Raw genomic sequence first — 56,052 nt, 5'->3', positions numbered from 1 at the left:
TCATCAGGTACACATCATGCTGGGCATGACTGTGGGTGAACCAGTTGTTGGTAACTTCCATAGACCGCTTCGTCCCGTGGGGGTGATGGGCGTACTCCGAGAGATGGCCGGTCATCGCCATCGATGACAGCGAGGCTTGAATTGGCCTGCGACAGAGCGGCTCGGGCCTTCTTCGGCACGGAGTGAATGAGCGCTACATGCTCGCGGAACTGGCGTAGACCTGGGAATGAGACCAATCCTTATGCTGTCTACGAATTGTCTGATTTCCGTGGGCGGGGGCGCCGAGCGCCGATAAACCCGGCGCTGGCTTGTGTGCGGGGAGGCATTGCACCTCCCCGGCGGATTTCATTCAGCGTTGTTGCAGGCTGCGTTCCATGCGCTGGATCCCTTCCTCGAGCAGGGCTCGCGGGCAGCCGAAATTCAGGCGCACGAACTGGCCGCAATCGTCGCCAAACTCCAGGCCGGCGCTCAGGCCGACTTTTGCCTGGCTGAGGAAGAACCCGTGGGGATCGTCCAGGCCCAGGGCACTGCAGTCGAGCCAGGCCAGATAAGTACCTTGCGGCGCGTGCATCACCACACCCGGCAGACGGGTCTGCACGGCGTGCAACAGGTAGTCGCGGTTGGCTTGCAGGTACTCGATCAGCGCCTTCAGCCAGGGGCCACCGTGGCGGTAGGCGGCGAGGGTGGCTTCCAGCCCGAGGGGGCTGACGCTATCGACCATGCCGGCCCGGGCATTGTTGAAGCGTTCACGGGTGGCTCGATCCTGAATGACGGCGAAGCAGGTTTTCATCCCGGCAATGTTGTAAGCCTTGCTGGCCGACATCAGGGTGATGGTGCGCTTGGCAATCTCCGGGCTCAGGGACGCCGTGGGAATATGCCGACGTCCGTCGAAGCAGAGCTCGGCGTGGATTTCATCGGAGATGATCAGCGCGCCCTGTTCCAGGCAGGCATTGGCCACGGCCAGCAACTCTTCCCGAGGAAAGACCTTGCCCAGCGGGTTGTGCGGGTTGCTCAACAGCAGGGCGCCTGCGCCACGCAGGGCCTGGCGCAGGGCGGGCAGCGGGGTGAGGTAGGCACCTTGATCGTCACGCTCGAAGGCCAGTTCAATCTTGGGCAGCGTCCAGTTATCCGGCGCCAGGCGCAGCGGACGGTAATTGGGCGTCTGCACCACCACCGTCTGCCCCGGCTCGACAAAACCACGCAGAGCCATATTGAACCCGGGCTCGACCCCGGGCAGAAACAGCAACTCATCGGGCTGCACCCGCCAGGCGTACTTGCTCCACAAGTCAGCCACTATCGCCTCGCGCACTTCATCGCGGGCCACGCTGTAGCCGAGCAGTGGATGCTCCAGACGCTGTTGCAAGGCCTGAATGATTTCGCTGGCCACGGCAAAATCCATATCAGCCACCCACATCGGCAGAACATCCGCCGGGTAGCGACTCCATTTAGTGCTTCCGGTGCCTTGGCGCGGGTAAACCGTGTCGAAATCGATGCTCATGAACCTGGCTCTCATCTGCTCGGATAGTCGCAGGATTCTAGCGGGTCCCGAGCACGTCGGCGTATAGCCACCGCAGCGAGAGCCAAGAATCAACCACGCCCGATCTCAATCATCGCGAGGTCATCACCCGCTGGAACAGGTGCCGTATTACCCCTCTCCAGAGGTGAAATCACGCAAGTCACGGGAAATGTTGAAAAAAATCACAGAGGGAGTTGCCATGAACGAAAAACAAGTCCATAATTGCGACCACTCCTTAACTGGAAAGCGGAAAAACTCTTTATAAAACAAAGAGTTGCGAGGTGATAAAGATCTCGTTCGCTGTTCAAGTTTGTATGTGTCCAGCACTGCTTCATGGGTATTGGATACTTGGGGCCGAGTAGCAAAATGGTTATGCAGCGGATTGCAAATCCGCCTACGCCGGTTCGATTCCGACCTCGGCCTCCACTCTAAAGACCCCGTAGATCAATGATCTACGGGGTTTTTTATTGCCTTGGATTTGGGTAATCGCTTCCGCAATCAACTAAAAACGTGTTTGATAGCCCAGCAATTTATAAAGCACAGCATACATACTCGGATGCAATAGAACTGTGCGTCGACTGAGCCGTACGTGCGCAATTGACCTTAACAAAATCAACCGCCCGTTCAGGGGCGACGAGCTCACGATCAAGGCCTGATCATGTCAAAAGCCGCTGAACGACAGCGCTACTACTCTCACGAAGCTTACCGGTCGGATCGCATGCCCGTGCAAGCAGACTCCGAGAAGCGAAGTGCCCTGCACAAGTTCACCGGTACTCGCTTGCCTTGGGGCCACACTCAGGATGTGGTTCCAGACGACATCATGGAAGACCCAAAACCAGAAAGTATGCGTTTCTGGGAGCGGTGGGAGAATGAAAGGGCAGAGATGAAGGCGAATGGGAACTACGTGCCACGCCCATTCGAAGACGTGGAGCTGCACTGTCAATATGATCATGAGCGATTTCGATTTGCTCAGTTGCCTTTCCGGTCTCAGTTCTGGCTCTCACTCAGGACATTTTGCAAGTGGGGGTTAATTATTCTCCTTCCGCTGTGCATCCTGATTGATTTGTTATTCGACGTGGATTCAGCTGAGCTCGATATAAGCGAGCTGATAAACAACTCCATCACAATACTGGTTTCAAAAATATTACTACCGCCCTGGTTGATTAGCAGCGTCATTGTAAATTACTTCCCGAGAGTTTGGTTTCGGCCTCCCGGAGGGCCGCTATGGGAGTTGAACCGGGTCACCGGGCAGGTGACTATTTTCAATAGCGCGGATAAAAAAACACAAGGTCAAACCAAGGACATCGTTGCGCCATTTCACGAGTTCGATGCGTATATCTTAACTTCGCCGGATCGCCAAGGATTACCCACGAATGGATTGCAACTGGCTCATCGCTACAGTGCCGCCACCATCAATCTTGGCGCCCTGATAACCCCTGACAATACGACGCAAAAGCCTTGTGCTCTCTGGGATTTCTTGCAAAATTTTATGGACACTCAACGCCCATTGCCTGAAATCCCGCTGTATGAGCCCTACCGGAGCCAAGATCCGACCACGTCTGAATACGATGAGAAAAACGATCGACCAACGCGTTATTGGATCGATATGGATAACCACACCTTCAAAACAAAGGTTAAGGAAATGCTTGAAAAAATCGACTCTATAGACACCTTTGAACGCCCGAACCTTATGGCAAAAGCAGTTCAATATATCGATTGAGTAACCGTTGAGTCGGCAAAGACTAGTGAGGATTTGAAGCGCCTTGTTAAACAGGGTAAATAAATGAAGACGTAAAAGCCAAGACGGCGCGGTGCGCGGCGAGTATTGGAGTCTTAAAAGGCAACACAGCCTGAGAAAGCTAGGGCGTAAAGCCCTAGCAGGTGTCACTTTTTCTTTTTGGCAGGCTTTTCTGCCTTCTCTGATTTCTTGGTTTTTTCGGGTTTGCTATCAGTTTTTTTTGCAGATTTTTTGGGTTCGACGTCTTTTTTCTTGTCTTTCTTTTCAGAAGATTTTGAAAGAGCCGAAGCCGCAGCTGATTTCTTTGCCGGTGATGACTTCTTGTCTTTTAATTCCTTGCTGGCTTTCGAAGCTTCGCCTTTGCTTTTCTTCTCGTCTTTAGCCATGTTGCCCACCTCTCGGGTATGCCGATTTTGGCAAATTGCCTGTGAGATTTTTCACAGGCTGAACATTAGGCGAGTGCGGGCAAAAGCAGTTCAAAATTTTTTGGATGCATCGAGACAGGTTTTGGGCGAAAAGGTGGGGCAGGGAGGTGGCGTACCCCCTCCAAGGCGGTACTCATGGCGACTCTGGAAGATGTCAGTCTCCAGAAAGCTCAGGTACATGGTGCAAATAGATTGAATTAGGGCGGTGCGAGTTTTATGCGTGTATCGATATTTTTGTTTTTTATTATTTTCCTTTGGGTGCTGTTTTCTGGCGTTGTGCGTCTGTAGTCGAGATTTTGTTGAATAACTTCACATGTTATGGGTGTGGCGAAGGTTCATGCGCGCTTGTGCATTTGTGGCGCAGAAGGTGTGCCGCAGGTGGTTGTGAAACGGGTGAAATGCGCAAAAAAGCCTGATGATCCTGGGGCAGACGGTCTGGTAGTAGTGGTACCGTCTACGCAGCTATCCTGGAGCCCGCTAGATGCCTCGTCAAAGTCCAACTCACCTGATTGCAATGCCTTTAGCCGTGCCAGGCACTAAAAACCCTGCCGTTCACCCCCCTATTTGGCATCGCGGCCCGGACTTAATGACCGTTGGCAGCACGGGTGCGGCGGTTTTGGGTTTCAGCTTAGTGGTGCTTTGGTTGTTGCCCGGCTTAGTGCTGACGATCTTGCTCCTTCTCGGGTTCGACGCGATGCAAAGTGAACCGAACAGCGATGGGTCGAGCCTCAAAATGTCGACGCTCATTCTGATGCTGATTGCTTGTGTTGTGCTCATGGGGCTGGTCTTCGCCTGGATTTCCTCTGCCGCTAGAGTGCTGGCCTTCACGTTCGACGAAAACCAGCAACTGCTTACCCTCACGGTCACCCGTCGCGGTCGTAAGCCCACCGAGGTGCAGGTGCCATTTAGCGACATTATTTGTATCAGCCCTTACGTGTTAGCCAGTTATGACCGTCATGGCTATTTTAGCGTCGTGTGTCAGGGGCCGAGGGACAAGGAGTTTGAATATCGATTGGCTGAGGGCACTTCTCTGGAAGACATGGAGTTTCACACTGCTTGGTTGCGGGAAATAATTGGCTTACGGATGCACCATCTACTGAATCTGGACAAGTGAGGCAAGTAGGGGGCGCCCAGCCACTCATTGAATGTCAGGTACCCGACCTGAGGCCAATGCGGGCGGTGCCCTTTTTAGTACTGGATACATGTCGTATGGCTTGCAGCCATTCACGATAGGCAGCAATCGCTTTAAGCGATCTGGCCACGTCCTTCCCTGGATACATGGCGAGAAACAGCTGCTTAGAAGCTGTAGCGGGCAGTCAGCTTTAAATTACGTGGGTCGCCGTAGATGTCGTACGGGTCATAGCCGCCATTGGCGATGCTGACGTAGTAAGTACGGTCGAACAGGTTGTTTACGTTCAGCTGCAGGTCCAGTTGCTCGCTGGCCTTGTAACCCGCCACCAGCCCGGCCACCGTGTACGAGCCCTGTCGATTTTGCCATGCAGTGACGCCACTGCCCCCTGAGGTGCGGATCTGGCTCTGCTGGTAGACATCACCGCCAATGCGCCAGCGTTGCAGGTCACCGGGCAGGGTATAGATCGTCGACACTTTGAATAGCTGCCGCGGCAGTCTGCGGTTGAAGTCCTGGCCTTCCAGGGATGCGTTGGCGTCGCTGACGTATTGGGTCTGGGTGTAGGTGTACCCGCCGGCCAATTGCCAGTTTTCGCTCAAGGCGCCTTGCAGTTCCAAGTCAATACCCCGGCTGCGCACCAGGCCTGAAGCCTCGTAGCACGAGCTGTTGGCGCTTGTACCGCAACCTTTGGCATCAGCCAATTCCTGGGCGCGATTTTTCTGATCGATCTGGAACACCGCCAGGCTGGCGTTCAGTGCGCCATCGAAGTATTCGCCCTTGATGCCTACCTCGTAGTTCTCACCCACGATAGGGGCGATCACTTCTCTACCGGTGCCTTTTTCGGTCTGCGGCTTGAAGATATCGGTGTAGCTGACATAGACCGAGTGATTGGCGTCCAGGTCATAGACCAGGCCGGCATAGCGGGTCAGGTTACGCGTGACCTTGTAGCTGCTTTCCGGGGTTGTCCTGTTTTCGAATTCGTACCAGTCCAAGCGGCCGCCGAGAATCAGCGACAGCGGTTCGCTCAAGCGCAGACGAGTGCTGGCATAGAAGCTGTCTTGGGTGGTGGTCTCGGGACGGCCGTTGGGGCCCTTGACGATATTCGGCTTGGCATGACCACGTGGATCCCAGGTGAAGAGATTGGTGCCAGTGTCGATGAACGCTTCCCAGAGCTTGCCGGTACGATAATCCAGCTGGCGCTTGCTGACGCCCACGGTCAGGTCATGTTCTTGACCCAGTAGCTGGAAGGGGCCGCTGAGGGCCAGGTCGTAACCGGTTTCCTTCTGCTCCATGGCCTGCGTCCATAGGTAGTGACGGTTGTATGCCCATATGGATGAGGCCAGCACGTCAGTGTTGGTCGTCGACTGCATCGCGGCCATGCGCAGCTTCCAGTCGTTGGCGAAGCCATGCTCCAGGGTCGCGAAATAACCGGTGGTGCGGTTGTCCATGTATTCCCAGTCATGCCCCAGGAAGGTGTCGCGTGGCAGCCCGAGGTGCCCACCGCCACGGGCCATGGGCAAGCCGCCCCAGACGTAGTTGGTGTGGTCCTTCTGCCGGTAGGCACCCAGTGTCAGGGTGGTGCTATCGCTCAGGTCGGCATCGACCACGCCATAGAACAGATCTGCGTCACTCTCCACGGAGTCCCGGAAGCTTTTGGAGTCTTGCCGCGAGATCACGGTGCGGGCGCGCAGGGTGCCGTTTTCATTGAGCGGGCCGCCGATGTCCAGCGTGCTGCTGTAATCGTCCCAACTGCCGGCGCTGCCGGTGAGCGTGGCCTGGAATTTATGGGTCGGGCGCTTGCGTACCAGGTTGATGGCACCCGCAGGGCTGCCGGCGCCCTGGGCCAGGCCAGTGGCGCCGCGAACGATTTCCACCCGGTCGTACATGGCCAGGTTGGCTTCGCTGCTGGGCAGGTAGGTGAGGAAGCTGGTGGGGAAACCGTCGTACATGATGGTGTCGACGTCGAAACCGCGCGCGCTGAAGGTGGGCCGCCCAGCGCCGCCAGAGTTATTGAGATAAATGCCCGGCGCACTTTGGGCCACATCGCTGATGGTGGTCATGGCCTTGTCGTCCATGCGCTTGCGAGTGACCACGCTGGTCGACTGCGGCGTTTCACGTAAGGTCAAGGGCAGCTTGGTGGCCGTCTGCATGGCACCGGTGGTATAGGAGCCGGTGTTCTCGGTCGTTTCGCCTAACGCCTGACCGGTAATGGCGGTCTCCCCTAATTGCAGGGTGGCGCTCGATTCGGGGGCCTTTTCCAGCATCACGCTATTTCCACCGGTAGCGCGCCAGGTCAGGCCGCTGCCTTTCAGCACCTCAGCCAGTGCGGCTTCTGGCTCTTTGGAGCCGACTACCCCAGGGCTGTTTTTGCCCGACACCAAGGTGCCATCGAATATCACCTGTAAACCGCTTTGAGCGGCCAGGCGGTTAAGCGCGCTCGCCAAGGGTTGCGGTGCGATGTCGAATGGGTGAGGGGCAGCGGCCGCCAGGCTGGATACCAGCACGCACAGCATTGTCAGCGGGGCTACGGACAAAGATTTGATTCGCAAACCTTTGGGCAAAGGATGGTGCATCGGTGCTCTCCCTAATACGAAGCATTATCGTTCTAGGGAAGGAAGACGGGTGACGCGCCAACACCCGTAAAAATAGTTACGTCCTGGGTGAAACTACCAAGAGGTAGTGGGTGTAGCGCTCGATCTTGAGTGGAAAGACTTTCTCCAATGTCGCCAAGCCCTCGTCAAGGTGATCGAGTTGAAAGGTCCCGCTGACCTTGAGTGCACCCAGGCTTGGGTCCCGGATCATCAGTATTCCAGGACGATAGCGTTCGATCTGCTCAAGCACCTGGGAAAGCGGCGCCAGCTCAAATACCAGGCGGCCTTGCTCCCAGGCCAGCGCCTTGTCTACATCCACATCCTGCTTTGCGCCCAGGCCGTCGGCGTGTCCACCAACGCTCTCGCCAGCGCCGAGTGTCACTTTGTCTGCTCCTTCGGTGACGGCCACGCGTCCGTGGCGCACGGTGACCTCGACCTGCTCGCCCTCACGGCGCACCGCGTAGATCGTGCCCAGGGCCGTGGCGTTGAAGGCACCCGCCTGCACGTTGAAGGGGCGCTGCGGGTCCGGGGTGACATTGAACAGGGCCTCACCCTTGCGCAGGGTAATGCGCCGCCCATCGGCGGTGAGGTTCACATCAACGGCGCTGTTGGCATTCAAGGTGATGCGAGAACCATCAGCAAGGACCACCTGCCGACGCTCACCAGTACCGGTGTAATAGTCGGCATCCCAAGCCATGCGTTGCGCCCATGCCAAGCCGAGCCCGAGCACCAGCGACGCCGCAATGCCCATCGCCCAAATCCGACGGGAAGACGGCCGCGTTGCGGTACGTGGCTCAGCCAGATGGGCACTTAAACACCACACCCTTCGCGCTTCGACAAAAGCCTGCTGATGCTCCGGTGCCTGCTCGCACCAAGCCCGCGCCGCATCCCGGTCAGAGGGCAGCGCCGAGCCCGAGGTGAGGCGAATCACCCACCCATGGGCGGTGCGCTGAATGTCGGTAGCGGACGGTGTGGTGTCGGTTTGATCGTGCATGCCGACTATCGTTGCAGGCATTGGCTGAGAAAGTCGAGCGCAATAGCGAGTTGTTTTTCCACGGTACTTACCGATACCTGCAGTTGCAAAGCCACTTCTTTGTGGGCGAGGTTCTGCAATCTGCACATGGTAAATATCTGCTGGCACTGAGCAGGTAGCCGACGCAAGGCTTGGGTCATTGCTGCGAGCTCTTGTTGCGCGACCACGACATCGAACAGCTCCGGGCTTTCGCCCGTTACCTCATAAAGGTAGGCGATGCCTTCGTCGAGGTGCTCTCGGGTTTGCCTGCTGCGCGCATGATCAATGGCCAGGTTTCGGGCGATTCTAAAAATAAAGCCGCGAATATTGAGCACCGGTTTGCGTGGCGGCTGGCGGAGCAGGCGCAGGTAGGTTTCCTGAGCCAGATCGGCGGCGGTCTCGGGATTGCGCAACTGGCGATGAAGAAACGAGCGCAACTCGGTGGCATGGGCCCGAAAGGCCAGCTCAAGCTCTTCGGTGGTCATGCTCGACATTGTCAGAGATCACACAGCGGAAAGCGCATACCTTAATGATAAATATTCGTATTAACAATGTTTTTTTTGGACTGCCATTTTGAACGGCTTGCACCTGAGAGCGGCGCCTTTTGCTCGATAGCGGCCTTAAAGAGAACACCTCTTAAAGTAAAAACAGCGAAAGCCGAAAGTGCCAGGAAGCGCTGCGCACCACTTTCGATGCGCAAAAAGGCTGATTTTACTCGTTTGAAGCGGCCTCGACGTTCGGTGGAAAAATCACGCAAGAGGTATCGAATCAGTAAGTGCCTGCAGAGGCCGCTATGTAGATCTCAAGTATCGATAAAGCGTCTGACGGCTGATATCAAAATCACGGGCCAATTTGGATTTGCTTTCTCCAGCGCAGGCGCGGTCAATTAAACTTACAACCTGATTGTCCGACAGTTTCTTCTTGCGACCTCTATAAGAGCCACGGGTTTTTGCGCTAGCAATCCCTAGTGCCTGTTTCTCCCTTCTAGCAGCGCGCTCGAACTCTGCGAGCAGCTCCATTACCGCAATGATGGGCTCCACAACTTCAAGACAGTCATGCCGGAAAATCAGGTTCTCGCTCAAAAACTCTAGTGTTACCTGTTTTTTAATCAGCCGACGAATGAGGATGCACAGTTGCTCGGTACTGGTGGAGAGCGTTGCCATGCTGTCCACTACCACAGTGTCTCCGCACTGTATGTAGCGGATTAGCCTTTCGAGGCCTGCGCGATTCACGGCATTGTCTGCGGGGTCATCGCAAAACATGGCGTCAAATACATCATGGCTGGTTATTTTCTCTACGCTGCCCTCGGGTTCTTGTAGAGAGAGCCGGAAATATTTGATGCGATGCAGTCTCATGGTGCCTCCTTGGCAATACTTGTACGCAGTCGTTTTATACTTGTGCAAACTGTAACTAAATTATTAAATCCTTACACAAGTACCTGTAACAATGAGCTCACCCAAAATACACAGTTGCAAAGAGTTGTACTTGTTTTATCATTTTAAAGCTTGGAATGATTCTGGCAACTTTTTTTGGCAGGCAGTCGAATTCGTATTTCTTGAATGATGTCCGTGAATTCACGCGGTGAATTTCAATGCCTGCTGTTTATAGCTGCAACAATTGACTTGGCCGGCTTGACGAGGCTGGTAATTCCCCGACGCAAGCAGAGGATGAATTGATGAAGGTCTTGGAAGAAGCCATCGAAATTGATCGCCTAAATACCGATCAGGAAAAGATTGATCATGTAACCCGGAGAATTACCGAACATGGAAATGAGCTACGCAAGCGTTATCCGATCTTGCAGTATCAGAATGCGCTGGGTGCCAGTGTCATGGCGTTTTCCCTAATAGGGATGGTCGTCACGGGAGGGCTCTACATCAAGGGTTTTATCCCTGGCTGGAGCTGTATTTTGATCAATGCGCTGCTGACTTCATTTATTCATGAAGTCGAACATGATTTGATTCATCGCCTTTATTTCAGAAAGCAGCCTCTGGCCCATAACGTCATGATGTTTTTGTGCTGGCTGGCTCGGCCGGGGATGCCCAGTCCCTGGCTAAGACGCAGTCTGCATTTTCATCATCATAAGGAGTCCGGAACGGAGTCGGATGTTGAAGCATGGATCACGACCAGTGGTAGCCCTTGGGGAGTTCTACGGTTATTGAAACTGATGGATGGTTTTGTATTTGGTTTTCTAAATGCAGTGTTCGCTCCAGGATGGCGGCAAAAGGTAAAATTGTTAGGCAAGATTGTTCGACTCAATACGCCTTTCGGCCTTTTGTATTGGGGGTGCTGGTATGTGTTCCTCGGCTACCATCTGTATGTCTGGCTTGGGTCAATCATGGGGCAGGAGGTTCACAGTTCTGCTGCGACATTGGCGGTGATGGAGATCGTCAATAACGCAGTCGTTATCCTGATTGCTCCAAATTTGATACGGCAGTTCTGCCTGTTTTTTGTAAGTTCAAACATGCATTATTATGGCGATGTTGCTCCGCGTAATGCATTGCAGCAAACTCAGGTAATGAACCCTTGGTGGTTATGGCCGTTTCAAATGTTCTGTTTCAACTTCGGCAGTACTCACAGTATTCACCACTTTGTTGTGAGAGACCCGTTCTATCTTCGCCAAATGACGGCACCTTATGCTCATGCAGTCATGGCGCAGGCAGGTGTCAGATTCAATGACTTCGGCACCTACAAGCGCGCCAACCGTTTTTCCATGACTCACTCTCAAACTCGGTCGCGGGGGTGAGTTCTCCCGCAAACGTTATCTGTTTGAGGGTGGGGGGCGCTGATAAGCGGTAAGTTTCTCAGTCCACGAGAATGTTGTTATTTAAATACGGGTCTGCCAGGCGGCGGGATGTTTCTTAGCGCCTGGCAGACTTGATAGTGGTCAAGTTTGGCAAGTATCAAGGGCAACACTTCAAATACGAGGAGTCTGAGGCATGAAAGCGCAAGGGATGTGTGCGAAGCAGTTCGAAGCGGTCAGGCAGGCTTTCGAGGACATGTTTGATGATCCGCAGGAACGTGGCGCCGGACTCTGTGTGCAGGTAGGCGCAGAAGTGGTCGTCGACCTGTGGGCCGGTATGGCGGATCAAGAGGGCACTAAGCCTTGGACGCGCGATACGTTGGCCAATACGTTTTGCGTAATAAAACCCTATGTTGCGGTGGCCGTTCTGATGTTGGTTGAGCAGGGCAAGCTGGAGCTGGATGCGCCTGTGGCGCGTTACTGGCCTGAATTCGCCCAGAGCGGGAAAGCAAAGGTCACCCTGCGGCAGGTGCTGAACCACACCGCGGGCCTGCCGGCGCTGCGCGCCCCCGACCATAACGCCATGATGTATGACTGGGAGCACATGGTGCGGGTCCTGGCGGCCGAGCCGCTCTGGTGGGAGGCGGGAACAGACCTGGGGTACGGCACCACCACCTTTGGCTGGATTCTCGGTGAGTTGATTCGTCGTGTGGACGGACGAGATCCCTGTGTCTTTATCCACGAAGAGATTCTGGACCCCCATGACCTCGACGTGCACCTTGGCGTGGACGAAAAACACTTTCATCGTATCGCTCGTTTCGACAATGCCAGGGGGCGAGTCGGTGATCCTTACTCGCAAGCGCTGCGAACAGTGCTGAAAAACGAGCCATCGCATATCGCGACATACGCCTTCACCAATCCCGGAATGGTGCCAAAACGGACCAGTGACCCTCGCTGGTGGGCCTATCGGCAGCCGGCTGTGTGCGGGCATGGCACGGCTCACGGCTTGGCCGGTTTCTACGGTGCGTTAATGGCGGGAAACTTTATCAGTCATGAACTGTTCACTGAATTCACTCGAGAGCACAGTCATGGCATGGATCGGATATGGATGCGCCCAATGCGTTATGGATTAGGCTGCATGCTGGAACAGCAGGTCGATCCAGCGGCTTCCCACGCAATGGGTCCTGACACCTTTGGTCATATCGGGCTTGGCGGTCCGATCAGTTTCGCCGACCCCGAAAGGCAAGTGAGCTTTGGTTTTGTCACCACGACCTCGGGCAGCCATACCATGATCGATCCCCGACCCAGCCGGCTATCAGCCCTGGTCTATGCGGCGCTTTGAGCGAATTGTCATTCATGGGTAAGTTGAGGTTTTTTACCTGGGACAGGCGCGGCGTCCTTTTGCATATGCCTTTGTATTGGCCGTGGACGGCAAGCCCGACGCAGCAGAGGAAGAGTTTCAACGCTGGCCGAGATATCATGGCCGGCGGTTAAGCCCCCTCTAAAGGATTGAAAGTTGAGAGATTTGGATAATCAGCTTGATGCGCAACGAGTGATCATCGCGTTTTTGATAATCGTTGCTTCATTGGGTGCAGTAGCTTTCATCGGCTGTTTGGCTAGTCCGCCGGGCTTTTTGCCTGGCCTGCGAATGGTGCTGGCGATGGCTGTTTTGGGCGTTACCTGTGTGTTTTCCTATCCGTTGGTCGTCGCCTATTGGTTAGTCTCCGACAGGCCAATAGGTGTGCGCGATCTACTTATCGTTCATACAGTCGCATTAGGTGGGTTTGCTGCCTGGTGGCTGATGGTTTATTTCGATTGAAGAGCTTTCGCGATGTCGAGGCTCATGGACGCGCGGCTGCACATTTCAGATGGCGGCTGTTCAACGAGTTTTCGGCGGCGTCGCTTCAGCGATCTTAACCATAGGTATCTGGATTTCGGTGGCGACAGACTCCAAGTGTTTTGATGGCAGATGACACCGTCTGCTGGTTAGATTCGCTGTCGCACCGGACTTCTCGCGACGCTCAACGGATAAATGATTAACCATGATTGGCTACCAGCGCAGCCAGCGCTGGCCGAGTACAGCCCCAATGAGCGTGGGCACCAACATGCCTAACACGTACCAAATACCCCAAAATGGAACGTCCATTTCGGGGCAATGCAGACAATAGGCAAGCGTTGCCATTGAACCTGACAGCAAGCCGCCGCAGGCACCCGTCAGTGTCAGGCGAGTGGGTGCCAAACCGCGCAGCGCCCAGAAAACTGCAATGAATCCCGGAACTGATAGTAAGGCGATATTCAGGGCACACACCCGCCACGTCTTGCCGAGAATGACTGCGACGCGCTCATCAGGGGCGGTTCCCGTGAGTACATAAACGGTACCCACCCAGACCGCCGCAACTGCCGAAAATATCAGTAGTTTTCCCGACCCGGGAGTGACCCCAGGTCTCGCCAATCGCATCACCACACTCAGCGCACCGATCATCAAGCAAAGCGGTAGGGCGATCTTGGCCCAGAAGATCGGGGTTGTTGCCACCGCATTCAGGTCTGAGCGCACACCAAATATGACCATTACCAGCAGGGTGGATGCCGCAAGTCCGAGCAGCACCGCTATAGAGAAACGCTTGGCGAGCGCATGCCGGTCAACCTGGACAGTTCCTGATGCCAGCATGTTAATGAAATCATCGGTTTTCATCGTGTACCTCTAATCCTCGCCGCCAACGCTTTAAGTCCGCGATGTACGCCTATCTTAACGGCAGACTCGGACAGCCCCGTTATCAACGCGGTTTCAGTGACCGACAACCCTTCAAGCTTCACATGGACGATGGGTAGACGCTGACGCTCAGGTAATTGCTCAAGTAATTTGCCGAGGTCGCGATTGGCCTGCGCAGGTTCCAGGTGGGGCTCGGCAAGTAGCTCAACGGTATCGTCCAGCGAGTCGTTGAATACCTCATGTCGTGACCTGCCTCGCAAGAAATCCGTGAGCTTGTAGCGGGCAATGGCAAACACCCATGCGGTCAATGGCTGATCGGCTCGGTACGTAAGTCGTCCGTTATGAACCGCCAGCAAAACCTCTTGCAGCAAGTCCTCCACTTCATCGGGATTACGCTGAAGTTTCGCCCGCAAAAAACCGCGCAGATGACCACTGAGTTCGGACAGGAAGACACGATAGGACTGTTCGTCACCTTTCAAGCCGGCTAGGAACAAGGCCTGAAGGTGGATCTCCCGGCTGCGCAAAGCATCGTTATCTGTAGTTCGTTCCATCGCCTGCTCTGGTTACACGAAGGGAAAAATATTTCGAACCTGCATGACGCCAGCGCTGATGACGGGCAACCGATCATGCTTGCGTTCAAGGGCATAAGGCAATCGGCAGATTTATTTTGTGATTCTGAGAAATATTTTGGTGATGGCTGTAACCGGATTTAAAAACTCAGCGAACTACCTTTCGGATCGCAAGCACAGAGCACTCCTGCGCTGTTGCAACGACCGCTAATCGTGACCCCGGAGAATAACCATGAATACCCTGAAACTTGCTGCCCTCGCCGTTGCGTTCTCTTCCTTCGCTGCCGGTGCCATCGCCGCCGAGACACCTGCCGCCGCAGGCGCCATGGAAAAATGCTACGGCGTCGCCATGGCCGGTCACAACGATTGCAAAGCCGGCGCAGGCACCACGTGTGCGGGCACCGCCAAAGTGGACTACCAGGCCAATGCCTGGAAAAACGTCCCAGTCGGTACGTGCACCTCGATCAAGACCCCTAAAGGCATGGGCACTCTGGCTCCTATGTAATCTCGACATCACGGGACACACGCCAATCATGAAGACTCAATTCCAGATAGGGGCCGGCCTGGGCCTGAAATCGAATCACTATCAGGACGCTCTGGACTGCACAGCCCAAGGGCTCTGGTTCGAAGTGCATCCGGAAAACTACATGGTTGGCGGTGGTCCCCGTTTGGCATGGCTGGAAGCAATTGGCAGTAGGCACCCACTCTCCCTGCATGGCGTTTCCCTCTCGCTGGCAGCCGACTGTGCGCCGGACGCAGAGCACCTGAAGCGCTTGAAATTACTCGCCGATTGCATTCAACCGGCGTTGATTTCCGAGCACCTGGCCTGGTCGACCTGGCGCGGCCAATACCATCCCGACCTGCTGCCATTTCCCCGCACGAGTGAGGCGTTACGGCGCATCACTGACAACATCCAACGCACACAAGAGGCTCTCGGGCGTCGTATTGCGATTGAAAATCCCACCCATTACGTGCACCTCGATGGCCATGATTACAGCGAACTCGACTTTCTGACCGAGTTGACTGAAAGGACTGGTTGCGGGTTGCTGCTGGATGTCAACAACGTACATATCAGCGCCCATAACCTCGGCTTCGATGCGGCAGCGTATCTGGATGACTTTCCTGCGGTCGCCATCATGGAGATTCATCTGGCTGGGCACGCCCCGGATCCTGGTAATTCAACACTGCTGATCGATACCCATGACGCCCCGATTGCCGCTGATGTGTGGTCGTTGTATGAGCGCTTGATCGAGCGGGTTGGCGGGCGTCCGACATTGATTGAGCGCGACGACCACATACCCGCATTCGATGTTCTGCTCGCCGAGCGCGACAGAGCTCAGGCCCTGTTGAATCGCGAGCAGCAACCGCGGATCCGGGAGGCGATATGAGGACGTCCCTGGAAGGATTTCAGGATGCATTCACCCATGCTCTCTACAGTGGCGAATCATCTGACATGCCAGCGCTAACCCTTCAGCCCGGCTTCTCGGTTTACCGCAACACCGTGCTCAAAGGTGCAACGGATGCGCTGGTTGCCAACTTTCCGACCCTGGAGCGCTTGGTAGGTAGCGACTGGCTTCGCAGTGCCGCCGCAATCCACGCCAGGCTTTCGCCGCCAACGGATCCCCGTTTGCTGCACTACGGCGCCGACTTCCCGGAGTTTCTCGATGGTTTTGAACATGCACGGGAGATGCCTTATCTGGGCAACGTCGCCCGTCTGGACCTGCTCTGGACACACGCCCACTGTGCCGAAGAAGAGCCCGCGATCGAGATCCGTGCCTTGGCGCATCTTCAACCGAGCGATCTGCTCAGCTTGCGACTTACGCCAAGGGCGAGCTGTCGCTGGGCCTGGTTTCCCGACTGTCCTGCCTACACGATCTGGCGCGTTAACCGCGAGCGGCTGCCAATGCCTGACGACATCAACTGGCAGGGCGAGGGTGGGCTGCTGACGCGCAATGCCGGTCGAATGCAATGGCAGGACGTCAGCGCCGCCGAGTGTGCCTTGCTCGACGCTTGCGCGGCCCATCTGGACCTCGATCAGGCAATAGACAAGGCTCTCGCACTCGAGCCGACCCTGAATCTGGAAAACTGCCTAATCCGCTTGGTCAGTGCTGGAGCGTTAACCATCGCGAACTCAGTTCGGCCTTTTTGAAGGGGCCTATAGTCAACGGAGCACACCACCATGCACGCCTCTCGAATTCCCACACCCGTCGCCGACAAATCTCTGCTTGGACTCTGGAATCGCGCTGCCAGCCGTTTGGGGCAACTGATCGGGGATTCATCCCTGGTGCTGGTGGCCCGTCTCTCAATCGCCGCCATTTTCTTTATGTCCGGCCGCACCAAAGTCAGTGGCCTTCTGACAATCACGCCGAGTACCTACGAGCTGTTCCGCACGGAGTATGCGTTGCCCTTGATCTCTCCAGAATGGGCTGCGCACCTTTCGGCCTACAGTGAACATTTGTTTCCTGTGCTGCTGGTGATGGGCCTGTTTACACGCTTGTCAGCCCTGGCGCTTCTGGGAATGACCGTTGTTATCGAAGTGTTTGTTTACCCGGATGCCTGGCCAACTCATCTGTCCTGGGCCGGCTTGCTGTTGCTGATTATTGCGCGGGGAGCGGGGAGTCTTTCCCTGGATCGGCGACTAGGTATCCGATGAGTGCGGCTATGTGCCATTAGCACATTCGCTCTATTGGTCGCTGCAGGGGCTCGACCGCAAAATGGTGCGATTTAGCCATCGCTCCGTTACCGATAAGGATATCCAATGAAGACGCTGTCAAAGCACCCGCTCTCCTTCGCTGTGCTGGGTGCAGCGACCTTGTTGACGGCCTGTGTCCCTCTTGGCAACTCCGGCATCAATGCCATGCAGGATCCGACCAACCAGCTCCTGGATATCATCGATGGCGCCACTCGGGACGGCATGTCCGTGGTGCTGGTGCCGGCACTCATGCCCAACAAGAGCGTAACCGACCTCTCTAGCTACTCTCATCGCGTCATTTTCAAGAACAAGAACCAGCCAGATAAAGGCTACATGCAGGCGTTCGCCAATAACGACCTGGAGAAAATCAAGGAAACCGTCTTTCTGTGGGACTTCCTCGAAGTCCACATCGTCCCGCCCGGAACCTACCTGATGTCTGGCGGGATCGACTACAAGATAGACAGCTCCCTTGCCCAAGTGGGAGCCGCAAAAGGGCAGCCGAAGGCCAATGTTCGTGGAACGGTGAATCTGTCCGCAGTGCTGTATCGCCAATTTGTCAAAGAGCAGTACTGGCGTAGTGAGACCTACCAGGACAAGACCAACTCGCAGAGTGTCTGCAGTACGGTGCACATGGCCTCCGGTCAATGTGTTGGCTGGACAGAGCAAAAATACAACACGCGCGAGAAGGTATCGGATGCTGGCTGGACCGACGGCACGAAGGTGAGGGATGTCCAGTCCATCAAACTGCAAGCGCAGATACCGGACGCTTATGCGCCATTGGCCTTTACCATCCAACCGGGCCAGATACTGCTCAGCGACCGTTTCCACTTGAAAACGCCGGCGGTGAGCTATGACAAGAAAACCTGCAAAGCTGTCGACACGCAAAACATAAAATGCGCACTGCGCGACGTTCAGGTCTATGTGAGGCCGGCTCCAGTCGAGCTGACGAAGAAGTTCGTGGATAACGCGCAGCCAACGCTCAACGAGAAAAGCCGCCAGGTGCTGGCGCGCATTCAGCCGATGAAAACCCAGATGCTTGGAAGCGTGGGCATGGAAGACTTGGTTTGGGGCATTCCGGTTTCCCTGAAAAAGACAGGGAAGTAAATGCACCCGTTTGAGCGCCACGACCACTGCCCAGCCATTGACGCCTGTCGATGCACTCACGGGGGGGGCGCGGTGTCGTTCTCGAGCAACACGGCACCATCCCCGAGCTGGCTCAAACGGTCGCCTGGATTGCGAAGGGGGCAGTCGTCCATGGAGAGACAGCCACAGCCGATGCAACCGTCGAGCTGATCGCGCAGCTGCGTGAGGCTGCGAATGCGCTCAGTCAGCATGTCCCTCCAGATCGTGGAGAGCTGCGTCCAATCTTTTGCCGTCAGCGGTCGTCCGCAAGGAAGCCCATCCAGCGCGTCCTTGATCGCCGCCAGCGGCACGCCCGCACGCTTCGCGATCTTGATGATGGCAAGGCGGCGCAGCGTGTCCCGGGTATAGCGACGTTGGTTACCCGCGCTGCGTTGCCCTTGAATCAGGCCTTTTGCTTCGTAGAAGTGCACGGTTGCGATGGTGACCCCGCTTCTGCGGGCCAACTCTCCAACCGAAAGTGGCACGTGCACATCGATCATGACTGTCTGCTCTCTCTTGACCTCATCTATACATGAGGTTTTATAAAGAGCGTCGGCTTGCCTTTGCAAGCCTTCATTCGCCGCAGCGGGTGAATTCTCGAAGTGGGGTGCACATGGACAAGCGTCATATTTCTTCTGGTCACTATTCGCAAACGGCGCCCGACCGCCATTCAAGGACTGGCTGGGCCGCCTTGCTGTCCGGCTGGAATGGCGTGCGCTCGCTGGCGCTGGCAGGGGGTGTGGTGCTGCATGCGATCAATGTGTATATCGCCACCACGATTCTGCCTTCTGTGGTCTCGGACATCGGCGGTATCGATTATTACGCCTGGAACACCACCCTGTTCGTCGCGGCGTCCATTCTCGGATCGGCCCTGTCGGCGAGGTTGCTCACCAGCGCCGGGCCGCGCAGCGCCTACGTGATTGCCTCGCTGGTGTTTGCGATCGGCACGTTCATCTGTGCAAGTGCCCCGTCAATGCCCGTGATGCTGGCGGGACGCCTGGTTCAGGGGCTGGGCGGTGGGTTTTTGTTCGCGCTTTCCTACGCCATGATCCGGCTGGTGTTCGATGAAACCTTATGGCCGCGCGCGATGGCGTTAGTCTCGGGCATGTGGGGCGTGGCCACCCTGGTCGGGCCTGCCGTTGGCGGTGTCTTCGCTGAACTGGGTGTGTGGCGAGCGGCGTTCTGGTCGCTGATTCCAGCCGCGTTGCTGTTTGCCCTGCTGGCTGTCGCCGTATTGCCCAAGCGCAGGGCTGACAAAGGCGAACGCTCGCCGCTTCCACTCGCCCAGCTCGCTCTCCTGACGTCGGCGGTTCTTGCGGTTTCATTCGGCAGTGTTTCCTCGATCCTCGCCTGGAACATGGCAGGCCTTATCACCGCCGCCATCCTGACGGCTCTGCTGCTAGGCACTGAAGGCCGCGCCCGTCATCGCCTGCTGCCGGAAGGTGCATTGCGCATTACAACAGCGCTGGGAGCGCTGTATGCCACGATGTCACTGCTTGCGGTGGCGGTGACCAGCGGCGAGATCTTCGTGCCGCTGTTCCTGCAGGTTCTTCACCATCAGTCCCCGCTCGCAGCCGGTTATCTGGCTGCGCTTATGGCGGCCGGATGGACGCTGGGGTCAATTGCCAGCGCAGGGGCGACGGGCAAAGGCATCCGGTACGCCATCCTCGCTGGTCCGATCCTCGGCTTGGCCGGGATGGCAGCGCTTGCTGTGTTGATGCCCCGCGAAAGTGCCGGCGGCTGGCTCGCGATCACGCCGATCTGCCTGGCGCTCGTCGCCATCGGGCTGGGGGTGGGGCTGGCTTGGCCCCATCTGCTGACCCGGGTGTTTCAGGTCGCAGCGGCGGGCGAGCAGGATCTGGCGGCAGCCTCTATCACCACCGTGCAGTTGTTCGCCACTGCTCTCGGCGCGGCGTTGGCGGGGATGGTGGCGAACGTCGCCGGCCTCACGGATCCTGGCGGCATCGCCGGTACGGCAAGCGCTGCCGGCTGGTTGTTTGGCGTGTTTGCATGTGCGCCGATCCTGGGTGTTTTTACGGTGCTGCGGGTGGTCCGGCTGCATGCCAGAACGGCCGAGGTTCAGGAGGTTTGATGCTGCAGGCGATTGTCCTGGCGTGCAGGGTTCGGGTAAAACAGCAGCCCATGTTCGTGCTGCCCTGGGTCGACCGCAGGCTTTGCGAGCAAACCGACCCTCCGCGGGCCGCGCGTACGCCAAGCCCCATTACCGATCCAGGCCAACCCGGATGCACGAAGATCCTGCAAGTCACGATATCCAGGCCCTTAACGCAGCCACCCGGCTTGCAACAGCTCATGGTGCCGGGCCTTTGGGCCTTGATGGGTATGAACAGGTGGTAGAGCTGTGCGGTCGCGTCGCGCAGGGCTGGTTGTTTCGCTATCGAGTCGTTTGCAGGCTGAACATCGCTTCTGAAGATCAGGAACTCTTTGCGGGCGCCGTCGGCTGTGTCGTTACTGATGAAGGGCAGGTGACGGATGTGCCCGGCCCGGCGTTCATGCCAATGCTCCTGGCTTCGGCTTAGTGCTGCTGGAGGCGTACTGAAATACTTGAGTTGCAAGGAGCTGGATCGTGGGTGAAGGGCTAGACATTGTTAATGTTCTTGAAGGGTTTTTAGACGGCATCTTTAGGAAGGCTTCGAAAAGTCAGAATATTTCACTGACGAGAAATAAGGGGCACTACTCCTACCCGGGTCAAAAAATGTGTGTGTATGTCACGTTTTTCCCCAAGGAAGTTGAACTTGTTTTTGATGGCGAGGAAGTCGATACCGGCATTTTTTGTGTTGCCCTGGATATATGCAGGGCAAATGGGGAAATACTGGCTGGCGATAGCCTGTCGCTGAAGGGCCGATGTAGCGAGATCAAAGCCGCATTGGATGCTCAAGAAGAGTCGGTATTGACTCAACTATTAAAATTCCTGGGTGACTAAATCTTCTGCGGCCCGCGGAGTTGGGAGGCGCGAAGTTTTCGGTCAGGTCTCCACAGCATTTGCGCTCAGCAGGGGGGCTTAATGAAGGGTTTTGACTCTGCGACTTTCGCCGATTCTGATACGGTCCAGCGCCCTGTTTAATCCATCCAGTGCGTCCAGGAGTGCTTTGGCTTCGACCTCGCGGCCATCTCCCCAGAGGCGTTCGGCCATTTTGTTGAGGGCCTGAATGGAACGCTCAATATCGGCAGCGGTTGTTGCCTCGGTGTGCATCTGTTGTTTCTTTGCCATTCAATAACCATTCCGCGGCGGCCCTTTAGGGAATGGGGCATTTTGTTCGGGCGATGAGCAACGCGTCTACAGGTTATTCATGGGAGAGGGCAGATGGGTATCAAATCGGTGTTGGCTGGGCTCATTTCGCCACCAACCGTGTCTGCCAGAGGTTCCAGCAATTGCGCCCCCGTGGTTTCGAGCATTGCCTAGGTCGGTGCCGCGGAGGGCAAGAGCGTCGTGCAGATCTCGTTGCATTGATTTCCACCTACCGCCAAGCTTCGGGCCCGCTCAGTTAAACCTGAGGTCGCAGGCCGAGGCAGGCTTGGCCGAGCTGGGCATTGGCGTTCAGACCGGCGCGTAGACGAATCAAGGAGATTTATCGGTGCAGATCAATTCTGGCTGGGTTGGAAATGAGGGCGCGTCTGCCGCCGCCCTGGAGCGCCTCCGATCCGTGGCCCCATCGGTTCTACCCCTGGAGTATTACCAGTTGCTGGCCTGTAGCAACGGTGGTGAAGGCCCGCTACCTGATCCCTTTTTCACCCTGTGCCTGGACCCGGCTGAAACAGCCTCGGATAGTGAGCAAATCGCAATGTTCGCGGACAGCGCTCCCGGGTTGTTTGTATTGGGCAGCGATGGCGGCGGCCAGTTGTTCGCGTTCGATACCCGGGGTCAAGTTCCGCTGCCAATCGTTTCCTTTGACGGTGTCGATCCGGATGCAAGCCTGTGCCGGGTGGCAAGCAGCTTTGCCGAACTGCTGACGCTGATCGGCCGGGAGTGAGGGTGAACAGTGGGGCTGGCATGGAGGGCAAGTGAATGAGTTGGCACATCAGGCCGGCGGTCTTGAGCGACATTGAGCTTCTGGTGGAGATCGATCCCGTAACCCGGATCGACGCCGGCCGCCGGGATGACATCGAGAGCGCCGTAGCTGCGGGGGAATGCTGGGTGGCCTGCGCTGCGAACCCGCCTGGGGTGCCAGTAGGTTATGGCTGCCTGGACCGACGCTTTTTTGCCGAATGGTTTATTTCGCTGGTGGTGGTTTCAAGCGCATGTCGGCGCAGTGGCGTAGGCCAACAATTGGTGACTCATTTGGAGCGCTGCTGCGCTGGGGTAAAAATCTTCACGTCGACCAACACCTCGAACGAGCCGATGCGCCAGTTGCTCAAGCAACTCGGTTACCAAGACAGCGGCAGCATCGAGAATCTTGACCCCGGTGATCCCGAGCTGATTTTCGTGAAGTTCTTGAGTCGGTGAGCGATAGCGGGGAAGGGCGCCGCCCCTGTGGGTCCCGGGCGGGCCATTTTCCCGCTCGATACTTCACGGAGTCCCTGGCTCAATCCTGGCGCCTTGCCGCCACAGCGATGCGCTTCTGAGTCACGACCAGCATCGTCGTCGCGGTAATGCTCGGCGTCAGGTAAATGAGCCAATACAGGCTATGGGAGCCGCTCTCAAGCGCCACCATAAGCAGGCCCAATGCCGTTCCCGCCACGACACCCGACACCAACAGGCATTTGTTTTCGAACCTGGGGTAGGCACTCATGGCGATGGCATAGATCTTCCAGCCAATCGCAAGGCTGAACGTCGCAATGCCAATGATGATCAGTGCGTGCACAAAGGTGTCAGAGCCGACGCCTAACCGGCCCACGATCTGCACCAGGGCCGCGTATGCGCCCTGGATAAACACCAGTGTTACCGGCAACAGGCCAATGATTGCGCCGATGGTCAATTTGATTCTGAGGTGGGCAAGGCTATTCAAGTGTTCCCTTAATCCGTTCAGGGCTGATGAGGTTCGAGGTGCTGCCGGCGGCGGGTTGACCGTTGTGTGAGGGGGCAGGCCTGAGCGCGCCGTGATGCCCGCCGGCCAGCGCGAGCAAGCTTATTCGCCACCAGTGTCCTTCCCATCAGACGATGGGCGTCAGGCGACTGCGTTGCTCGGCATTGGGGAAACCCAGGGTGCGATAGCGCGGCGGGTAGAGGTCTTTGTCGGGTGAAAGCAGCTCCCCCAGCACCGATTCGACGTCTTGCCAGGCGAACATCTCGGTCACTGCCGAGCCTTCATGATGGGGTTGCACCAGAACAATCCGGTCAGTCTTGGGCAGGGAAGTTTCGACGCCTTCTGTCCAGGCCGCTATGGAGAAGGTCTTGCCATTGTCTTCAGCGTTTTCGTAGAGCATGTACGTGGCGACGAATACATCTTCTTTCTGATCCGCATGGACCTTGTCCAGCATCTCCTTTTGCATGCTGTAGATGCCGTGGGACATCAGCCGTGCAAGGGCGTCCAGCCGCTCTGTAAGTTCCGGATCCTGCAGCACGAAAGGAATGATCTGACGCTCATCGTAGGTGTAGATCTGGCCGGAAAGGACGCGGCCGTTTTCCACGTCCTGACAACTCAGTTCGATCATATGGCGCAGGCCCTCAGGGTCCTTGTCTCCGGTGACCATCAGCACATCGCGGGTGGGCATCATGAACACCGGTTGGCCCTTGATCGGCGCGCGCTGCAGAACATCGGGCAGCAGCGCTCGGCTGGTGTCGTAGCCGTCCTTCCAGGCCCCCAGGTAAAGCCCGGGGATGATCTCTTCGAATGCATCGGGCGTGGCTTCACGCAGGTTGTCCAGGGCAATGGCCAAGGCTTCGTCGAAGCTGATGCCCCAATCATCCTGCGGGCCCTTGGTCAGGGTGGAGGTGGTCTCGGGGTAGTCGACCGCCAACAAGGTCACGCAGTCCTTGCCCAATGGCCGATGCGCCACGATGTAGGGTGAGTCCCAGCCTTCGCTGCGGACATGATGCAGGCGCACCTCTTCCAGCATGGCGAGGTTGCGGATCACCGGCCGCAGCAAGGGCCGAACCTGCTCGGAGGTCAGTATCGGACTGCTCTCGGCGCCGAGCAGGGTTGCCAGATAGCCAGAGAGAACCTGTGGCTTGTGTTGTTTATCGGCTTTCAGGTAGTCGCGGTAAGCGTTGTGCAGATTGAAGAAGCCGTTATCGCCGTGACGCAGCCGGAACTCGTCCGGCAGGTATTCGAGGGTGGCGCTGTAGCCGCTGTCGCGAGCGGCCTTGATCATCTTCTGGGCGAACCCGTCTTGGGTCGGAGGGCGATTGAAGAGCCCATCAAAAAAATCCCTGAGCATGTTGCAGGTCCTCCATGAGTGCGAGCAGGCGATGATGCTGGCGCGAGTGGTTCAGGTAAAGCCGGTGGCTTAAATAATGGCCTCGGGGGCTTGTTGATGGACCCGGCCAGCGTCGCAGAATTCCCCGGCAGGGCGCCCATTTCGCAAGGCGCTGATCTTCAAAGGATTCAAGCAGGGCTATCAGGTCCGTAGAATGGGCCTCTTTCACTGTCACGGAGTGGTAAATGATACGGCGCGAAATTGGCTATTGGGACCGTGAGGGTCGGGAGTTGTTCTACTACCTGGAGTTCAACCCGCAGACTGCGGAGTTTTTTATCACCTGCGAGCATACGCCGCGCGATGGAAGTAAAAGCGTCCGCTCGGTCCCCCTCAGCGAAGCCCGCGGCGAACGCTACTACGAAGACGCGTTGCTGATCATCAAGGAAGAGCTGTTCAGAGACTATCGGCTCTGAGTGCTGCCTGGGATTGATCAACGACCCGCAGGCGGATGCTACTTATCCGTGCAGGACACTTCGAGACCGACCTTCAAGCGGTCCAGCGCCACCATGGTCTTGAACCACCTGACGTTTGCGTTCTCGGCGAACAGGCGCCGCGCCAGGGCCTGGTATTCCTGCATCGAGCCAACGTTGACGATCAGCACGAAGTCGGCTTCACCGGTGACGTAGTAGCACTGCTGGACCTCAGGCACCGCGAAATGCTTTTTCATCGATTCCAACGCGTCGATGCTTGTGCGCTCGGTCATGACCTCCACCACGATGGTGATGGCTTTTCCCACCCGCGTAGGGTCGACGATCGCCACGTTACCGGTGATCACCCCGCATTCTTCCATGCGCTTGAGGCGGCGTTGTACCGAGGCCGAAGAAAGGTTTACTCGATCGGCCAGCAGGCGCAGGGGCGTCGTGTTGTCGAACTGGACGATTTCCAAAATGGCGCGATCGAATCCATCGAGGGCGTAAGGCGTGGTAGCGGATGGTTTTGGCATGATGGCTAAGTGAGATAATTTCCCGAAAACTACCACGATTCAGCGAAAAATTATCCTCGTGAAAGAAATATTATCTCGCCCGGCCCTGCTTTTCAGGAGCCGTCGAGAAACCCCACAGGATAATTTTGGCATGTCGATATTGGTGCATCTTTCCCCCGTATTGCTCGTGATGTTCATGCTCATGGTGCTGCGCCGTCCGCCGGTGCAAGCGGCCATGGCCGGGACCGCGCTGGTGGCCGTTTTGTGGTTGGCAGGGGCTGCTGATGCATGGCAAACCGTAACCCTGCTCGCGGCGGGCCGGGATACCGCGGTGCTGTTTCTCAGTACCGCGTTTGTCATCGTGCCGGGCATGGCGTTCGTCATTCTCATCGAGCGCTTGGGCGTCAATCTTGTGCTGAGCCAGTGGGTGCAGTCCCTCGGTCTGGATCGCACACAGCAGGTGGTATTTATCGTCCTGGGCCTGGCGCCATTGCTGGAGTCGATGACCGGCTTCGGGGTGTCCCTGATTGCCACGGTGCCGTTGCTGCTCAGCCTGTTCGAGCGCCGCGTGGCCCTGCGTATCGCCCTGACCGGCATGGCGATCATGCCCTGGGGCACCTTGGGGCTGGCCACAGTAATCGGTGCTTCGCTGGCGCATCTGGATGCCTCGGCGCTGGCTTCCACCTCGGCCCTGACCAGCTCACTGGTGTTCCTGGCGCTCGGCACTGTGGCGCTGTACCTGGCGGGTGTGCGACAGGCCCGAGCGCTCGGTGTGCTGGGGGCGTTCTGGCTGCTTTTTGTCAGCGTGTTGTACGGCGCGAGCCGCTGGCTGGGGCCGGAGGTCGCCGGAGTCGGCGCGGGCCTGGTGGTGGCCTGTTCCGTGTTGCTGTGGGCACTGTCGCGGGTGCGTCGCACAGGTCACCAGGGCGAAGGCGTACGCTGGCCGCGCCAGGCGTGGCCGTATCTGGCGCTGATCGCCTGTATCGGCGCCTTGAAGTTACTCAGCGCCGTCACGCAGTGGCAGGACCATTGGCTGGTGCAGGGCGCCCAGGTGACTTGGAAGCCGCTGGCCTCCCCGGGCGTCGCGCTGACGCTGGTCTTGATCGGCTTGCTGCTCTACAAAAGGGATTTGCGCCGTCATGAGCTCAATCAAAATGGGCTGCTGCGTGGCCTGGCTGTTCGTACCAAACGGCCGCTGTTGACGATTTTCTTTTTTCTCGCCATGTCACAAATGATGGTTAAGGCGGGCTTTCTGTCGGGGTTGGTGCAGACGTTGGCAGGGCTGGCGCCCTCGGCGGTGATGCCGCTGATCGCGGGGTTCGGGGCGCTCTCCGGGTACATGACCGGTTCGAATGTGGGCGGCAACGCGATCTTCATGCCGGCCATCGCACTGTTGCCTGAGTCGTCACGCTTGCTGCTGGCCGCGGTACAGAACAGCGCGGCAGGTCATGCGGCACTGGGTTCGCTGTCAATCGTGATGCTGGTCCTCGGGCTGGCCAAGACCAGCCCCCAGGAGGAGGGCGACCTGGTGCGGTTTGGTTTCGGGTTGGTCTGCCTCAATACCCTGATGGTCGCGCTGGCGGCGCTGGTGTGGATGGCATGAAGTGTCGACTTCGCGCCAGAAGTTTCACTCTGCAAGGTGCAACTGTCCTGGTTGTGTGAGAATGCGCGCGGTTTGCCCCAGGCAGTAATAAGGACGTTGCGTGTATCTGAAAGTGATGTTGGTGATCGGTTTGGTTTTGATCAGCGGTTGTACTGCTGTTTTGGCTCGCACGACGGACTTTCGTTGTCCGTATCTGGGTGTACGGATTGACTGGAGTCTGGCCAAGGACAATAACGGCGTCCTATGGCCGTTGCTGGCGATTGATGCGCCATTTTCAGCCGTGGTCGATACGGTCTTTCTGCCCTTCGAACTTCAGCACAGTTGCAACTTGTGACCAGGGGCGGCGCTTACAAGCGCCGCAAGAATGAACTGACAATGGTCTTGGTTGGGCCGGTAGCATCAAGTCCGTTCGCCGCGCCATAGGCATGCCATTCAATGTCGGCAATTTCATTGAGGGGGCGGGCATCTTCGACATTGATGACCGCCGCTTCAAAGACATGGTGGCGTACATTGCCGGCTTCCACTTGCAGGATGTAAAGCAGTTCGCTGGCATCCAACCCTGTTTCTTCTCGCAACTCTCGAATAGCGGCATTGGCCACGGTTTCTCCGGGTTCAACCTTGCCGCCCGGTAGCGTCCATTTCGAACGTTGTTTACGCACGAAGAGAATTTGCCCGTCCTGTGTGCAAATGACTGTCGCTCTATTTTTCATCTATGCACCCCACCGGCTCGCTTTGGACAACTACTGCACCTCAAGTGTGCGAGGGTAGACGGCAGCCATCTTCAAGTTGTCACAAAAATGTCATATTGGCTGTTATGCATGATTGATACCGACGTGCTTCATTAGTTCAATATAGGTCTTATATGGAAATAGCCCGCTAGGCGAAGTGGCTTGCCATTTGATCAGACAGTGTCAAAGGCAATAGAAGAACACCTGTTTTTGCCGTGGAGGCCAGTCTTGCGAGTGTGCTGGTTGTCTCGCGGCCTTTTTTCGGCTGCGAGCTTCAAACGCGGCAAGGTTTGAATGGGGTACTGGGAGTACGCCACCACCCACTTTCTATCGAAAATGAGCGGCAGTTGGCATTTTTTTCTCAATGACCGAAGCGGTAGCCCTTACGTTGGCCTACGCTGGGTAACAAACTCGATAAACACCCCGCAAGGAGCAAGTGATGCTCTCGACTGTTGAACTCTGCCACATTCTGGAGTCCGGCTTTCTCCCGCTTGCCTGCGCCTGCACCCTGAGCCCTAACGGGGCCTTGATGATCAAGGTGTTCGAGCCGGAGTCGGGGCGGGTGGATCTGCTGCTGACCGGGGTCTCGACAGCAGAGCTCACCAGCGTGCGATCCATTTCCAACCTTATTGGTGAACTGCGCACCGAAATCAGGGCCGGGCGCCGAGCGTTCGCCGGTGGTTTTACCAGCTACGCCAGCTGAGTCAAAACGCCTCCGCCCGGCTTCACTCAGGGCAATCGTTGCAGGTAAGCGGCCAGAGCGTCGAAAGCGGGCAGGGTGACCGGGTCATTGGCTGAGTTGCTGGCCACCGGGTGCGACGCATAACGCACAATCACCATCTGCGCCTTGGGGTCAATATAGATCCGTTGCCCATGCACCCCGCGCGCCATGAAAGCACCGCCATCCTTATTGGTGACCCACCACATCGATCGATAGCTCCAGCCGTTCAACAGCCCATAACCGGCCTTGGCGAATGCCTGCTTGTCGCCGCCCTGGCGAATATCGGTGACCACCGCTTGCGGAATAATCTGCTGGCCGTTGAATTGCCCATCGTTGCGCAGCATCTCGCCAAAGCGCGCCAGATCGCGCAGACCGGTGTTCAGGCCGCCACCGGCAAACGGGGTGCCGATCGAGTCCACGGTGAAGTACGCATCCTGTTCCGCGCCAAGGCGGCTCCAGATACGCTCCGACAGCAACTGGGCAACATTGCGCCCGCCGACGCGGGCAATCACCCAGCCCAATACATCCGTATTGATGGTTTTGTAGCTGAATGCAACACCGTGCTCGCCTTCCAGCTGCACGCTCTGAAGAAATTCGTAATAGGTCCTTGGCCCTGTGTAGCCCTTGGGTTTCGGCAGCGGACTGCCTGCTTTGGCATGGGCCCACACCTCGGCATTCGGGTCTGCGTAGTCTTCGCTGTACTTGAGCCCGGCGGTCATGTCGAGCACCTGGCGCACGCTGGCAGTGGCGAAGGCGGAGTGGGCCAGTTCGGGGACGTAATCGACGACCCGTTTGCTCGCATCGATTCGACCTTCGGCCACCAGGGTGGCACCCAGCGTGCCCACTACCGACTTGGTGACCGACATCGCCGCATGCTGGCCCTCGGGTGTGAGCACGCCAAAGTAGCGTTCATAAACGATTTTTCCGCGGTGCAGCACCACGATCCCGTCGGTGTAAGTGGCGGCCAGCGACTGCTCCCAAGTCATGGCTTGTTGAGTGCCGATGGGGGTGAAACTCAGTCTGTCGATATCACTGCGCAAAGCCGTGGGCAACGCCACGGGCGCGCCAAGGCCACGGGATACGTTGATGGTGGGCATCAGTTGACGGAAATTCGACACGCTCCAGCGCATGGCCGGGAACTGAAAATAGCTGCCATCTTCAAAACGTACCGTGCGTTCAACAGGAGGCGGTGAGCCCACCATCCACCCCAGTTTTGCCGGATCACTGGCGGCCGCATCGGGAAAGACGGGTTGATCGGCCGCGCAGGCGATGGACGTGCAGAAGCCGAGCAACAACGCAGGCGTGCGTCGTGCGAGAGGGCGGCGAAAAAACTGAGGCATGGGCATATCGTCGATTCCTTTCGAAGGGCCCGGAAGTTTAACAGGCAAAACCCTGTCAACTAGGCGGCGGCTGACCATCGACCCGGCAGATGATACGCGGCAGCGGAATTTGGCACGCTCGGATGGCCGATTGATGACAGTTGAACATGTGATGTTTTACTTCTAACTTGCGCCTGTTCGCCCAGCACAGACGACTCTTTACCGGTTCATGGATGGCGAGGTCCTACGTGCTGGGCGAACCCTTCGCTGACTGCTTTTTCTCCCTTCTCATCATCAACAACCAATCACCCGCGATTGCTCGCAGTATTCGATCAGGCTTGGATTGCGCGTGATCCCGCGCAGCGTCTGGTGGACAAACAAGCCTTTGAAAATCAGTTGGTTGCGAGATATTTCGCATGTTAAGCTGCGCCACCCGCGAAAACCTTCAGTGAACTCACGTCCACGCCGGCAACGGAACAGGGCGTTCAAAGCATCACATTGTTGGATGAGCTCTGTAGATCAATGATTTATGGCGCTTTTTTCTGTCGGAGAAGTAAAAGGTGCAGATTGCCAAAAGGGCTCTACGACCTTGCTTCAGTGCAAAGGGATGTATATATTCCTCCCCTTGCCGCAAATGCACCGGAATGGCTTGATCCTGATTAACCCCTTCCACGCTGCTGCATAGCGCTACCGCCCGAATGGCGAAACTGGTAGACGCATGGGACTTAAAAGCTTCTGACTGTCAACACCCTTCCTGATCATCCGCGTCATCTCTCCACCCTCCAATACCCCCGAAAATACTAGGCCTCAGCCGCATCTCTCTCGACATTCTGCTCTCCATCTCCAAGCTGATTTTTTCTCCTTGGTAGCTTTTTGGGAGCTGGGGCTCAAATTCGGGCCATCTCCTGGCAGCTTCTGGTCACGCGGCTAAGCTCTCGCCAAGTTATTTTCACTTTTCTCAAAAATATTTTTACTATCGTTTTGTAGCTCCCAAGCGGCACCTTTGGGCTTTCTTCAGGCGATAAAAAACCCGGTCGCTGGGCCAGGTTTTTGGGAGTGCCTCGGGCATCATGCCAGGGCCTCAATTGAGCATCGTGCTCGGATATATCAGGTCAATCTCAGGAAGCCGGTTACGTCACGCAGGGCAATACATAGTCTCGGAAAAACGCATTACGTCAGCACGTTTGTAGAACACTTTCCTGCTGATGTGTTTATGTGCCGGGATCTTATCAGTGTGCTTACCCGTGTATCGCCAAAAGCGCAGAGTTTCATGCGAGACACCAAGGATGCCGGCAGCTTGGCGTGTGTTCAGATACTCACTCATACAACATTCCTTTTTAACGTAAATGGTCATGCAAATCAGGCCTGTCTCCCCGATCTGTCAATTTACGTTAAATGTTTGGATGAGGGTCGTCAAGGGGCGAGGAGCAGAAACTTATGAGTATGTCAAGAGCATACTCTTAGATGGGCATGAAAAAGCCCGGACGGGGTAGCGAGAGAGACCGTCCAGGCTTGGTGCTAAGGGAAAAAGGAGGTAAACCCTGAACATAACTCATTATAACATAGTAATTATATGAGTGTTCGTGGCTGGCTACTTTTTGTTATCAAATTTACATTGTATTGAGGTGTAAGTCGCCTATTTCGTTTTGGGCCTTAAAGCCGTTGGTGCCAGGTTTATGTTTGATGCGTGCCATTACTGTTTCGCCACTTGCCTTCATAACATTTGGAGTGCTTTCATTTCAATGTTTGTGGCCTTCGAGATCTTCGAGATTACAGAGTCGCTGATCTTGATGGCTATCTCGCTATTACCCTTGCCATAGACTCTATGCCAGAAGTGACGGCCTGCGTGTTCGCCGGACATAACTTGGAACTCAATCAGGACAGTCTCACCGCCACTCTTCGTTGGCTTAAAGTTGAATGACTTGAACTTGATCATCGCGTCGTGTGTCGGCATGGCCTCTGTGGACTCTGCTTTCTTATTGACGATCTTAATGTCGCCTTGTTTTTTGAACTTTCTTTTAAGCGAGTTGATGTGGGACTTCGCGAAGATTTGGCATGAGCGCCATGCTGCCGCTTCTTGCGACTCACCTGGGCGTGGCCTATTTCTCGGATACTGCATGTCGCGGAAATATTCGTTGCCTGCGTGGACGATGTTGTCTACTTCAAAAATCCGTTTTGCGATCTCATCCTGGGCTGAAGATGTGATCATTCCGCCGATGATCCGATTTAGTTCATAAGACCGCCCACGAGCACCTGTTTGACCTGTAGCTTTACGTGGCGCACCTGGCTTGTATTCCACCTCAAGGCCGTATGTAGATTGATGTAGTTTGAAGTCGTCGACGTCAGCTGGGCTGCCTGGATTGTAAAAGCTGATCGCGTGGTCTTTACGCTCTGGATGAGACGTGTAGACGTAATAGCACTGGGACAGCGTTCTCCAGCATGGGTCAATTGCCCGAAGTAGGCGCCCATCAAGGAAGTCGTCCAGGGCTTCCAGCATCGCGGCGCAAATCGTGCTGTGCTCCTCCGGAAATACTGGCCGCGAAGGTGCGATAACAATCCGAAAGCGCGGTGCTTCGGGCGTGTGGCTGTGGCTTGTGTAAACGAAGTGCTCAAGGTTCAGATCCAGTAGGGCATCTTCCACTTCTTCTAGGGCAACCATGTCGTTGTCATAGCCCTCGCCGAGCTTTTGATCGATGTCAAAGATGATCAGAGATGACGAAATGACGTTTGTGTCACATCTGTTTGGTATGCGGAAGGTGGCTGGTACGAACGTCTTGGCATTCGTTTTCTCTGCCAGAACTGTTGGGATTTCAAAATGTGCTGTGAACAGGGATTTCAGTGAGTCCGTTGTTTGTGTCGATACATAACCTGTTGCGGCTGATGTTTGTGTGGAATACTTTATAGTCATATTGCTTGCCTTCTTTGGTTTCAGGGCTCTCACCGCTCTGATGTATCTAGTATTAAAGTTGAGTAAACCTTCGTGCAACACTTTTCTAAAGTATTTGGGCTTGGCTAGTTAGTTGGAAGCAATCGAGAGCTGAGCGGCGTGCCATATAGGGGGCGATACGATGAGTTTCGTGCTTTTGCGCTTTCAAATAGTGAGTTGTGCTTGGGCGTATTTACAAAAAGTTTCTTTGAATCAAAGATGGTCTTGCCGAACCGATGGGTGTTACCCCCACTACCTACGAATACCTCTACTAAGAAGAAAGAGATTTTGCTACCCCCACTACTATCAGGGCGGTGCTTGGGCTGCTAAAACATTTGGTTCAGAAGGGCTTTTTTTTAGATTGTTTGATTAAGGTTGTGTATAGGTGATTTATTTATTTTGCCTATTTATTTGGATCGGCATTGCTTCAGTAGTTGCTCATTTTTAAGACTAGATACATCAGAGCGGTGAGAGCTCTGAAAACATCAAAGAAGGTAATTGATATGAACGCAGTTAATTCAATAAGCGACAAGACAGAAGCCGGGCGCAAAGTAATTATTATCGACAACAACGAGCAGTCCCTGGACAAGGCGCTTGAACTTAAAGAGTACGCAAACGTGACTCGCTTGGTGTCCGTCGACGGCAACGTCCGCCGCGCAGTCTCTGTCGCTTACAAGACCGCATCCGGCCTCCACAGCGAAACCCTCGGTCAGATCACCAGGTGCATCTACAGCATGTCGAAGCTGTCCATTGCTCTTCTGATCGCCAAAAACGATGGCAGCGACAAAGCATTCGACACAGCCGCGTTTGAGATCGCTCGTGATGCTTTCGTAAGCGGCAAGCTCGAAGACAAGGCCAACATCCTGGCCACGGCTACTGGTCGCAAACCGGAAGCTTGCTACAACTTGATCAATCGCAAGCTGGCTCAGATGAATGAGCAGATGAACGCGAAGACAAACCTTCTCACAGCTCCTGGCGAGTCGGCAGAGAGCCCTGAAGCGATTACAGCGATGATCCTTCAAGACGGCGGCAAGTTCGCTATCAGCCTTCCCACAGGCGACGGCAAGACGACCAGAATCAACAACCCGGTCATCCAGCACTACCTCGACGCTGGAAAGAAAGTGCTGGTTATCTCGCACCGCCGTTCGATCAACAAGAACGCCGCAACCATGGACGGCATCGTCAGCTACGACGAATGCGACAAACCAAAAATCCTGGACAATGCAAAAGGCTTGAAAATCGTCGTCAACTCTCTCTCTAACCACAAGTTCAAGCATTTCATCCAAGGTGTCGACCTTGTGGTGATCGACGAAGCCTCGCAGGTCATCAGCCACGTCTTGGGCGGCGAAGTAAAGAATCGCCAGGCCGTATGGGACACCCTGGATTTTGTCGTCAAAAACACAGCGAACGTAATTTTCAGCGATGCCGACATCGACAGCCGCTGCATGACAATGCTGGGTGACTGCCGGTTGTTTAAGAAAGCCCAGGATCACTCGAATATCACGGTGCGCACCGGTGACATCAATCACGTCAGGGCCATGGCTGTAGAAGCCGCGACTGGCAGAGAAGCTGATCCGGCGAACGGGATTACTGGGCTGGCTGCTACGACTGTACTGATCGCTTGTGATGTCGTGAAGGAAGCCCTGGCGCTAGCTAAAGCAATTGAAAGAAAAGGTGGGCCTAAAGCGCTGGTGATCACTGCTGACAATGCTCGCTGGCCTGATCAGGCTGCGTTCATTGCAAACCCAAACTCAGATTCGCACAAAGTCGTCATTTACAGTCCAGTCATTATCTCCGCGCTTTCGATTACGTCAGGCCACTTCAAAGCGCACTTCGGTATTTTCCAGGGCCAGGTCGTTCCTAGCGATGCCATCCAGATGCTCCGCCGCGACAGGAGGGCCGAGAGCTTTGTAGTCGGAATTAAGCAGCCTCAGTACAGCAAGCTGGAATCTGTCGAGGTTGCCTTCAAGAACGACGAAGCGAAAATGGAAGAGATCCTGGCTGGACTCAAAATTGACGATGAAGCCAAGGACAAGATTCGCTCCGTTGCGTTTGCAAACGGAAAGCTCGGTGAGTTTCAGTGCCTTGAGTACACACATCGTTCGCAGGAAGCGTGGATGCGCGACAACATCCAAAACACGCTCCCAGCCAGTCTGATCGCCCGTGGCTTCAATATCGAGGTTCTGGAGCACGACGAGGCCCAGGCCGAGTCAGGCTCCCGAGCTGACGGGCAGGCACGGAAAGCAGTTAAAAACGAGATCGCAACCAAGCTCATCAATAGCGCCAAAGGCAATGAGGCGTTGATCCAGGGCGTTGTGGAGTCTGGTTCTGCAGACGAGGAAGAACACCTGCAAGCAGTCCGTGGGCAGGCTGTTGCTGTGATGAAGGTTAGCGACTTCAACAAAGCTGATGCCAGGCTCTGGGGGGGCGGTGAGGGTGAAGCAAAAATTGTGAAGTATCGGAAGCTCCATCATCACTTCCATTGCGACGAGTACGTCGAGTCGAGTGCTCCGAAAGTCCTGTCTTTGCTCAAGCCTGCGGTACAAGTCATGAGCGGAACGAATGACTGGACTGGAGATGACAGCGTGGCGCTCTTCGACAAGCTCAACGCAATTCGCTCCGACGTCATCAGCTCCGGTATCAGAATTGGATCAGCTAAGAGTGATCAGGCCAAGAAAGCTGATATCACAAAGATATTTGCGCAGTTCGGACTTAACGTAAAGCGGCGCGAACGCACCAAAGACGTTGACGGCAAAAAAAACTTCTTCTACGTAGTTACCACGGATTCACTCGCTCAGATGAATCGTTACATCTGAATACAAAGCGCTAGGAAGGCGCACTAATTTACCCAGTTTAAATATTTTAACTACTTCGCTAATTGCTATTGAATGGCCAAAAGGTTAAGTGCCTGCCGAAAGAACCTGGAGAATCTCCAGGCTCTTACTGCCGTCGACTACCTCGATCTTTTCTCACCGACTATGTAGATAGGGCTGCCAAGAGCCTGGCATCGAAGCCGTTCACTAGGCCTATCGTGGTCAAAAGCGAAACGCACCACGATTTAGCTGACGAGTACGTCAAAGCCGTCGACGGCAAAGGTACGAGTCTCACCGGCCTATGCTCCACCACGTTCGAAGATGCCCTGTGGAACGGCTCTTCCTTCATCGCAATGGATGCAGCTGTTGATGGTGGCCGGCTATAGGCTCGACGAAGATGACCGTTTGATCGAGATCCGTATCCAAGAGAAAGCAGTTGTTGCTGACGGCCAATGGGGTGAGAAGGAAGTGTCTCGTGTCTGCGTGTTCCTGCGCGACGGTGACGTAGTGACGTGGTCTCTGGGCGATCGCAAGAGGACTGGAAGCACGAAATGAAGCATCGGGGCATCCTGCGTAACGATTTCAGTCTTGCGGATAACACGGATCGGTTGTCGGTGGAGTTGGTTTAGTAGGAAGTGATTCTTAGCCAAACAAAAGAGGGCCTTGCGTAGGCCCTCTCGATCTTACATGCCGGCAGCGTTGATCAGTGGATTGCCGCTTTGGCCAGGGGTGCCGCCAGTTTTGTAGGCATTTACCACAACACCTTTTTTGTCGAATTCAACTACAGTGTTCTCAAATTTATTCGGCTGGAACGGCAGTGCGGGGATCAGGGTGTACGTGTAAGTCCATACTTCCTTACCCATGATTTCTGCTTTCTGCGGCGGATTGCCAATTGCAGAGATCACGTCAGCCTGACGTGTTTTGCCTTTCTGAAATGAGTCAACCTGCTGCTGTGTCACATAAGTCCCAGTGCTGTAGTCCAGGCCAGATGTGACCTTTTTGGCTGCTGCACAGCCACTGAGTAGTGCCACGGAGAGAGCTGCTATTGCGAAAACGCTAACTTTGTTCAAAAAATTAATTCCCTTTGACGATCTAGTACGCATGATGGCTAAGTGATGCCTTTGGCGGCCTGATCGTAAAGACTTTTATAACCAAAGTCACCCAGGATGGGCATGCTAGAGCTGTTCACCTATACTGGCAAAAACCTTATTTGGAGAATCAAATGTCCCGTCTTGCTGAATACCGTCAACTCGAAAAACATCTTGCCGAGCAACTAGCCGCTTTGGAAGCGATGAAAGGCGATGAAGGCCTGAAACAGGAAGTCGCTTTTGAGACCAAACTGCGCGCCTTGCTTGCTGAGTACGGCTACAGCCTGCGCAACGTCATCGCTCTGCTAGATCCCCAAGCCTCGCGCCGTGCTCCAGCTGCCGCCGAATCCAAAGCAGGTACCCGCAAGCCGCGCCAGGTCAAGATCTACAAAAACCCGCATACTGGCGAAGTCGTAGAAACCAAAGGCGGCAACCACAAAACATTGAAAGAATGGAAAAGCGAGTTCGGTTCCGACACCGTGGAATCCTGGCTGTCCTGAGTTGGTTTGAGTTCAAATGAGGGCCCTGCGGGGCCTTTTTTTATGAGAGCGCACATGGAAAAGTACGTATACAGATTCCGGTCTATCGATAGGCTTCTGGGTGAGGAGGCCAAGGGAGATTGCCCGGCAAAACCTGGCGAGTTGGAAAAGCTTCACATCTATTTTTCGCCACCTAGCCAACTCAATGATCCGCTCGAAGGGTATCGTGAGATCTACTGGTCGGGTGACAAGATTGTATGGCTGAACCTGTTCAGGCACTACCTGCTCACCCTGGCCATAAGGAGCTGGCAAGTCGATGGCGAGGTCTATGGTGAGGATGTTCCTCCTGACCTACTTGTCCATGTCAGCCCAGAGACATTGGAAGGTGAACATAGAGTCGCCTTCGACGCCATGGACAAGCTCCTTTGTTCGGACGGTATGATTGAAGGGTTTGTTATTGCCTTAGCAAAAAGACGACGTAAATGCTTCAAGCCCGAGCTACTTAGCTACCTCCAATGGCTCCACTGGTACATTCTCAGCATCGTATTCGAAGTAAATCATCAGCATGATCTATCTTCGATGTCATATCCCGAACCGCCGTTTGATCTTGGGGAATGGCAAAGAATCAGTACAGACATAATCAAGGATATCGGGAAGAGACTCACCGAAAGCCAGAAGACGGAAGCTCATGCCAGTATTGCAGTTTCTGCGGCTGCATACCGGATCAACTCGTCCCTCATTGGCGATCCTAAGTACGTAGAATACAACGAGCTGATCACTACATTTTCTCCGCGTTATTGCGAAAGCATCGAGCGTCTGATGTACCCAGACTGGTATGTTGCCTGCTTTATGGAGGACGCTAGCAATTCGTCCATTTGGGGCACCTACGGCGAAAATCATACTGGCATTTGTCTGAAGTATAGGGTTTCAGGTGCTGCCGATAATATAAATCTAGAGCTATATAGGCCGGTGGGTTTAGGCAACAAAGGAATATCTCAAGCTTTTCAGGGAATGACCCTTCAGAAGGTTCACTACAACAGAGAACATGTGGAGATCAATTTCTTCACATCCCTGGGCAATATAAATCCAGAGAAAAGCGAATTTTGGTATCAAGGCGCTGATGGTGAGTTCAGTAGCGCTGGACAGTGGTTCCTATCAGATGGACATCAATTCAGAGATAGGCACTGGAAAAGATTCGACCTAGCACTAACCACGAAGCTTGCCCAATGGCGTGCAGAGCAAGAATACCGGATCATTCTCAAATCCCATATCGATCTCTCCGCTCCTAAAGAAAGGCTACTAAAGTACAGATTCAAAAATTTGGATGGTCTTATTTTTGGAATCAAAACGCCTTTGAAGGATAAGTTGAGAGCCATAGACATCATTAAGGCTCACTGCCGAAACGCGGAGCGTAAAAACTTCAACTTCTACCAGGCCTACTACGATCCTGAGACAAAAACCATTGGCCACGGCTTACTGGATGTCTCTATGTATTGGAAAGGACTTGGTCAGACCGCCTGAAGGGCAGCGTTGATTGGGCCAGAACCAGGCTGGCAAAGTGATCTCAGTTTGAGTACAAAGGGCCCTGCGGGGCTCTTTTTGTTGGCGAGGATGAAGAACGATGGATGCGAATCGTGAAGTTGAGCAGTTCTCTACCCTGGATGCGCTCGTAGGTCGGCCCATCCTGATTGATTCGGCAGAGCGCTGCTCGGAGCTGTTTCATAGTGGTCGGCGTGCTGGCCTGACGCTGAAGGATTTGATGATAGGCCTCTCAGTTGCACACTCACTTGGTAGCCCTACACCGGGATATGGTGATCTTAATCGGTTGATCGTTTATCAAAAGCTATGCGGTCTCGCAACCCGTTACAGGAAAGACCCTTCAGATGATTCATGGATGCCCAAGGCGGCGTTTGAAAATAAGTCACCGGGCGTGGATCCTCGCGATTTCTACAGATCTGGCATGGAGCGTTTCGCACCTCTGATAGATGACATATACAACGATCTATACGAGCAGGTAGATCGAGAATTTCCTGGCTATTTGAAGCCAAAAGGAGAGCCATTTTCTCATCCCAGTATCGAGTTCATGTTGAGATATTCCGTGATTTCAATTGCGCAAAGATTCCGAGCAGCTGTTGAGCACGTGATCAGCGTTCATGGGGCTCCGATGCACATTGAGGGCTTCCCAAGCGGGTGCTGCGGAATCATTTCAGAGCTGATGGGCGACCACCTAAACTCCCTGGGGATTGGTGAGTTTTACTACGTCTCTTCGATGCTGGACGGTGCCTCCCATGCGTGGCTGGAGGTCGATGGTCTGGTGGTGGACATTACTGCTGATCAATTCCCAGGCCGTCCAAGGATCTACGCGGATAAACCTGATGCCTGGTATCTATCCTGGCAGGAACAGTCGAGGCATCCTGCCATCCATTACGCGTCGGCTTTTTTCTACAGCGAAGAGCGCCAATTTATGGATAGGGTTGTCCCAGCCATGGCTAAGATGAACGGCTGTTGATCTCGATGGTGATGGAAAACAATCTGAACAAGTTTAACTTTAGGATTTTTCCTACATCTTCAGCTTGCCACGCTTGGTAGCATCGGAGTTTTGCTCGACCATCAAAGGAATGCCATGGCTTTTGTTATCAGGGAAGGAGACCCTACGACTACTGGCGGCAAGGTAGTCAAAGGCTCAACAAATACGACTGTCGAGTATCAAAAGGCAGCACGCATCAGTGACCCGGTGTGGTGTCCCAAATGCAGTTCGATGGGATTTATCGCTGAGGGTAACCCCACAGTCATCGACGAGTTCGTAGCTATTGCTACACATGGCCATGCTGTCCAGTGCGGTTGCCCCTTCGGTAGCAACCGGCTGATTTCCACCCAGACCAGCACCATGGCCGCAGAAGATATAAGCGTTGCCATTGCTCCTGATTTTGCCGCCAAAGCCCAGGCCGCGACCCACATCTGGGCTCAAGCCATCAGCGATGGATCGTATAAAAGCGAATTCACGGCGGGTATCCCAACCAACAATCTAAGCGGTTACAAGCCCCCGAAACTATGCGTTTTCGCGAAGTCCTGCACAGTCCCTGCTGGTTCGATAGAAGCAGGGAAGGGTAAAGAACCGGCAGAAAATTTCGGTAAAGTCGCGGTTCTTGGGGCTGTTGGGGGCCCTGCAAGTGTTGAGGCTGGTTCCGGTGGCATAACGTACCTTGGTCGAATCGCTGGTCAGCTTGGCACTGAAGGACTTGGCAGGTGGGCCCTTCGCAGTGCTGTGACAGCTGGTTCGGTCGCTACCGGATTACTTCTCGCGTTCTTGCCTAGAGACATAGCTGACGGCAGTCTCTATACCGAAGAGCAACTGAGAGGTATGAGTGAGGCGGCGACGAGGGTTCGCTTCCAATTCCGAAGGGACGAAAAAGGACAGACTCAGGTCTACGGAATACATACGGCCCAGTCATCTGGGATGGCAAGTGTTCCTGTTGTGAATGCTCAGTGGAGCGCGGACAAGCAGCACATCGAAGCGCATGTGGGCGGCGTAACTATCATCTGGACTCCAAATGATGGCCCTGTAATCACTGCTCCATCGCCGTATCCTGGTGTTTCAGACGAGCTTTCAAAAGTATTGGTACACCCAATAGCCGAGGACACTGATACCCAGATCGAGATTTATCCCGCCGAAAATGACATAACCTGGCAGGACTGCATCCTGGTATTCCCGCCAAAGTCAGGTATTCCACCGCTTTACATTGTTTTTGCGAAGCCGGCAGTAAAGCCATTAGAAGTTGGGGTGTACAAGGATCTGAGTAACCGAAGTGTGAAGGATACGCTTGATATTGATCACATCACCTCTCAAGCAGCCCTAAGAACATATATCGTTGATAACTTCGACAACGTGACGCCAGAGGAGATTAAATATCTGCTGTCTCAGGCGCCAAGTATCGCGATTCCGCAATCGGTTCACAGAAAATATAGCGAAACCTATGCAGGACGAAATGTAAAGGCCAAGCAAAGGCTCGACGCCTCAAATCTAAAAGCAGCAGTTGATAGTAACTATGACGCTATCAAGCGAGGATTGCTTGAAGAGGGTTACGCAGAAAGTGATATTGAAAAGGCTCGCGAAGAATTGCATAATCTGCACAAAGAGCAAGGGTGGTACAAATGACTACTAAAATAGAAGACTGTGCAAAGGGAATAGGCAAGAGCTATTCGGTTTTAGTGGCAGAAGGTGTTATTCCGAATAAGAGTCTTCAGTTTCAATTTAAGGGTGATGATGAGCCATACATGTCCATTGAAGACGGTTTGAGCCTGGGGTTCTCTGAAGGGAGGATTCTTCAACATGTCTATGTGACACTGCTCAAAACTGTTGAGGGCACCAAGGAGTACAAAGGCCCTTTGCCGGAGCCGCTGGTCAAGCAGATCAACCAGAGCTGGGTGAGAGAAAAGTTCGGTGCTCCGGTAGACTCAAAAGGCCCAGTAACGCTTCCAGTGCTTGGCAAGAAGGGCGGTTGGGATGCCTACAGTTTAGATCCAGCGGTGTATGGATCGGCTCGGATGATCTTTCAGTACACTGAGTCGTTGGCTGTCAACGTGATTCATTTCAAGCAGCAATAAGTAATTATGGGGTAGGGCTCAGAAGTTCTACCCCAGAGTCTTTGTTGTCAAGCCAACATATGCTCAGCCCCTGCGCACCAAGTCCTTGTTTTTTTCTCTGTTGGCCATGACTTTTTCCCTGAGCTCCTCTGGATCGATACTCATGCCACCACGGTGTGTGGCTCGGGGCGTCTTGAGACTATTAATGGCTAAGATGAACTGCTCGTCCTTGAGTTGCCAGACGGTCTTTGGTTTAAGTTGTCGAAAAGTTGCACATATTTATTCCTCATCGTAGTTGTTGCGCGATTCAACTTTCCTTACGGCTGCGTCCTTAACCATTTCTCGAGTTGAGCGTGCTCGCACAATTAGTTTGCAAATAAAATGCTCGCTATTTTGTTTTTCGTTAGTCTCATAGAGGCTGTAAGTGTCGACGGTCTTGTTGTTAAAAAGAATCTCTGCGACCGGCTTGGCCACTAAAGTTGAGTTTACAATAATATCTCTTGAAAGCATGTTGGTTGCCTTGAATTGTCAGTTGATGTCTTCATCAATAATCAAAAGTATTACAAAAGAGAAGGCCCAGAATCAACGTATGTCTGAAGTTAATCAGTGGTCTAGTCCCAAACACCTCCAAGACTCTTGAAAACACAGATGCGTATACCAGTCGTATACTCTTAAAATAATTCCAAGCATCTTGCTCAATGGCAGGGATTCTTTGCTGTCAAACCTCAAGGCAAAGAAAAGGCCCCGCAGTGCCTGGCTGTTTCTTATTGATCAAACCTCGATGGAGGCTCGTATCTCACGGTAGTCAACATCATGGAAGTTATAATGAAGCATTGTGTGAAGATCCCCTTGGCCAATGGTGTCGCCACGTTCATCAACTACGTCGAAATTAGTCAGCACAATCGGTTTGCCCATACCTTCAGTGCCTGAGTCAAAGCTGGATTTGTCACCCAGCAGGTATGAGTAGCCCTCGTCATATGTAATCTCTAGGCCATCGAATTTAGATGATACGCTGCCCAAGCCATAAACCCTACCATCTGTCTCATCAAGTGTTTCTGTACTGCTTTCGTGGCTCCACTCCTTGTTTGCGATCAAGGTTTGAAACTCAGGGACAGACAAGACTTTCATACTGCATTCCTTTCATCGGCTGGCATATCGGTATTGTTGCAATGATCTTGTATGCCCTCAACAACTTTTTTTGTGTATGCCAGAAGATAATCGGTAGTCCATCTCAAAACTGCCCTGCTAGCCCAGAAAATCCAACTGGGTATGTAACGCGTATACCGATAAAATAATTTCAATAATTCGCGAGGACTGGCTCGCTTGAATGCAAAAGTGACCAGGAGAGCCATTATGATTATTTGAAGTGATCGGCGACGGCACTTTAAAAGTGCTTGGGCGTCCTGAGGCGCACGGTGGCCTTTTCTGACTGGCAATCTATCGTAAATCTCACCAGCTGCATCCCGGCCAACAAACGACTCAATGGGCTGAACTGCAACCGTCGCTCGACACCAGCTGCCTCGTACAGGACGTCCAGCCACAAGCAATCAGCAGGGGTGTCCGAGCACAGTGTTTTGCCGTCAAACAAGTTGTTCATTTTCTCAGCCACTTCGAGCGGTTGTTTGCCCCTCGGAGATAAGCTGATAGCCGCTTAGGCTGCATATCTTGGGCATCGTGGCCCCAGTAATCCCAGTAGACTGCTGGCTTGATGAGGGCCTGATACTCACGCGCCTGCGTTACACACCAGGTTCATTGCTCCACAGACGCCATACCGTAGCTTTGGAGTAGCCAAGTTGGAGGACAACTTGGCTTTGACTATATCCCTTGCTTTTCAGCTCTTGGATTGCTTGCCACTTCTCTCTTGCCGCCGTCACCCGAGGCGGTTCGATCTGTCTAGGCTCCTGAGGCAAAATCTCATCGGCGAGCCCCAGTTCCTCGATCTCAGCGAGAGCTGATAGCAATACGTGTCTGGCCGACTGCTGATGATTTGCCGCCATTACTAACGCGAAAAAGGTCGTGGCCTCAACTTTCAGTGCGGAGGCCAGCTCGTTCGTGACATCCACGGTAGCGGTGGTCTTGAGCGTCTCGAGTTGACTGACATGAGATTGCGCGACCTTCCCAGCAATTTCTTGCTGGGACAGACCTTGCCGGGTGCGCAGCAGCTGGAGGACTGCCGCATAGGGCCTACGCAGCGACATTTTGATATTCCCACAAAAGGAGACGGTATGCCGCGTTTGCGTAGTTCCACTCAAATCTATATATTGATCTAAGTGGTGTTCCAGTTGGACTTGCCCTGTTTAGCCTGGCGGCTCGATGGCATCGTCAATACAAAGGATATGCGCAGGATGAGATGGCGGATGATTGAGATGCCTGTCGATGGCGGTGTGTTTAGTGGAGTTCCTACATCCGTCCCTGGTGAATTGCTATCCCGCGAGGCAGCTATTGGTTTTGTGGTGGAGCGCTTTCCGAGTAAGCCCATTTGTCTTGTCCAGGAATGGACAATCCTCCGTGCCGATGTCAGCGAAGATTATCTCGCCAAGGTCACTAACCGCTTTTTCTGTTTGCCCACGAAGTCGTTCACGACAGTAGGGGGGGAGATTTCAGCCAGGTGATTGGGTGCGGTCGAGCATGTGCATATTTTTCCAAGGCGGGATCATGTTTGAGACAAAAAATACTGTTTACGTGCGCATGGGCGATGGCCACGAGACGCTAGCAAGCTTAAAACCGTTTTCTATTTTCTTTAATCGAAGAGTATTGCTACGGCAGTACCTTCTAACATTTAGATGTTCGATTCGGGTAAAGGAAGAGGTGCGAACTGATACTGATGAAGTCAAACTTAAGATAACTTGTTGCGATATTAAAAACGGGCGAGGGCAGAAGTGGTTCGTGCGGGGCTACTAAGACGTTCGCAGTAATTGCAGGAATTGATACTGGCGAGGCTTGCAATCGCGCAAGCTTTGAGTCATCTCTTCGTCTGGATTTTATGATCTTTGCTTTAGATCATGTTTCAGATGCTTCTAATGAAATGTAGGAGTTGTTTTGTGTTAAAATTTGATTGTGTAAAAGTATCGGGTAAGCTTGACTATATAAAAGTTAACTCGGATCATGGAGATAGCTATAAAGTGGTAGTCGGCATTGATGGCCAGGCTCTTCCGAATCTGACGCTGTCCAAAAAAATGTACGAGGAGATGGATGCCAAGGAGACTGTAACTCTTTACGGTTTATTCAAGAACTCTGCGAATAAAGAGAAGAACTCCGGAATTGTCTACGGCCTACGGAAAGAAGATGGCGCAAAGACGTTCGCAACTCACATCAGACTAACCGTCCCGCTTCTGATGGTTTTTTACGCAGTTCTTGCCTTTTGCATAGTTTTTCCTGTGGGATGGCTAGTTTCAATCGTGCCGATGATGTCTTTCATCGGCGGCCAGCATCCAATGATAATGGAATATACAAGCGTCACTGCGCTCGTAGAAGCGGCTCTGGCCGCGCTATTTTTTCTTTGGGCCGGCTGGAATATGTTGCAAAAGACCTCGGATCCCGAGGCCTGGAAAGCCATTGGTGCTGCGGAACTGTCAAGTCGCTTTAGCAAGCTTCATAAATAAGTGTGGCCGCAAGGCCCGTTCTGAAGGATTTTTGTACTGCCTTCATATCTAGGCATTGCCACGAAGTTAATTTGAATCCGAGGTACGATATGTTCAGAACTCACAATATTGATATGGCTGGCCTGCCTGGGATGTTCGGGGAAGGGCTTATCCACTGGCATGGAGTGTCTCGGAGCCTAGTTACACACTGGTATCACGTCAGCACTAGGCAGCGTTACGAGGATCGATTTATCTCCCAGGTGGAAAAGCTCAATGACGATACGAAGTTGTTCGAACTCATCTCGGCACAATGCGAAGACGTTGTCATAGATGAGCTCCAGGTCGTCACTCCGCCCTGGATCAATAAAAGCGGCAGCTGGCGGATGGAAAGGCTCACGTCGGTTTCCGGTGGCTATGACAAAAACGAGACCCTGTGTCCCTACTAGAGGTTGAGAGCGGCTCCCTGTACACCGACGTCCAGGATTCATCCGTCGACGCCAACACACTGAACAACCTTCGAAAAATTTACTAATAGAAATGCAAGATTTCCCAACGGTGTAACACTATTTTTCCACTGTAACATTGCCACTGTTACCGTCCAGAAATCGAGTTACACCCTAATGAATATGCACCTGGGAGCGGATAAATGCTGAATACGATCAACGTAGAGCTGCATGGTAAACGCCTTACAGATTTTCATCTGAAGCGCATAGTCCAAGCAGATGCTCAGTCGTTCGAGGAGCGCATCACAGCTTATCTAAGCGATGTTTTCATTTCTTCTTCTTCCGCGATTGGCGTGGTCTTTGGCCACAGGCAACGCGACGAGCTTGGGCGGTTTGCGGACGGCCATTTTGTGCGGACGTCTGAAATTTGCTCTGCAAGAAAAGAGGGAAAGTTTTGGGTGATCACCACGATGAACTCTCGTTACGTCTTGGCATCCTTCAAGCGAGGGGTTGGCAGGGCAAGTCTGAAGACATTCCTGCGAGCTACGCAGGGCCGCTACATCTACACGCCGCCTGTCTTGCAGTAGGCAGCCGTAAGCTTGATAGATGTGTGGTTAAAGGCGAGTTGTCTGTTATCAAAAGGAGCGAGTTCGATTTACAGGTGATCATAAATAGCAGGCGGGTCAGCGCGTCCTGCAGAGTCAGCAATTCAGGTTGATCAGGGATACGGCTGCATATAGCCTTGCCGCAAGATTTGCCCTCCGGTACCACACGATGTTGAAAAATATCTGTTGCGATTTTTTATGGATGGATGTACAGTGGTTTTGCTGTGTTAATGTTTCCGCTCCTGATTGGCTGCTTACACCCAGAGCGTCAGCGAAGATCGTAGCCCGGTTATTTTAGAAGCCTCTTCACTGGGGCTTTTTTGTGTCTGGTGGATTTGTATTCTTAACTGTTCGTCTTCGGTAGCTCACCCCTTTGTCGCTTGCGATGAGTCTTCGTTTGACCGCAAACCCGCTTCAGCTGTTTACTGTACGAACATACAGTATTCGGCGATTTGTAATATGGTCACCATCCTCGGGCCGCTTTCCAGCAGCGGCGTTCAGCTTCCGTTTTACTCCTACCGCGTTCCTGCAGGTTTTCCATCGCCTGCGGCAGACCACCTTGAGCAGAAGGTGTCTCTGGACGAGCTCTTAGATTTGCGAGCACCCCACATGTACCTCGTGCGCATCGAAGGCGACAGCATGATTGGTGCCGGTATTTTTCCGGGTGACCTGGCCATTGTGGACAGATCCATGGAAGTAGAATCCGGGCATATCGTCATTGCGGCAGTGGATTGCGAGCCCGTCTGTAAACGGCTGGTCAAGGAGTGCGGCCAGATCATTTTGAAGTCAGAGAATCCCAAATATCCTTCGCGCTACATGATGGATGGGGAAGAGCTACTGGTTTGGGGTGTCGTGATGTACCGCGTGCGCAGCCATGAAAAAGCCTGACCCGGTCTTTGCCCTGATCGACTGCAACTCCTTTTACGCCTCGTGTGAGCGGGTGTTCAGGCCTGATCTTCGCAACACGCCAATCGTTGTACTCAGCAACAATGATGGCTGCGTTATCGCCAGATCTGCGTGCTCCAAGCCGTTCGTGAAAATGGGTGAGCCGTACTTCCAAATCAAACACAAACTCAAGCAGCACGGCATCGTGGCGTTCTCGTCGAACTACTCGCTTTATGGCGATATGAGCGAGCGAGTGATGAGCGTGATCGAGTCGCTGGTGCCCGCTGTCGAGGTCTACAGCATCGATGAGTCCTTCGCCGATTTGGCTGGAGTGCCAGGTGATCTGGAAGCGCTCGGACGACGGATACGTGCACAGGTCTATCGGAGTACCGGCGTCCCAGTTGGAGTAGGCATTGCCGGTACGAAAACCCTCAGTAAGCTGGCCAATCACGCGGCGAAGAAATGGCAGGCGCAGAGCGGAGGTGTCGTCGATCTTCGTGATCAGATCAAGCGGGATTGGGTACTGAAGAAATGCTCGGTGTCAGACGTGTGGGGTGTTGGACGCAAGATGACTCTTCACCTGGAAGGCATGGGCATCAAGTCCGCCTGGGATCTTTCCAAGGCTGATGCTTGGATGCTTCGTAAAAAATTCAGCGTGGTAATTGAGAAGACGGCCCGTGAGTTGGCCGGCACGCCGTGCCTGGAGCTCGACGAGCCAGATCCGCCCAAACAGGAGATCTGCTGTTCTCGCATGTTTGGTAAGCGCCTTACCGAAATTGCGCCGATCAAAGAGGCAGTCGCGACGTACATGATGAGAGCCACGGAAAAACTCCGGGCTCAGGAGTCGTTGTGCAAAAAGATCCGGGTAAGCATTCGTACCGGCATGTTCAATCCGGAGGAAGCTAAATATGCCAATGGTGTACTGGTTGAATTGCCTTACCCAACCGACGATGTTCGGTTGATGACAAAGGCTGCCGTGGAAGCGGTGGATCGAGTATTCCGACCAGGCTTCAAATACAGCAAAGCAGAGGTTCTGTTGGTCAACCTCTGTCAGAAGGGCGAGTACACCGAAGATCTATTTTCGATCTCTCAGCCTGAAGCAACCCAGAAAGTAATGGGTGTTTTGGATGCCATAAATGGAAAGTGGGGCCGGGGGACGATGCGTTTAGCGAGTGTGCCGACCGATCCTGATTGGGGTATGCGCAGGGAGATGATGAGTCAGAGCTTCACGACAAGAATTGATCAGCTTTGGACGGTGTACTGTAAATAACACCGATAGTCTCAGTGAACGTAGAAACAGATCTCTAGCGGATGTCGACCCACGGTGGACATAGGCTCTCATTCCACTCAAACGTCAGTTTACTTTGACGGAAGGCCATCGCTGGCGATGAGGCTTGCCGTCGCTAGAGTGCACATCACAACAAGCAAAGCCGTTGAGCCGAAGTTGTCCAGAATCACAGCAGCTGCCACAGGGCCTACGGCCTGTGCGACCAGCATTGGACGGGCCAATAAGCCCATGCGGGCACCGTAGCCATCTTGCCCAAAAAGAGCCAATGGTAGTGTCCCTCGTGCAATGGTCAGAATCCCATTTCCAGCGCCGTATAGCGCCATCGCAATGAATGCCAGCCATGGAATAGCCGGTATCAGCAGCGCGATTCCTATCCCGCTTAGCAATATAGCGACCTTGGCGGATGTGGTCGGATGCAAGTTTCGCCCAAGGGAGAACTCTGCAAGCCGGGCTACGACTTGAGATGGCCCTATCATCATGCCGATGGCCAGTGCGGTGGCTGTAGCGATGCCGAGCAGCTTCAGCACATCAAGCAGATGGACAGAGATTGACGAGATCACCAGCGACTGAAGTGTCAGTAGCGCTGCCAACAGCAGAAAGAGGCGATTGCCTGATTTTGTGTGATGGGCAGTGGCGACGGAAGAGGCGTGTGTGGGAACTGCCGCAGTGTTAGGAATGCTCTCACTCTTTGGTATCAACAAGAGATGAATCGGTAATCCTATGACCAGGTGAGCTGCGGCTAACGTGACGCAGCTATATCTCCAGCCAATCTGATGTTCCAGGCCGGCGATCAGTGGCCAGCCCAAAGTGCTGGCGAACCCTCCCAGCAAAGTGAGGCCGGTCATCGAAGTGCGCGCGCTGTCCCCAAATAGACGTCCAAGAGTTGAGAATGCGGCGTCATACAGGCCGGCAGCCATGGCGGCACCAATGAATGTCCAAGCCAAGTAGTAGATGACCAGGTTGCCAGCCATACCCATCAGCAGCAGCCCCAGTGCCATCAATATCGAACTGGTTGCCAGGACGGGACGACCCCCATGCCGATCTATCTGCCTCCCGACCAAGGGGGAACAAGCCCCTGCAACCAACAAACCCCATGAAAGTCCGGCCACGGTGCTGGTAATCGACCATCCAGTCTCTCGTGCAATCGGCGTCGCGAGGACTGCGGGCAAATAATACGTTGTACTCCACGCGAGTATCTGTGCGATGCCCATCGCCCAAACCAGCCCAACTCGATTGACTGTGCCCTGTCTGCTGATTGGATAACTCACAAGGTGCGAGCCTATTTAGTTGTTAGATGCAACAAATTAGCTAGGCCTATACAGCATCGTCAACCAAAAGAAGTGGTTGACCGTTTCCTGAAACCAAGATTATCGTTGCACCTAACAACTAATTTGTGATGATCATGGCAAAGCGAAAAAAAGACCAGCTGACTCAGGATTCCGAAGATCTATACGAAGCCTTGAACCAGCTCGTCCGGGTGTATCAGTTCCGCGACCGGGATCGCATCTGCTGCTACGACGTTTCGGTCACGCAATGCTATGCCATCGAGACTCTGGTCAAAATGGGCCGACTCCGCCTGCAAGCGCTGGCAGAAGAGATGTTTCTAGATAAAAGCACCGCGAGCCGGGTGGTCGATACGCTTGAACGCAAAGGCTATGTGTCGCGGGTGGAAGATAGCGAGGATCGTCGCGCAGTGCAGGTTGAGGTTACTGAATCCGGTCATGAGCTTTACCAAAAGATCCGCGCTGACCTGATCGCTGAAGAGCGGGCAATGATCGAACAGTTGTCACCCGAAGTGCGGCAAGGCGCGTTGAGCTTGCTGAAACAAATCACTCGAGCGACTGAGATTCGTTGTGGTCTGGTCAGTGGCTGCTGCCCGTCAGTGCCCGACGTAAAATGAGGCCGAAGCCCCTTTTTTATTAGAAATGTTGTTACTACCAACTGGATGGATAAGCATGCATATTCGATTTGCTGAAGTCGGGGACGCTGTGTCGATAGCTGGCATCTACAACCAGGGTATTGAAGAGAGAAGCTCTACATTCGAGACAGCGCAGCGTAATCCAAATGACATGCTTGAGCGCATCTCACAGATGGAGCGCTATCCGACCCTGGTTATGGTCAACGATGCGGATGAAGTGGTCGCGTGGGCAGGATTGAGTAGCTATCGTTCTCGCGCCTGCTACGACGGTATCGCAGATTTTTCGATCTATCTGGATCGGAGTGTTCGAGGCCAGGGGCTAGGAAAAGTCTTGCTTCAAGCGCTACTGGATGAGGCCCAAGCCCGAGGGTTTTGGAAAGTGCTGTCGCGCATCTTTACCTTTAATGCGGCCAGTTTGGCGTTGTGCCGTTCGTGTGGGTTTCGGGAGGTGGGCGTGTACGAAAAACATGCATGCCTTGAAGATCGGTGGCTTGATTGTGTGATCGTCGAGCATCTAATCCCTGCTAATCAGCCGCACTAAAGCGAGGAGTCAGTCATGGACAGTAAACTTCCTATCGCCATCATCGGCGCCGGCCCCGTGGGGTTGGCTGCTGCCTGCCACCTCATCGCGAGAGGGCTGACTCCCATGATCTTCGACGCAGGGCCCAGTGCCGGGGCAAGCATCGAAAACTGGGCACACGTGCGGATGTTCTCTCCATGGAGGTTCAACATCGATAAGCAGGCTGCCTCGTTGCTCACGGCCCAAGGATGGGAAGCGCCCGCTGAGGACGTTTATCCCACCGGACGTGAGCTGCTGGATGACTACGTATATCCACTTGCAGCACTGCCATCCGTGAATAGGTATCTATGCCTGAACACCGAAGTCCTGGCGGTGACTCGGTTCGGCCAGGACGTCATGAAGACGAAGAGCCGTGCAGCCGCATCATTTCTGCTACGGGTCAGGACTCCAGAGGGCGAAAAGGATGTGCTCGCCAGTGCCGTCATAGATGCATCCGGCACCTTCCGCTCGCCAAATTGGATGGGAGCACATGGTATTCCTGCGTTGGGCGAGAAGGATTTGGCTGAACGTATCGCCTATGGCATTCCCGAAGTGCTTCATAGTGAACGCCAACGCTATGCAAATCGGCGTGTCATGGTGATAGGCAGTGGGCACTCTGCGTTCAACGTCTTGCAAGACTTGGCCCGGCTTGCCCTCCAGGAGCCTGGCACGAAGATTTTCTGGGTGATTCGCGGCTCCTCTTTGGATCGCATATTGGGCGGAGGGGCAAACGACAAACTTGAGGAGCGGGGGAAACTGGGGCAGAGGATTCGCCAGCTGTTGAACGATGGGGCCATTGAGCTATTCACCAACATCGCCATCGACAGGGTTGTTGCAACTGACGATGGCATCGTTGTTGAGGCGGGCGGTCAAGCTCTCCCCGTGGTGGATGAGGTCGTGGTTGCAACGGGCTTCCGACCTAAATTGGATTTGCTTTCCGAACTGCGTTTGGCGCTGGATTCGGCGACCCAGAGCCCCATTCATCTTGCTCCGCTGATTGATCCGAATGAGCATAGTTGCGGCACTGTTCGCCCACATGGTGCCGTCGAGCTGGCTCACCCTGATGAAGGGATCTTCATCGTAGGAATGAAGAGCTATGGCCGTGCCCCGACTTTCCTGCTCCTGACAGGCTATGAGCAGGTGCGTTCGGTAGTAGCGGCGCTGGCCGGTGATTGGGATGCGGCCAATCGAGTTGAATTGGTCTTGCCGGCGACAGGCGTGTGCAGTACGCAGCTCGATGATTCTGAGTGCTGCGACCGTGCAGCAAACCCAGACTGCTGCGAGCCAAGTTGTTGCACCGATGCGTCTAAGACTGCCGAAGATGCGCCGGTGTTGAAGGGTACCTGCTGCTCGTAGTTGTGTACGAAGTTGCATGCACTTGACCAGGCTTAATGAGCCATTCTCAGTGACTCAGCTACCAGCCATGGCCCCCAACAGCCTCGTAGGGCAAGCTCAACCAAGTTTCGTCTGTATACGCCATGGACAATTGCTAACGCTGGCTATAGCTTCCCTTCGCTGCTTTCTCAGCATCCAACCTGTCGGCAGACTAGAGAGCTGACGGGGTCATTCATTGGGCCTAAGCGGGCAGGTAGCAGCTTCTGGCGCGCAGAAACGAAAGACGAGCGATGACCTCAAACAGAGAGAAAAACAAACTAACTGTATTTGGTAGCGGCACTATTATCGGCGCCCTGGGTGGGCTGATAGGGTTGGGCGGCGCAGAGTTCAGGCTGCCACTACTCATCGGGTTGTTTGGCTTCGGGGCGTTGGAGGCAATAATCCTCAACAAGGCCATGAGCCTCGTGGTGGTAGCCACAGCCCTTCCATTCCGTGCATTCAGCGTCCCCTACGCTGCTGTCTTTGAGCGATGGGACATTATTGTCACGCTTCTGGCCGGAAGCCTCGCAGGTGCTTGGGTTGGAGCGGGGTGGGCAACCAAGCTCAAGAGTAAAACCTTGTTCCGCGTTTTGGCCGTGCTGCTTGTAGGGATTGCTGCTGCTTTGCTCTTCGGCCATGAAACAAGTGCTACTGGGGTGGCCCTGTTGCATGGCGTGACACTGGCTATCGTCGGGATCGTGGTCGGTTTCGGTATCGGAGTGGTTGCTGCCTTGATGGGGGTCGCTGGGGGCGAGTTGTTAATACCGACAATCGTTCTTCTATTCGGTGCTGACATCAAGCTCGCCGGCAGTCTTTCACTTGCTGTGAGCCTGCCCACAATGATTGTGGGTTTCACGCGATACAGCCGCGACCAAAGCTTTTCAATAATCCGCGCTCAACGGCCCTTCATCCTGGTCATGGCAGCGGGATCAATCATAGGGACATTCATCGGCGGGCAATTACTAGGTCTGATACCGACGGCATACCTGCTTCCATTACTCGCTGCCATCCTTCTGATCTCCTCCGTTAAAGTATGGAATCACAGTTGAACTCCATGTGAGCGTCCATCGCACGTTTCATGACAACGCTGCCTTCCACTTATGCGGTAGCAACTCCGTAATCTCACTTGCTCGCTGCGTCGGCAAGCGTGTGGCGCCCCTCATGCAGTTTAATTAGGCACGAGGGGAGGGGAGACTAACTGGACGACCTAGAGAAGAAACGCCCGGCTAGCTGCTAATCAAGCGTGATTACACGTTAAACCTCCGCGACTTGAAGCTGATCTTCTCTTTGAATTCCTCCACTTTCCCGATGCGGCGAATGCTCGCCCACGTCCCTTTGTAATATGGGATTACGTTTCGGTCTGTCCATGGTGTGGTCAGATCGCCCATCACGCCGTTGAAATGGCCGAACTGCATAAACGTCTGGTTACGCTTGATATCCGGCTCCAGGTAGGCCAGCGCGTAGGATGAACCGTAGTCGTTAAACACCTCGACCACGTCTCCAGATGTAATAGCCAAGACTTGTGCATCGTCGGGGTTAATTTCCAGATAGGCCATCGGCACACGCCGTTGCACGAAGTCGTTGTATTGATCGTGGTAGAGCGTTTGCCACACTTCGTTTATGCGCCCGTTGTTGACCCAGAACTGATATTTCTCTTTCTGCTCTGCCACCGGCTTCGGCAACCCTGGCCACGTCGCGGACTTGAACTCAGCCTTGCCATCCGGAGTGTCGAACTTGTAATCGGTGTAGAGCATTTCTGTGCCGATCAGTTTGCCATCTCGGTATTCTTTGGCGGGTAACTGGACTCCATTGTTCCCCATGGCCCTCAAGCGCTCGTAGGTGACAAGATTGCCCGTGCTGCCGCCCTGGCTATCGATAGGGCCGGCACCGGCTTGGCCGACCATACGAAAGCCATCATTGAAGGCGTCCTCCTCGGTTTTCCAATCGAACCCTGCAAAACGCGCCGCCATTTCCTGTTTTCCTTCTGCGAGATACATCTGCTGAAGGGTATTGGCGATAGCCGCCGCGATCAGGCAGTCGGCTTTCGCCGAGCCGGGAGGATCCATGAATTTTTCCGATAGCCGCATCCTGCGCTCCCCATTCATTGATGTGAGATTCATCTCACCCGGATGGACTGCCGGCAGCATTACGTGTGCGGCTTCTGCCAGCTTGGTGGGGTAGAGGTTGATATTGGCAAGGAAAAGCCCGCCTTTGGTTTTCACCGCATCGTAAATCGCATCGACCATCTGTGCGGTTGAACCGCCACGGACACTGGCCATGGCTTCTCTGACAATATTGGCGCGTCGCAGAATGACAGTGCGATGCTGCTCGGCATTGAGTGTGGTCTGGAACGGGTTGGCCCCCCATGCCGTGTACATCATGCCCTTGCCGTTGATGATCTCCTGATCCACGTAGATTTTAGTGTCGCCAGGATAGGGAGGACGTGTGTACCCCTCCTGATGCCCACCCATCCGCACCACACCTGTACCCCGTCGTCCGACGTTATTGGTCGCCAGCACCAGGTCGACCAAGGCGGACTGGATGAGGTAGTTGTCATTCCCCCAGATGATCCCTTTTTCGTAGGCATGCATGGTGTGAGGGCGATGGCCAGACGCTTTGGGTTTGTAAGCCCATTCGGCTGCAAGCTTGAGTTTATCTGCCGACACGCCAGTGATACGGCTCGTTTCTTCAAGCGACAGCCGGTTGGCTTGAAGTGCTTGATCGAACCCCTTGGTATGGGCCGCGATAAATTCCTGGTCATGCCATTTTTGGTCGACCACGTAGGTCAACAGGCCATTGAACAGGGCGATATCCGTTCCCGGCTCGATATCCAGGTGAAGCACGTTGTCCTTACCTGCCGCTTGTTCGGCTATAGCGATAGTGGGCGTTCTGCGTGGGTCAACAAAGATCACTTTCGCAGGGACGACACTCTCGCCAGGAAAATGCTGTTTACGTTTGTCGACCGTCTGGCCCTGCAAGTTAGGTAGCCAGTGGGCCAGGAAGTAGTTGGTTTGGGTTTCGTATGAGTTGCAGCCGATAGCAACAATGACGTCGGCCAACTCGGCGTCTTCATAGCTGTTGTTGAGTTCGCTAATGCCCATCTCGCGGGTAGCGTGGCACTCGGAGTTATAGGCAGGGCGGTTGTGGATACGCACCAGTGGTGTTTTCAGCGCCGTGAACATCAACTTGCCGGTGCCCCAGGTATTCTCAAACCCGCCTCCAGCGCCTCCGTGATCGAAGCAGTCAAAGGCGAGAGTGGCTGGCCCGTCATTATCAAGAATCTTCTTGGTCACGCCGGTATAAAGTGCCAGCGCATCATCCCAACTGGTGTCTACCCACTGGTCAGCCACATAAACGCGTGGACTGCGTAACCGCTCCTTGCCTACACCATCGGGGCTGTACATGACCTTGGCCAACTGTCCGCCTCGTGTGGACGAGAGGCCTTTATTAACTTCGCACTGTTTATCCGGCACGATCATGATGTTGTAGCGCTTGCCGTCCTTGTCGGTGATCGTATTCTGCATCGCCGGGGTCATGATGACGGCCAAGGGTGGCAACTGTTTGCGGAAGTCGAGCCCGAGCGCATTTTCATCAGGA

Annotated in this window: 59 protein-coding genes and 1 tRNA gene (2 of these 60 only partly in view); 36 read left to right on the top strand and 24 right to left on the bottom strand. The window is 54.4% G+C overall.

Annotation, left to right across the window (positions count from 1 at the left end; all coding sequences use genetic code 11):
* Positions 1–61: the start of a hypothetical protein gene (locus CF161_RS01650; RefSeq protein WP_020294803.1), read on the bottom strand. It extends 203 nt beyond the left edge of the window; 61 of the gene's 264 nt are visible here — the first part of the coding sequence; it begins with the start codon at positions 59–61; the stop codon falls past the left edge of the window.
* 288 nt (positions 62–349) lie between these two features.
* Positions 350–1,498: a MalY/PatB family protein gene (locus CF161_RS01645; protein ID WP_020294802.1), complete on the bottom strand. Its 1,149-nt coding sequence runs from the start codon at positions 1,496–1,498 to the stop codon at positions 350–352.
* Between the two features lie 370 nt (positions 1,499–1,868).
* Here CF161_RS01645 and CF161_RS01640 point away from each other — a divergent pair.
* Positions 1,869–1,942, top strand: a tRNA-Cys gene (locus tag CF161_RS01640).
* Positions 1,943–2,174: 232 nt separating this feature from the next.
* The gene (locus tag CF161_RS01635) at positions 2,175–3,236 is read left to right on the top strand and encodes a hypothetical protein (RefSeq protein ID WP_256206296.1); all 1,062 of its coding nucleotides are present in this window, start codon (positions 2,175–2,177) and stop codon (positions 3,234–3,236) included.
* 164 nt (positions 3,237–3,400) lie between these two features.
* On the opposite strand, the gene CF161_RS31920 is transcribed toward CF161_RS01635, so the two are convergent.
* A complete protein-coding gene (locus CF161_RS31920) occupies positions 3,401–3,640 on the bottom strand; it encodes a hypothetical protein (RefSeq protein WP_156882630.1) in 240 nt (79 codons plus the stop codon).
* A 520-nt stretch (positions 3,641–4,160) separates the two neighbouring features.
* Between CF161_RS31920 and CF161_RS01630 the strand changes: the two genes are divergently transcribed.
* Complete coding sequence (locus CF161_RS01630; RefSeq protein WP_156882629.1) at positions 4,161–4,793, top strand: hypothetical protein; 633 nt, start codon at positions 4,161–4,163, stop codon at positions 4,791–4,793.
* A gap of 182 nt (positions 4,794–4,975) precedes the next feature.
* On the opposite strand, the gene CF161_RS01625 is transcribed toward CF161_RS01630, so the two are convergent.
* From CF161_RS01625 to CF161_RS01610, 5 genes are all read right to left on the bottom strand, one after another.
* Complete coding sequence (locus tag CF161_RS01625; RefSeq protein WP_020294799.1) at positions 4,976–7,381, bottom strand: TonB-dependent receptor; 2,406 nt, start codon at positions 7,379–7,381, stop codon at positions 4,976–4,978.
* Between the two features lie 76 nt (positions 7,382–7,457).
* Entirely contained in the window at positions 7,458–8,393 is a 936-nt protein-coding gene (locus CF161_RS01620) for a FecR family protein (RefSeq protein WP_084471602.1), read from the bottom strand.
* A gap of 5 nt (positions 8,394–8,398) precedes the next feature.
* Positions 8,399–8,896, bottom strand: a complete 498-nt coding sequence (locus CF161_RS01615) for an RNA polymerase sigma factor (protein WP_043228397.1) — start codon at positions 8,894–8,896, stop codon at positions 8,399–8,401.
* A gap of 41 nt (positions 8,897–8,937) precedes the next feature.
* Positions 8,938–9,168 (bottom strand): hypothetical protein, encoded by a 231-nt coding sequence (locus tag CF161_RS32715; RefSeq protein ID WP_156882628.1) that lies wholly within the window; start codon positions 9,166–9,168, stop codon positions 8,938–8,940.
* Between the two features lie 34 nt (positions 9,169–9,202).
* Positions 9,203–9,766, bottom strand: coding sequence for a recombinase family protein (locus tag CF161_RS01610; RefSeq protein ID WP_020294796.1), 564 nt, complete (start codon positions 9,764–9,766; stop codon positions 9,203–9,205).
* Positions 9,767–10,086: 320 nt separating this feature from the next.
* On the opposite strand from CF161_RS01610, the gene CF161_RS01605 reads away from it, so the two are divergent.
* The 3 genes from CF161_RS01605 (at position 10,087) to CF161_RS01595 (ending at position 12,970) form a co-directional block, all read left to right on the top strand.
* The gene (locus tag CF161_RS01605) at positions 10,087–11,154 is read left to right on the top strand and encodes a fatty acid desaturase (protein WP_020294795.1); all 1,068 of its coding nucleotides are present in this window, start codon (positions 10,087–10,089) and stop codon (positions 11,152–11,154) included.
* 193 nt (positions 11,155–11,347) lie between these two features.
* The gene (locus CF161_RS01600; RefSeq protein ID WP_020294794.1) at positions 11,348–12,493 is read left to right on the top strand and encodes an EstA family serine hydrolase; all 1,146 of its coding nucleotides are present in this window, start codon (positions 11,348–11,350) and stop codon (positions 12,491–12,493) included.
* 174 nt (positions 12,494–12,667) lie between these two features.
* Positions 12,668–12,970 (top strand): hypothetical protein, encoded by a 303-nt coding sequence (locus CF161_RS01595; protein WP_020294793.1) that lies wholly within the window; start codon positions 12,668–12,670, stop codon positions 12,968–12,970.
* A 231-nt stretch (positions 12,971–13,201) separates the two neighbouring features.
* Here the strand turns inward: CF161_RS01595 and CF161_RS01590 are convergent, their stop codons facing one another.
* Together CF161_RS01590 and CF161_RS01585 are read right to left on the bottom strand one after the other, a co-directional pair.
* The gene (locus CF161_RS01590; protein ID WP_020294792.1) at positions 13,202–13,843 is read right to left on the bottom strand and encodes a DUF1109 domain-containing protein; all 642 of its coding nucleotides are present in this window, start codon (positions 13,841–13,843) and stop codon (positions 13,202–13,204) included.
* On the bottom strand, positions 13,840–14,412 hold the full coding sequence (locus CF161_RS01585) for a sigma-70 family RNA polymerase sigma factor (protein ID WP_020294791.1): 573 nt from the start codon (positions 14,410–14,412) through the stop codon (positions 13,840–13,842). Before CF161_RS01585 ends, CF161_RS01590 begins: the two co-directional genes overlap by 4 nt.
* 250 nt (positions 14,413–14,662) lie before the next feature.
* Between CF161_RS01585 and CF161_RS01580 the strand changes: the two genes are divergently transcribed.
* The 5 genes from CF161_RS01580 (at position 14,663) to CF161_RS01560 (ending at position 18,226) form a co-directional block, all read left to right on the top strand.
* Positions 14,663–14,935, top strand: coding sequence for a DUF2282 domain-containing protein (locus CF161_RS01580; RefSeq protein ID WP_020294790.1), 273 nt, complete (start codon positions 14,663–14,665; stop codon positions 14,933–14,935).
* Positions 14,936–14,963: 28 nt separating this feature from the next.
* The gene (locus tag CF161_RS01575; protein WP_020294789.1) at positions 14,964–15,818 is read left to right on the top strand and encodes a DUF692 domain-containing protein; all 855 of its coding nucleotides are present in this window, start codon (positions 14,964–14,966) and stop codon (positions 15,816–15,818) included.
* Positions 15,815–16,579, top strand: coding sequence for a DNA-binding domain-containing protein (locus CF161_RS01570; protein ID WP_020294788.1), 765 nt, complete (start codon positions 15,815–15,817; stop codon positions 16,577–16,579). Before CF161_RS01575 ends, CF161_RS01570 begins: the two co-directional genes overlap by 4 nt.
* Before the next feature lie 30 nt (positions 16,580–16,609).
* On the top strand, positions 16,610–17,083 hold the full coding sequence (locus CF161_RS01565) for a DoxX family protein (RefSeq protein ID WP_020294787.1): 474 nt from the start codon (positions 16,610–16,612) through the stop codon (positions 17,081–17,083).
* A 105-nt stretch (positions 17,084–17,188) separates the two neighbouring features.
* On the top strand, positions 17,189–18,226 hold the full coding sequence (locus CF161_RS01560; RefSeq protein ID WP_020294786.1) for a hypothetical protein: 1,038 nt from the start codon (positions 17,189–17,191) through the stop codon (positions 18,224–18,226).
* A gap of 56 nt (positions 18,227–18,282) precedes the next feature.
* Here the strand turns inward: CF161_RS01560 and soxR are convergent, their stop codons facing one another.
* Positions 18,283–18,744, bottom strand: coding sequence for a redox-sensitive transcriptional activator SoxR (soxR, locus tag CF161_RS01555; RefSeq protein WP_020294785.1), 462 nt, complete (start codon positions 18,742–18,744; stop codon positions 18,283–18,285).
* Between the two features lie 113 nt (positions 18,745–18,857).
* On the opposite strand from soxR, the gene CF161_RS01550 reads away from it, so the two are divergent.
* The 3 genes from CF161_RS01550 to CF161_RS01535 all read left to right on the top strand — a co-directional run bounded on the left by CF161_RS01550 (position 18,858) and on the right by CF161_RS01535 (position 21,185).
* Complete coding sequence (locus CF161_RS01550) at positions 18,858–20,336, top strand: MFS transporter (RefSeq protein ID WP_043228351.1); 1,479 nt, start codon at positions 18,858–18,860, stop codon at positions 20,334–20,336.
* Positions 20,337–20,487: 151 nt separating this feature from the next.
* Positions 20,488–20,781: a hypothetical protein gene (locus CF161_RS32710; RefSeq protein WP_156882627.1), complete on the top strand. Its 294-nt coding sequence runs from the start codon at positions 20,488–20,490 to the stop codon at positions 20,779–20,781.
* Between the two features lie 47 nt (positions 20,782–20,828).
* Positions 20,829–21,185: a hypothetical protein gene (locus CF161_RS01535; protein ID WP_020294782.1), complete on the top strand. Its 357-nt coding sequence runs from the start codon at positions 20,829–20,831 to the stop codon at positions 21,183–21,185.
* 78 nt (positions 21,186–21,263) lie between these two features.
* On the opposite strand, the gene CF161_RS01530 is transcribed toward CF161_RS01535, so the two are convergent.
* Positions 21,264–21,473, bottom strand: a complete 210-nt coding sequence (locus CF161_RS01530) for a hypothetical protein (RefSeq protein WP_043228346.1) — start codon at positions 21,471–21,473, stop codon at positions 21,264–21,266.
* 364 nt (positions 21,474–21,837) lie between these two features.
* Here CF161_RS01530 and CF161_RS32705 point away from each other — a divergent pair, with 364 nt between their 5' ends.
* Positions 21,838–22,233, top strand: a complete 396-nt coding sequence (locus tag CF161_RS32705) for an SMI1/KNR4 family protein (RefSeq protein ID WP_156882625.1) — start codon at positions 21,838–21,840, stop codon at positions 22,231–22,233.
* A gap of 35 nt (positions 22,234–22,268) precedes the next feature.
* Positions 22,269–22,706, top strand: coding sequence for a GNAT family N-acetyltransferase (locus CF161_RS01520; RefSeq protein ID WP_020294779.1), 438 nt, complete (start codon positions 22,269–22,271; stop codon positions 22,704–22,706).
* Between the two features lie 79 nt (positions 22,707–22,785).
* Here CF161_RS01520 and CF161_RS01515 read toward each other — a convergent pair whose 3' ends face one another.
* Together CF161_RS01515 and CF161_RS01510 are read right to left on the bottom strand one after the other, a co-directional pair.
* A complete protein-coding gene (locus tag CF161_RS01515; protein WP_020294778.1) occupies positions 22,786–23,208 on the bottom strand; it encodes a hypothetical protein in 423 nt (140 codons plus the stop codon).
* A 145-nt stretch (positions 23,209–23,353) separates the two neighbouring features.
* Complete coding sequence (locus CF161_RS01510; RefSeq protein ID WP_020294777.1) at positions 23,354–24,580, bottom strand: hypothetical protein; 1,227 nt, start codon at positions 24,578–24,580, stop codon at positions 23,354–23,356.
* Positions 24,581–24,804: 224 nt separating this feature from the next.
* Between CF161_RS01510 and CF161_RS01505 the strand changes: the two genes are divergently transcribed.
* Positions 24,805–25,032 carry a hypothetical protein gene (locus CF161_RS01505; RefSeq protein ID WP_020294776.1) on the top strand — a complete coding sequence of 76 codons (228 nt, stop codon included), beginning with the start codon at positions 24,805–24,807 and terminating at the stop codon, positions 25,030–25,032.
* Positions 25,033–25,070: 38 nt separating this feature from the next.
* Here CF161_RS01505 and CF161_RS01500 read toward each other — a convergent pair whose 3' ends face one another.
* Positions 25,071–25,562, bottom strand: coding sequence for an Lrp/AsnC family transcriptional regulator (locus CF161_RS01500; RefSeq protein ID WP_043228343.1), 492 nt, complete (start codon positions 25,560–25,562; stop codon positions 25,071–25,073).
* A 130-nt stretch (positions 25,563–25,692) separates the two neighbouring features.
* On the opposite strand from CF161_RS01500, the gene CF161_RS01495 reads away from it, so the two are divergent.
* The gene (locus CF161_RS01495; RefSeq protein ID WP_020294774.1) at positions 25,693–27,144 is read left to right on the top strand and encodes an L-lactate permease; all 1,452 of its coding nucleotides are present in this window, start codon (positions 25,693–25,695) and stop codon (positions 27,142–27,144) included.
* A gap of 100 nt (positions 27,145–27,244) precedes the next feature.
* Positions 27,245–27,478 (top strand): YceK/YidQ family lipoprotein, encoded by a 234-nt coding sequence (locus CF161_RS01490; protein WP_256206294.1) that lies wholly within the window; start codon positions 27,245–27,247, stop codon positions 27,476–27,478.
* Positions 27,479–27,491: 13 nt separating this feature from the next.
* On the opposite strand, the gene CF161_RS01485 is transcribed toward CF161_RS01490, so the two are convergent.
* A complete protein-coding gene (locus tag CF161_RS01485; protein WP_043228341.1) occupies positions 27,492–27,854 on the bottom strand; it encodes an NUDIX hydrolase in 363 nt (120 codons plus the stop codon).
* Positions 27,855–28,311: 457 nt separating this feature from the next.
* Here CF161_RS01485 and CF161_RS01480 point away from each other — a divergent pair, with 457 nt between their 5' ends.
* Positions 28,312–28,575 (top strand): DUF1652 domain-containing protein, encoded by a 264-nt coding sequence (locus tag CF161_RS01480; RefSeq protein WP_020294771.1) that lies wholly within the window; start codon positions 28,312–28,314, stop codon positions 28,573–28,575.
* A 26-nt stretch (positions 28,576–28,601) separates the two neighbouring features.
* Here CF161_RS01480 and CF161_RS01475 read toward each other — a convergent pair whose 3' ends face one another.
* From CF161_RS01475 to CF161_RS01465, 3 genes are all read right to left on the bottom strand, one after another.
* A complete protein-coding gene (locus CF161_RS01475; protein ID WP_020294770.1) occupies positions 28,602–29,939 on the bottom strand; it encodes a serine hydrolase in 1,338 nt (445 codons plus the stop codon).
* A 1,108-nt stretch (positions 29,940–31,047) separates the two neighbouring features.
* A complete protein-coding gene (locus CF161_RS01470) occupies positions 31,048–31,236 on the bottom strand; it encodes a helix-turn-helix domain-containing protein (protein ID WP_043228339.1) in 189 nt (62 codons plus the stop codon).
* Between the two features lie 390 nt (positions 31,237–31,626).
* Positions 31,627–32,820, bottom strand: a complete 1,194-nt coding sequence (locus tag CF161_RS01465; RefSeq protein WP_020294769.1) for a hypothetical protein — start codon at positions 32,818–32,820, stop codon at positions 31,627–31,629.
* Positions 32,821–33,341: 521 nt separating this feature from the next.
* Here CF161_RS01465 and CF161_RS01460 point away from each other — a divergent pair.
* Positions 33,342–35,654 (top strand): hypothetical protein, encoded by a 2,313-nt coding sequence (locus CF161_RS01460; RefSeq protein ID WP_020294768.1) that lies wholly within the window; start codon positions 33,342–33,344, stop codon positions 35,652–35,654.
* Positions 35,655–36,334: 680 nt separating this feature from the next.
* Here the strand turns inward: CF161_RS01460 and CF161_RS31915 are convergent.
* Positions 36,335–36,721, bottom strand: a complete 387-nt coding sequence (locus tag CF161_RS31915; RefSeq protein WP_043228334.1) for an outer membrane protein assembly factor BamE — start codon at positions 36,719–36,721, stop codon at positions 36,335–36,337.
* 152 nt (positions 36,722–36,873) lie between these two features.
* On the opposite strand from CF161_RS31915, the gene CF161_RS01445 reads away from it, so the two are divergent.
* The 5 genes from CF161_RS01445 (at position 36,874) to CF161_RS01425 (ending at position 41,823) form a co-directional block, all read left to right on the top strand.
* Positions 36,874–37,239 (top strand): histone-like nucleoid-structuring protein, MvaT/MvaU family, encoded by a 366-nt coding sequence (locus CF161_RS01445; RefSeq protein ID WP_020294765.1) that lies wholly within the window; start codon positions 36,874–36,876, stop codon positions 37,237–37,239.
* 54 nt (positions 37,240–37,293) lie between these two features.
* On the top strand, positions 37,294–38,739 hold the full coding sequence (locus tag CF161_RS01440; protein ID WP_043228331.1) for a DUF2971 domain-containing protein: 1,446 nt from the start codon (positions 37,294–37,296) through the stop codon (positions 38,737–38,739).
* 100 nt (positions 38,740–38,839) lie between these two features.
* Positions 38,840–39,727 carry a hypothetical protein gene (locus tag CF161_RS33315; RefSeq protein WP_020294763.1) on the top strand — a complete coding sequence of 296 codons (888 nt, stop codon included), beginning with the start codon at positions 38,840–38,842 and terminating at the stop codon, positions 39,725–39,727.
* A gap of 114 nt (positions 39,728–39,841) precedes the next feature.
* Positions 39,842–41,374, top strand: a complete 1,533-nt coding sequence (locus tag CF161_RS01430) for an S-type pyocin domain-containing protein (protein WP_020294762.1) — start codon at positions 39,842–39,844, stop codon at positions 41,372–41,374.
* Positions 41,371–41,823 carry a DUF6392 family protein gene (locus tag CF161_RS01425; RefSeq protein WP_020294761.1) on the top strand — a complete coding sequence of 151 codons (453 nt, stop codon included), beginning with the start codon at positions 41,371–41,373 and terminating at the stop codon, positions 41,821–41,823. The genes CF161_RS01430 and CF161_RS01425 overlap by 4 nt, the downstream gene beginning before the upstream one ends.
* Before the next feature lie 750 nt (positions 41,824–42,573).
* On the opposite strand, the gene CF161_RS01420 is transcribed toward CF161_RS01425, so the two are convergent.
* On the bottom strand, positions 42,574–42,930 hold the full coding sequence (locus tag CF161_RS01420; RefSeq protein ID WP_020294760.1) for a hypothetical protein: 357 nt from the start codon (positions 42,928–42,930) through the stop codon (positions 42,574–42,576).
* A 608-nt stretch (positions 42,931–43,538) separates the two neighbouring features.
* Positions 43,539–44,000: a helix-turn-helix domain-containing protein gene (locus CF161_RS01410; RefSeq protein WP_020294758.1), complete on the bottom strand. Its 462-nt coding sequence runs from the start codon at positions 43,998–44,000 to the stop codon at positions 43,539–43,541.
* Positions 44,001–44,159: 159 nt separating this feature from the next.
* Between CF161_RS01410 and CF161_RS33070 the strand changes: the two genes are divergently transcribed.
* The 6 genes from CF161_RS33070 (at position 44,160) to umuC (ending at position 48,586) form a co-directional block, all read left to right on the top strand.
* Entirely contained in the window at positions 44,160–44,414 is a 255-nt protein-coding gene (locus CF161_RS33070; RefSeq protein ID WP_177326743.1) for a hypothetical protein, read from the top strand.
* Positions 44,415–44,430: 16 nt separating this feature from the next.
* Positions 44,431–44,703 (top strand): hypothetical protein, encoded by a 273-nt coding sequence (locus tag CF161_RS33585; RefSeq protein ID WP_371106490.1) that lies wholly within the window; start codon positions 44,431–44,433, stop codon positions 44,701–44,703.
* Between the two features lie 140 nt (positions 44,704–44,843).
* The gene (locus CF161_RS01400) at positions 44,844–45,404 is read left to right on the top strand and encodes a hypothetical protein (RefSeq protein WP_043228390.1); all 561 of its coding nucleotides are present in this window, start codon (positions 44,844–44,846) and stop codon (positions 45,402–45,404) included.
* Positions 45,405–46,029: 625 nt separating this feature from the next.
* Entirely contained in the window at positions 46,030–46,413 is a 384-nt protein-coding gene (locus CF161_RS01390; protein ID WP_020294754.1) for a hypothetical protein, read from the top strand.
* Positions 46,414–46,890: 477 nt separating this feature from the next.
* The gene (locus CF161_RS01385) at positions 46,891–47,319 is read left to right on the top strand and encodes a LexA family transcriptional regulator (protein ID WP_020294753.1); all 429 of its coding nucleotides are present in this window, start codon (positions 46,891–46,893) and stop codon (positions 47,317–47,319) included.
* Complete coding sequence (gene umuC / locus CF161_RS01380) at positions 47,306–48,586, top strand: translesion error-prone DNA polymerase V subunit UmuC (protein WP_020294752.1); 1,281 nt, start codon at positions 47,306–47,308, stop codon at positions 48,584–48,586. Before CF161_RS01385 ends, umuC begins: the two co-directional genes overlap by 14 nt.
* Before the next feature lie 89 nt (positions 48,587–48,675).
* Here the strand turns inward: umuC and CF161_RS01375 are convergent, their stop codons facing one another.
* Positions 48,676–49,815, bottom strand: a complete 1,140-nt coding sequence (locus CF161_RS01375) for an MFS transporter (RefSeq protein WP_084471596.1) — start codon at positions 49,813–49,815, stop codon at positions 48,676–48,678.
* A 191-nt stretch (positions 49,816–50,006) separates the two neighbouring features.
* Here CF161_RS01375 and CF161_RS01370 point away from each other — a divergent pair, with 191 nt between their 5' ends.
* The 4 genes from CF161_RS01370 (at position 50,007) to CF161_RS01355 (ending at position 53,504) form a co-directional block, all read left to right on the top strand.
* Complete coding sequence (locus CF161_RS01370) at positions 50,007–50,504, top strand: MarR family winged helix-turn-helix transcriptional regulator (RefSeq protein WP_043228387.1); 498 nt, start codon at positions 50,007–50,009, stop codon at positions 50,502–50,504.
* Between the two features lie 55 nt (positions 50,505–50,559).
* Entirely contained in the window at positions 50,560–51,063 is a 504-nt protein-coding gene (locus CF161_RS01365; protein WP_020294749.1) for an arsinothricin resistance N-acetyltransferase ArsN1 family A, read from the top strand.
* A 15-nt stretch (positions 51,064–51,078) separates the two neighbouring features.
* Positions 51,079–52,437, top strand: coding sequence for an FAD-dependent oxidoreductase (locus tag CF161_RS01360; RefSeq protein WP_020294748.1), 1,359 nt, complete (start codon positions 51,079–51,081; stop codon positions 52,435–52,437).
* A gap of 242 nt (positions 52,438–52,679) precedes the next feature.
* Positions 52,680–53,504 (top strand): sulfite exporter TauE/SafE family protein, encoded by an 825-nt coding sequence (locus tag CF161_RS01355; protein ID WP_371106493.1) that lies wholly within the window; start codon positions 52,680–52,682, stop codon positions 53,502–53,504.
* Positions 53,505–53,702: 198 nt separating this feature from the next.
* Here CF161_RS01355 and CF161_RS01350 read toward each other — a convergent pair whose 3' ends face one another.
* Positions 53,703–56,052 carry the 3' portion of an arsenate reductase (azurin) large subunit gene (locus CF161_RS01350; protein ID WP_020294746.1) on the bottom strand. It continues 134 nt past the right edge of the window, so only the last 2,350 of its 2,484 coding nucleotides appear in the window; its start codon lies beyond the right edge, outside the window — the gene reads right to left on this strand; it ends in the stop codon at positions 53,703–53,705.

Source organism: Pseudomonas sp. CF161 (assembly GCF_000416215.1).
Lineage (GTDB): Bacteria > Pseudomonadota > Gammaproteobacteria > Pseudomonadales > Pseudomonadaceae > Aquipseudomonas.
Note: the sequence above shows the minus strand (reverse complement) of the source record. Positions and strands in the feature narration are given on the sequence as shown.

Coding starts and splice junctions, on each gene's coding strand:
- CF161_RS01645 (WP_020294802.1), bottom strand. CDS start 1,498: ATGAGCATCGATTTCGACACGGTTTACCCGCGCCAAGGCACCGGAAGC.
- CF161_RS01635 (WP_256206296.1), top strand. CDS start 2,175: ATGTCAAAAGCCGCTGAACGACAGCGCTACTACTCTCACGAAGCTTAC.
- CF161_RS31920 (WP_156882630.1), bottom strand. CDS start 3,640: ATGGCTAAAGACGAGAAGAAAAGCAAAGGCGAAGCTTCGAAAGCCAGC.
- CF161_RS01630 (WP_156882629.1), top strand. CDS start 4,161: ATGCCTCGTCAAAGTCCAACTCACCTGATTGCAATGCCTTTAGCCGTG.
- CF161_RS01625 (WP_020294799.1), bottom strand. CDS start 7,381: ATGCACCATCCTTTGCCCAAAGGTTTGCGAATCAAATCTTTGTCCGTA.
- CF161_RS01620 (WP_084471602.1), bottom strand. CDS start 8,393: ATGCACGATCAAACCGACACCACACCGTCCGCTACCGACATTCAGCGC.
- CF161_RS01615 (WP_043228397.1), bottom strand. CDS start 8,896: ATGACCACCGAAGAGCTTGAGCTGGCCTTTCGGGCCCATGCCACCGAG.
- CF161_RS01610 (WP_020294796.1), bottom strand. CDS start 9,766: ATGAGACTGCATCGCATCAAATATTTCCGGCTCTCTCTACAAGAACCC.
- CF161_RS01605 (WP_020294795.1), top strand. CDS start 10,087: ATGAAGGTCTTGGAAGAAGCCATCGAAATTGATCGCCTAAATACCGAT.
- CF161_RS01600 (WP_020294794.1), top strand. CDS start 11,348: ATGAAAGCGCAAGGGATGTGTGCGAAGCAGTTCGAAGCGGTCAGGCAG.
- CF161_RS01590 (WP_020294792.1), bottom strand. CDS start 13,843: ATGAAAACCGATGATTTCATTAACATGCTGGCATCAGGAACTGTCCAG.
- CF161_RS01585 (WP_020294791.1), bottom strand. CDS start 14,412: ATGGAACGAACTACAGATAACGATGCTTTGCGCAGCCGGGAGATCCAC.
- CF161_RS01580 (WP_020294790.1), top strand. CDS start 14,663: ATGAATACCCTGAAACTTGCTGCCCTCGCCGTTGCGTTCTCTTCCTTC.
- CF161_RS01575 (WP_020294789.1), top strand. CDS start 14,964: ATGAAGACTCAATTCCAGATAGGGGCCGGCCTGGGCCTGAAATCGAAT.
- CF161_RS01570 (WP_020294788.1), top strand. CDS start 15,815: ATGAGGACGTCCCTGGAAGGATTTCAGGATGCATTCACCCATGCTCTC.
- CF161_RS01565 (WP_020294787.1), top strand. CDS start 16,610: ATGCACGCCTCTCGAATTCCCACACCCGTCGCCGACAAATCTCTGCTT.
- CF161_RS01560 (WP_020294786.1), top strand. CDS start 17,189: ATGAAGACGCTGTCAAAGCACCCGCTCTCCTTCGCTGTGCTGGGTGCA.
- soxR (WP_020294785.1), bottom strand. CDS start 18,744: ATGATCGATGTGCACGTGCCACTTTCGGTTGGAGAGTTGGCCCGCAGA.
- CF161_RS01550 (WP_043228351.1), top strand. CDS start 18,858: ATGGACAAGCGTCATATTTCTTCTGGTCACTATTCGCAAACGGCGCCC.
- CF161_RS32710 (WP_156882627.1), top strand. CDS start 20,488: ATGCACGAAGATCCTGCAAGTCACGATATCCAGGCCCTTAACGCAGCC.
- CF161_RS01530 (WP_043228346.1), bottom strand. CDS start 21,473: ATGGCAAAGAAACAACAGATGCACACCGAGGCAACAACCGCTGCCGAT.
- CF161_RS01520 (WP_020294779.1), top strand. CDS start 22,269: ATGAGTTGGCACATCAGGCCGGCGGTCTTGAGCGACATTGAGCTTCTG.
- CF161_RS01510 (WP_020294777.1), bottom strand. CDS start 24,580: ATGCTCAGGGATTTTTTTGATGGGCTCTTCAATCGCCCTCCGACCCAA.
- CF161_RS01505 (WP_020294776.1), top strand. CDS start 24,805: ATGATACGGCGCGAAATTGGCTATTGGGACCGTGAGGGTCGGGAGTTG.
- CF161_RS01500 (WP_043228343.1), bottom strand. CDS start 25,562: ATGCCAAAACCATCCGCTACCACGCCTTACGCCCTCGATGGATTCGAT.
- CF161_RS01495 (WP_020294774.1), top strand. CDS start 25,693: ATGTCGATATTGGTGCATCTTTCCCCCGTATTGCTCGTGATGTTCATG.
- CF161_RS01485 (WP_043228341.1), bottom strand. CDS start 27,854: ATGAAAAATAGAGCGACAGTCATTTGCACACAGGACGGGCAAATTCTC.
- CF161_RS01480 (WP_020294771.1), top strand. CDS start 28,312: ATGCTCTCGACTGTTGAACTCTGCCACATTCTGGAGTCCGGCTTTCTC.
- CF161_RS01475 (WP_020294770.1), bottom strand. CDS start 29,939: ATGCCCATGCCTCAGTTTTTTCGCCGCCCTCTCGCACGACGCACGCCT.
- CF161_RS01470 (WP_043228339.1), bottom strand. CDS start 31,236: ATGAGTGAGTATCTGAACACACGCCAAGCTGCCGGCATCCTTGGTGTC.
- CF161_RS01465 (WP_020294769.1), bottom strand. CDS start 32,820: ATGACTATAAAGTATTCCACACAAACATCAGCCGCAACAGGTTATGTA.
- CF161_RS01460 (WP_020294768.1), top strand. CDS start 33,342: ATGAACGCAGTTAATTCAATAAGCGACAAGACAGAAGCCGGGCGCAAA.
- CF161_RS01445 (WP_020294765.1), top strand. CDS start 36,874: ATGTCCCGTCTTGCTGAATACCGTCAACTCGAAAAACATCTTGCCGAG.
- CF161_RS01440 (WP_043228331.1), top strand. CDS start 37,294: ATGGAAAAGTACGTATACAGATTCCGGTCTATCGATAGGCTTCTGGGT.
- CF161_RS33315 (WP_020294763.1), top strand. CDS start 38,840: ATGGATGCGAATCGTGAAGTTGAGCAGTTCTCTACCCTGGATGCGCTC.
- CF161_RS01430 (WP_020294762.1), top strand. CDS start 39,842: ATGGCTTTTGTTATCAGGGAAGGAGACCCTACGACTACTGGCGGCAAG.
- CF161_RS01425 (WP_020294761.1), top strand. CDS start 41,371: ATGACTACTAAAATAGAAGACTGTGCAAAGGGAATAGGCAAGAGCTAT.
- CF161_RS01420 (WP_020294760.1), bottom strand. CDS start 42,930: ATGAAAGTCTTGTCTGTCCCTGAGTTTCAAACCTTGATCGCAAACAAG.
- CF161_RS01410 (WP_020294758.1), bottom strand. CDS start 44,000: ATGTCGCTGCGTAGGCCCTATGCGGCAGTCCTCCAGCTGCTGCGCACC.
- CF161_RS33070 (WP_177326743.1), top strand. CDS start 44,160: ATGATTGAGATGCCTGTCGATGGCGGTGTGTTTAGTGGAGTTCCTACA.
- CF161_RS33585 (WP_371106490.1), top strand. CDS start 44,431: ATGTGCATATTTTTCCAAGGCGGGATCATGTTTGAGACAAAAAATACT.
- CF161_RS01390 (WP_020294754.1), top strand. CDS start 46,030: ATGCTGAATACGATCAACGTAGAGCTGCATGGTAAACGCCTTACAGAT.
- CF161_RS01385 (WP_020294753.1), top strand. CDS start 46,891: ATGGTCACCATCCTCGGGCCGCTTTCCAGCAGCGGCGTTCAGCTTCCG.
- umuC (WP_020294752.1), top strand. CDS start 47,306: ATGAAAAAGCCTGACCCGGTCTTTGCCCTGATCGACTGCAACTCCTTT.
- CF161_RS01375 (WP_084471596.1), bottom strand. CDS start 49,815: ATGGGCATCGCACAGATACTCGCGTGGAGTACAACGTATTATTTGCCC.
- CF161_RS01370 (WP_043228387.1), top strand. CDS start 50,007: ATGGCAAAGCGAAAAAAAGACCAGCTGACTCAGGATTCCGAAGATCTA.
- CF161_RS01365 (WP_020294749.1), top strand. CDS start 50,560: ATGCATATTCGATTTGCTGAAGTCGGGGACGCTGTGTCGATAGCTGGC.
- CF161_RS01360 (WP_020294748.1), top strand. CDS start 51,079: ATGGACAGTAAACTTCCTATCGCCATCATCGGCGCCGGCCCCGTGGGG.